This window comes from Synechococcus sp. L2F (assembly GCF_024345695.1).
Taxonomy (GTDB): Bacteria; Cyanobacteriota; Cyanobacteriia; order PCC-6307; family Cyanobiaceae; genus MW101C3.
Genome location: NZ_JAGQBP010000001.1, coordinates 168,887 through 224,245, shown reverse-complemented (window position 1 = coordinate 224,245; position 55,359 = coordinate 168,887). Strand labels below are relative to the sequence as shown.

The following is a 55,359-nucleotide window of genomic DNA, read 5'->3' as shown; positions in this document are numbered from 1 at the left end:
GGGCCGACCCTGCCATCAGGGGCAACAGGCCTGCTCCAGCGGCCAGCAGGACCACCCCCAGACGGCGCAGTTCAGCCTGGTGAATGCCAGCGAACAGATTGGTTGTGAAGTGATCGAAGGTGTCAAGGGCAGACAGGCTGTCCCCTGAGCTTGCACGTCGTGTCATCGGCAACAGCCCATCCGGGTAGGACCTGAAAAGCTTGTGTCTGGCGATCAGGCCGTCCCGTAGCAAGGGCAACGGAACACCCCAAGCACAGGCGAACCGTGACACGGCCCACAAGCGCACGCCTCAATGGCAGCGGGGGTGGAAGCGGCTTCAACATGGGGACCGCCGTTGTACCCACAGCCTCAGCGGTGCCTGGAGTTCCAGTGCTCGGACGCCTGGCTCACCGCTTTACGGCCGCCGGGGCAGCAGCTTCAGGACGGCCTGGGTTCGGTTGGCCACCTCCAGCTTCTGCATGATCTGGTGCCCGTGGACTCGCACGGTGCCCAGGCTGATGCAGAGCTCGGCGGCGATCTCCCGGTTGCTCAGTCCCCGTGCCATCGCTTCCAGCACCTCCCGCTCCCGGGGAGTCAGCAGGGCCAGGCTGCCGGCGAGGGCAGGTTCCGTGCCATCCACCGGCGAGCAGCTGGCTGCTGCACGATCTGCTGCGGCCAGGGCGTCCGCTTCACCCAGTGCGCGCAGGGCGACGGTGGCCTCCGCATCCCACCACGAGGCTCCCCGCAACACCGACTGGATCGCCAGCTGCAGGTCCGCCGCCGCCATGCCCTTGTGCAGGTAGCCCCGTGCTCCCGCGCGTACCAGGCGGTGACACCAGACAGGGTCATCCTGGCTGGTGACCATCAGCACCGGAATCCGGGGGTGGTCGGCACTGATGCGGCGGCAGGTTTCCAGCCCCCCCAGACCCGGCAGGCCCAGGTCGAGCAGGATCAATTCGAAGGCCTGGTGGCGCAGCAGGTCGAGCGCCTGCTCGCCATCTGCCACCGCCGTCACTGCCTCGATGCCGGTGAAGCCCTGCAGCGTCAACTCGAGCCCCAGTCGGAACAGTTCGTCGTCTTCCACCACCAGCACGCGCATCGGTTCAACCCTCCACCGCCGAATGAGCCGAGCGCCCATTTCTGGCCTCTCCGGCAGCCTCGGGCTCTCCCTGCGGCAACACCACGTCGATTTCGGCCCCGCCGCCCGGCCGGTTGCGCAGCCCGATCGATCCCCCATGGGCGCTGACGATCTGGCGGCAGAGGTAGAGACCCAGGCCACTGCCTGGCCGCTCCTCCGATAGACGCTGGAAGCGCTGGAACAGCCGGGGGAGCTCCTCCTCCGGCACGCCCGGACCGCCATCGGCCACCAGAAGCCGATGGCCGCTGCCATGGTCCGAGAGTTGCACCCGGATGCAGCTGCCCCGCAGGCTGTGGTGAATGGCGTTAATCAGCAGGTTCTCCACCAGCCGTCGCAGCTGGGCCCCATCGCCCCAGAGGCTGTGGGGCTGACGCTGGGAGCTCTCCCCGAAGCCGAGCTGCAGACTGAGTTGCCGCTCCTCCGCCAGGGCGGCGAGGTCGCGGATCACGTCCTCCACCAGGCGGGTGAGGTCCACGGCCTGGCGTTGCAGACGTAGGCCCTCGGCGTCGTTGCGGTACACCTCCAGCAGCGTCTGAATTTGTTGCAGAGCTCGGTTCTGGCCCCGCTCGATCGTGGCCAGGCGCCGTTGCAGCTGAGGGTCGTGCCGCCTTTCCCCTTGGTTGCTCAGGCTGCGCAGGGTGGCGATTGTGCCCAGGATCGGTGTCTTGAGGTCATGGGCGAGGGTGGCCACGAAATCCCGGCGCAGATCCGCCACGGCCAGCTGGCCTTCCAGCTGCAGCCGCTGGCGTTGCAACGCCTGAATGCGCACGCACTGGCTGGCGCTCAGCACCAAAGCGCCGCAGACGATCAGCCGGTTGGTCAGCACCGAGCCGTCGGGGGGAGTGATGTGCGGAACCACCAGGTTGGCGAGCGTGAGGGTACAGCTGAGGGCCACATAGCGCCAGATCCGCGCCGGCGGGGCCGTCTCGCTCAACAGCAACAGAGGCAGCACGTACAGATAACCCAGCACCACCGGCACCGGGGTAACCAGCTCCACCAGTGCCACCGCAACGGTGAGCAGGGCCACCTGGCGACTGGGAGAGGCCAGAGCCTCTATACCCATGGGTAGGGAGCTTTGTTTCAACGACATACCCTCCGCTAGTGGCGCCCAGCTGCAGGCGGCAAAGACAGTGATCGGGTCCTCCGCGCCGGACGCTACCGCCGATGACCGACTGGCTACAGGTGGCCCTGCTGATCCTGCTGATGCTGGGCACATCCCGGCTACTGGGCCGCCACCTCTGGCAGGTGTTCGACGGCCAGCCCCAGCCCTGGCTGGACCGCTGGCTCTCCCCCTTCGAATCCACCCTGCTGCGCTGGGTGGGTGATCCAGGCCGGCCCGCCGAACTGGCCTGGGATTACCTGCGCCCGCTGCTGCTCAGCAACTTCGGCTTCACCGCCGTGGCCCTGCTGCTGCTTCTGGTTCAACCGCCCTGGCTGAATCCCCAGGGGCTGCCGCCGGTGCCCTGGGATCTCTCCTTGCACACCGCTATTTCGTTCGTCACCAACACCGATCAGCAGCACTACCTGCCGGAGCAGACCTTCAGCGATCTCACCCAGCTCGGCGCCATCCAGTTCCTGATGTTCACCTCGGCCGCCACCGGGCTGGCGGTGGGTGTGGCCTTCATCCGCGGGCTCACCGGCCGCCCGCTGGGCAACTTCAACAGCGACCTGATCCGCGCGATCACACGGGTGCTGCTGCCTCTCAGCCTGATGTTCGCTGTGGTGTTGCTGATCCAGGGCGTGCCCATGACCCTGGGCGGTCCGGTGAGCCTGCGCACGCTCGAAGGCGCCACCCAGATCCTGGTGCGGGGCCCGGTGGCGGGTTACGAGGCGATCAAGCAGCTGGGTGAGAACGGCGGTGGCTTCTTCGGCGCCAACTCCGCCCATCCGTTCGAGAACCCCAGCCCCTTCACCAACCTGCTGGCCATGGTGGCGATGCTGGCCATCCCGGCCGCCACCCTCGACGCCTTCGGCCGCTTTCTCGGCAACCGGCGCCAGGCCAATCTGCTGCTGCTGCTGGTCACGGGGCTGCTGCTGGCCCTGGCCGTGGTGGCGATCCAGGCTGAGCAGTCCGGCAACCCCCTGCTGGCGCCGTGGCTGAGCGGCCCCAATCTGGAAGGTAAAGAGGTGCGCTTCGGCGCCACCCTCTCCGCCCTGTTCGCCGCCATCACCACCGCCACCATGACCGGCGCGGTGAACGGCTCGATGGATTCGCTCATGCCCGTGGGGGGCATGGTGCCGCTGTTCAACATGTTCCTGCAGGTGGTGTTCGGCGGCCAGGGCACCGGCGCCGCCTACCTGCTGGTGTTCCTGATCCTCACGGTGTTCCTCACCGGCCTGATGGTGGGGCGCACACCCGAGCTGTTCGGCCGCAAGGTGGAGAAGGCGGAAATCGTGTGGAGCAGCCTGATCCTGCTGATCCACCCGCTGTTCGTGCTGCTGCCGGCGGCACTCACCCTGGCCGATGCGCCAACCCTCGCGGGCATCAGCAATCCGGGCTTCCACGGCGTCAGCCAGGTGGTCTACGAGTACACCTCGGCGGCGGCCAACAACGGCAGCGGCTTCGAAGGCCTGGCCGATAACAGCCGGTGGTGGAACCTCAGCACGGTCGCGAGCCTGCTGGGCGGGCGTTACCTGCCGATCTTCGCGCTGCTGCAGCTGGCGGCCGGCTTCGCCCGCAAGCCCCCGGTGCCCCCCGGGCCCGGCACCCTCGCCACCGATACGGCCCTGTTCACGCTGGTGACCGCCGTGGTGATCCTGATCCTCGGCGCCCTCACTTTCTTCCCGGTGCTGGCCCTGGGGCCGATCGCCGAAGCCTTCTCGCTCCCTCGCTGATCGCCCTGCGCCTGCCATGACCATCCTTCAACAGTCCTTCTTTCCGCGCATGCCGCGGGGCCGCCGCGACCAGCGGCGCTACACCGAACGCCCCCGACGCCAGGGCCTTCTGGCCAGGGCCAGCGTGGAAGCGTTCCGCAAGCTCGATCCGCGCCACACAGTGCGCAATCCGGTGATGTTCGTGGTCTGGTGCGGCACACTCGTGTGCCTGGCCACCACGCTGGAGCCCCAGCTGTTCGGCCTCAGCAGCGAGGCACCGGGTCGGGGTTTCAACGTCGCGCTCGCCGCGATCCTGGTGTTCACCCTGCTGTTCGCCAACTTCGCCGAAGCCCTCGCCGAAGGGCGCGGCAAGGCCCAGGCCGATGCCCTGCGCCGCACCCAGGCGCGCACCCAGGCCCGCCGCCTGCTGCCCGATGGCGGTGAGGCGCTGGTGGATTCCAGCAGCCTGCGCCAGGGGGATCAGGTGCGGGTGAGCAGCGGTGAGCTGATCCCCGCCGATGGCGAGGTGGTGGGTGGGGTGGCAGCGGTGGATGAATCGGCGATCACCGGTGAATCCGCCCCCGTGCTCAAGGAAGCCGGCTCCGATGTGGCCAGTTCGGTCACGGGCGGCACGCGGGTGGTGTCCGATCAGCTCACCATCCGCATCACTGCTGATCCCGGCAAGGGCTTCATCGACCGCATGATCGCCCTGGTGGAGGGCGCTGAGCGCAGCCGCACCCCCAATGAGATCGCCCTCACGGTGCTGCTGGCCGTGCTCACCCAGGTGTTCCTGATCGCGGTGGCCACCCTGCCGCCCGTGGCGGCCTACATCGGCGGGCCCACTCCGGTGGTGGTCCTGGTGGCCCTGCTCGTGGCCCTGATTCCCACCACGATCGGCGGCCTGCTCAGCGCCATCGGCATCGCCGGCATGGACCGGGTGGCGCAGTTCAACGTGATCGCCACGTCCGGCCGGGCGGTGGAGGCCTGCGGCGACATCAACACCCTGGTGCTCGACAAGACCGGCACGATCACCCTGGGCAACCGCCTGGCGGAGGCGTTCCTGCCGGTGGGTGGGCACAGCGAGGCGGAGCTCGCTGCCGTCGCCCTCGGTGCCAGTGGCTTTGACAACACGCCCGAGGGTAAATCGATCGTGCGGCTGGCCGAGAAGCTCGGTGTGAGCGCGGGATTCGACGCGGCGGGCGCCATCGGCCTGGAGTTTTCCGCCCGCACCCGCATGAGCGGCACCGATCTGGCCGATGGCACCGAACTGCGCAAGGGGGCGGTGGATGCCATCAAGGGGTTCGTGCGGTCCCGTGGCGGCCAGGTACCCGGCGGGCTGGATGAGGCCTTTGAGCAGGTGTCGCGGCTGGGGGGCACGCCGCTGGCGGTGTGCCGTGGCGACACCATCTACGGCGTGGTCTACCTCAAGGACATCATCAAACCGGGCATGCGCGAACGCTTCGATCAGCTGCGGCGCATGGGCATCCGCAGCGTGATGCTCACCGGCGACAATCCGATCACCGCCGGGGTGATCGCCCGCGAAGCCGGCGTCGACGACTTCATCGCCGAGGCCACCCCGGAAGACAAGATTGCCGTGATCCAGGCGGAACAGCGGCTCGGAAAGCTGGTGGCGATGACCGGCGACGGCACCAACGACGCCCCGGCCCTGGCCCAGGCCAACGTGGGCGTGGCGATGAACTCGGGCACCCAGGCCGCCAAGGAGGCGGCCAACATGGTGGATCTGGACAGCGATCCCACCAAGCTGATCGACATCGTGACGATCGGCAAGCAGCTGCTGATCACCCGCGGGGCGCTCACCACGTTTTCGATCGCCAACGACGTGGCCAAGTACTTCGCGATCCTGCCGGCCCTGTTCGGTGGTGTGGGGCTCGGGCCGCTCAATCTGATGCAGTTGCAGAGCCCCCACTCCGCAATCCTCTCGGCGATGGTGTTCAACGCCGTGATCATTCCCGCCCTGGTGCCCCTGGCCCTGCGAGGGGTGGCGTTCCGCCCGGATTCGGCGGAAACGCTGCTGCGGCGCAACCTGCTCGTCTACGGACTCGGCGGTCTGGTGGTGCCGTTCGTGGGCATCAAGGCGATCGACCTGGCGCTCACGTCACTGCGCCTGGTCTGATTCCGCCATCGCCATTCACACCCAGCGTTTGTCTTCCAATCCCGCCCCCGTGTTCGTTCTCTCTGATCTGAGGCTCCTGCGATGTTCCTGACCCGACCGATCTTCTGGATCCCGTTGCTGCTGGCCGCTGGTGCGGTGGCGGCCTCCGCACTGGTGCGCAGCTTCCACCCACCGCTGCAGACGGGCGCGCTGTCGTTGCTGCTGAGCGGCACCGTGGCGCTGTCGATCTATCTGTTCGTGGTGATCTTTCAGCCGGAGACCTTCTGATGTCCCTGCTTCGCGACGCCCTGCGCGCCCTGCGGCTCACGGCGGCCCTTTGGTTGATCAGCGTGGTGCTCTACACCCTGCCGCTGCTAATGATCGGCCAGGGGCTGTTCCCCGCCCAGGCCAATGGTTCGCTGCTGCGGCTGGAGGGCCGGGTGGTGGGCTCGGCCCTGATCGGCCAGCCCTTCGCCAGCGCGCGCTACTTCTGGGGCCGCCCCAGTGCCATCGCTTACAGCACGGGGCCAGGGGCACCCAGCTCCAGCCCCAGCAACCTGGGTCCCACCAACCCGGCGCTGGCAACGCGGGTGCGTGAGGGCGCGGAGCTGCTGCAAGCCGCCGGGCTCCGCCCACCGGCTGCCGATCTTCTCTATGCCTCAGGCTCTGGCCTTGATCCCCATCTCTCGCCCGGCGCGGCGGCGCAGCAGATCGAGCGGGTGAGTGCGGCGCGCCGCCTCAGCCCCGACCAGCTGCGCCAGCTGGTGCGCCGCCACACCAAAGGCCGCAGCCTGGGGCTGCTGGGGGAGCCGCGGGTGAATGTGCTGATGCTCAACCTGGAGCTCGACCGCCTCGCCCCCTGAACCCTTGCGCCTGAGCCCCACCCGATGAGGTCGTCGCCATGATCCCCTCTTCCAGAGGCCGGGGGCGTCACAAGCTGTTCATCGGCATGGCGCCGGGGGTCGGCAAGACCTACCGCATGCTCCAGGAAGGCCGCGAGCTGCGCCGCGCCGGCACGGATGTGGTGATCGGTGTGCTCGAAACCCATGGCCGAGTGGACACCGCCGCCCAGGCCGAGGGCCTGGAACGGGTGCCGCTGCGCCGCTTCCATCACCAGGGGGTGTGGCTGGAGGAGCTCGATGTGGCCGCCCTGCTGGCCAGACGCCCGCAACTGGTGCTGGTGGACGAGCTGGCCCACACCAACGCCCCCGGCAGCGAGCGGGTCAAGCGCTGGCAGGACGTGGAGCACCTGCTGGCGGCGGGGGTGGATGTGTACTCCACCGTGAACATCCAGCACCTGGAGAGCCTTAACGATCTGGTGGCCCAGCTCACCGGCGTGATCGTGCGCGAACGCTTGCCCGATCGCGTGCTGGAGCGGGCCGATGAGGTGGTGCTGGTGGATGTCACCCCCGAAACGCTGCAGGAGCGCCTGCGCGAAGGCAAGGTGTATGCCAGCGAGAAGGTGGGCCAGGCCCTGGCCCACTTCTTCCAGCGCCGCAACCTGGTGGCCCTGCGGGAGCTTGCCCTGCGGGAAGTGGCCGACCGGGTCGATGACGAAACGTCCCCCGACAGCTCCCTGCGCGAACGGGTGCTGGTCTGTCTGTCGATGTATCCGGGATCCAGGCGGCTGCTGCGCCGCGCCGCCCGCCTGGCCGGCTTCATGGATGCCCCGCTGCTGGTGGTGATCGTGCTCAATCCCCACCGCTTCCTGACCCGGGAGGAAAGCCTCGTGCTGGAGGATTGCACCCGCCTCAGCAACGACTTCGGCGCTGAGTTCCTGCGCCTCGACAGCGACGATGTGCTCGGCGCGATCGCCCATGTGGCCGCCGAGCGACGGATCACCCAGATCGTGATGGGCCAGTCGCCACGCTCCCGGGGCCGGGCGCTGCTGGGGCGCTCTTTGGCCGAGAAGCTGCAGCAGCGGCTGGTGGGCCGCCACGTGGATCTGCACCTGATCGCCGACGATCCCCCCACCCCTGGGCCGGCCGGCTCTTAGCTTTGCCCCAGCCATCGGGGTGCGCCTCCCGTAACACCGCCGGCGCCGGACCCCATGACCCCTGCCATCCCGCCGCCTGAGCCCGCCGCAGAATCCTCTGCGGCTCCCGCCCAGCGGCCGGTTCCCTTCGCAGAGGCCGCCCGCTACTGGCTGGAGCTGGGGTTGATCAGTTTCGGAGGGCCGGCCGGGCAGGTGGCGCTGATGCACAGCGAGGTGGTGGAGCGCCGCCGCTGGCTCTCGGAACGGCGCTTCCTGCATGCGCTCAACTACGCCATGGTGCTGCCGGGCCCGGAAGCGCAGCAGCTGGCCACCTACATCGGCTGGCTGATGCACGGCATCCCCGGTGGACTGGTGGCGGGCAGCCTGTTCATCCTGCCCTCGCTGCTGCTGCTGCTGCTGCTTTCGGCGGTCTACGCCATCTGGGGGCAGCTGCCGCTGCTGGTTTCAGTGTTCTGGGCGCTCAAGCCGGCCGTGACGGCGATCGTGATGCAGGCGGCCTGGCGGCTCGGGCGGCGCACCCTGCACAACCCGGCGTTGCTGGCGCTGGCGGTGCTGGCCTTCGCCGGCCTCACCCTGCTGCGGCTGCCCTTTCCCGTGATCCTGCTCACAGCGGCCGTGATCGGCTGGCTTGGCGGTCGCTGGCGTCCGCAGCTGTTCAGCCCGTCTCGCCAGGCCGGCCATGCCCCGACCAGCACCACGCCCAGCGCCGAGCAGCCCCCACTGCATGGCGATGCCACTCCCACCCCCGCCCATGCCCGCTTCGATCGCCGCCGCCTGGCCTTGATCCTGCTGGCCGGGCTCGCCGCGCTGGCGTTGCCGCTGGCGTTGGTGAGCGGCATGGGTGGATGGGATGGGTTACTGGCCACGATGGCTCGCTTCTTCAGCCGTGTGGCCGTGTTCAGTTTCGGTGGCGCCTATGCGGTGCTGCCCTACGTGGCTCAGGGGGCGGTGGAACAACACCAGTGGCTGAGCGCCAGCCAGATGATCGACGGCCTGGCTCTCGGTGAAACCACACCGGGGCCCTTGATCATGGTGGTGACCTTCGTGGGCTTCATGGGCGGCTGGAACACCGCGCTCGCCCATCTCAGCGCGGACGCCGCCAACAGCCTCGCTGCGGGCTCCGCCACCAGTCTTGCCGCTGCCGCCACGGCGCTGCCGCTGGCCGTGGCGGCGGGCCTCACGGTCACCTGGTTCACCTTCCTGCCGTCGTTCCTGTTCATCCTGGCGGGCGGGCCCTTGGTGGAAGCCAGCCGCGAGGACATCCGCCTCAGCGGGCCGCTCACGGCGATCACCGCCGCGGTGGTGGGCGTGATCGCCAACCTGGCGGTGTTCTTCGCCGGCCATGTGCTCTGGCCCGACGGCGCGGGCAGTGGCTTCGATCCGGCGGCGCTGGCGCTGATGGTGGCGGCGGCCGTGGCCCTGCTGCGCTGGCGCTGGCCGGTGCTCCGGCTGATCCTCACGGCGGCCCTGATCGGCGCCGGCCGCCAGCTGGCCGTCTGGGCCGGGCTGCTGGGCTGAACCGCTCAGAGGATCTGGGCCAGGAACTGACGGCTGCGCTCGTGCTGGGGGTTGGTGAAGAAGGTGGTGGGGGCCGCTACCTCCACGATCTGCCCCTCCGACATCAGCACCACCCGGTGCGCCACCTCGCGCGCGAAGCCCATTTCGTGGGTCACCACCACCATCGTCATGCCGTCGGCGGCGAGGGCGCGCATCACCTCCAGCACCTCCCCCACCATCTCTGGGTCGAGGGCGCTGGTGGGTTCATCGAACAGCAGGATGCGCGGTTCCATGCACAGCGAGCGGGCGATCGCCACCCGCTGCTGCTGGCCGCCGGAGAGCTGGCCGGGGTACTTGCCCGCCTGCTCGGCGATGCCCACCCGCTCCAGCAGACCCAGGGCCTGGGCCTCCACCTCGGCCTTCCGCCGCTTGCGCACCACCACCGGCGCCAGCGTGAGGTTCTCCAGCACGGTGAGATGAGGAAAGAGGTTGAACTGCTGGAACACCATGCCGGTGTCGCAGCGGATCGCATCGATGTTGCGCAGGTCGTTGGAGAGGGCGATGCCATCGATGGTGATCGTGCCCTCCTGGAAGTCTTCGAGGGCGTTGAAGGTGCGGATGAAGGTGCTCTTGCCTGAGCCCGAGGGCCCCATGATCACCACCACCTCGCCGCGGCTCACGCTCAGATCCACGCCGCGCAGGGCATGGAAGCCGTTGGGGTACCACTTCTGGACCCCGCGGGCCTCGATCATCGGCTGACTGGCGGTCATGGTCAGGTGGGGGAGTGGGAGGGATCGAGGCGGCGCTCCAGAGCCCGGCTGCCCAGGCCAAGGGCGGCGCAGCAGCACCAGAACAGCACCGCAAGGGTGAGGTACACCTCGGCGTTTTTGCCGAGGAATTCCGGATTGGCCATCACCGTACGGGCGGTGCCGAGCAGATCGAGCAGGCCGATCAATGACAGCAAGGTGGTGTCCTGCAGCAGGGAGATGAACTGCCCCACCGTGGCGGGCAGGGCGATGCGCAGGGCCTGGGGCAGCACCACATGCCGCAGGGCCTGCGGCACCGAGAGCCCGAGGGAGCGGGCGGCCTCCAGCTGTCCGACGGGCACCGCCGCCAGTCCAGCGCGCACGGCTTCCGCCAGATAGGCCCCGCAGAAGAAGGTGAGCACCCAGGCGGCCCGCCAGACGCGGTCGGGGGCCCAGCCGCCGGGAAGCATGTAGCCGAGGATGTTCTGCCCCAGGAACAGCAGGGTGATCAGCGGGGCGCCGCGGATGAACTCGATGTAGAGCACCGAGCTCCAGCGCAGCAGCGGCAGGGTGCTGCGGCGGCCCAGGGCCACCACGATGCCGATCGGGAAACTGAGCAGGATGGCGAAGCTGGCCATCAGCAGGGTGAGCAGCAGGCCGCCCCACTCCGACGGCGGCACGTGCGGAACGCCCAGCCCGCCGGCGATCAGCACCATGCCGAACAGGTAGAGCGCCGGCCAGAACAGCGGCAGAAAGCGCAGCAGGCGGCGCGGCACCAGCCTCCCCCACTGCCCAGACACTCCCCGCAGCACCAGCAGCAGCGCCGTGATCGCCCACCAGCGCAGCTGCAGGGGCAGCGGCAGCTTCAGCGCAGCCGGCAGCCAGGCGGCCAGAAAGGCCAGCACGGCGATGGCCACCAGGTCGTTGACGGGCCAGAGCGTGCCGGTGCGATCGGCGCGCGGATGGCTGCGCAGCAGGCCCCAGCTCACACCGATCGTGGCCGCCGCCAGGGTCACCAGCAGCCAGAGACGCCATTGCTGCGGCAGCGGGTAGCGCCCCACGGCAAACAGGGTGGTGTTGGCCTGGATCACCGCCCACTGGGCCTGGCGGAAGGCCCACTGCCACAGGCCCACCGCGGCGGCCAGCAGGGCAGCGAGCAGCACCACGCTGATCACCCCGTCGAGGGGAGTGGCGAACAGCTCCTGACGCAGCGCCCCGCGCCAGCTGCGGCGGGCTGAGGGGGGAGCGGGCCGGGGCGGCTGCAGCGGCGGGGAGGAGGAGGAGGTCATCAGCGCTCGCGAATCTGCACCAGTTGGTTGACGCCGTTCATCAGCACCGAAATCACCAGATCGATCAGCAGATAGGCGCCGAGCAGCAGCAGGAACACTTCCAGGGCGCGGCCCGTCTGGTTGAGGGTGGTTTCAGAGACGGAATAAAGATCGGCGTAGCCCACCGCCACCGCCAGGGCGGAGTTTTTGGCCAGGGAGATGTATTGGCTGTTGAGCCCTGGAACGATCACCCGCAGCGCCTGGGGCAACACCACCCTGCGCATCGTGGCGCTCCAGTGCAGGCCAAGGGAAGTGGCCGCTTCCCACTGCCCGCGTGGCACCGCGGCGATGCCGCCGCGCACCACCTCGGCCACGAAGGCGCCGGTGTAGGTGATCAGGCCGGTGATCAGGGCCGAGAACTCCACCGACAGGCGCAGCGGCGCCTGCCAGACGTCGTTCACCAGGGTGGGCCCCTGCCAGCGGAAACCCTCGGCAAACCAGGCGAGATACAGCCCCGATTTGGAGAGCACCACCCCAGGGAGTTGCAGGGCCGCCGTGCTGTTCGGCAGCGCCAGGAACACCACGAAATACCAGAACAGCAGCTGCAGCAGCAACGGGATGTTGCGGATCACCTCCACGTACACCCGCGCCAGGCGGCGCAGCAGGCCATTGCCGCTGAAGGCGGCCATGCCCACCGCCGTGCCCAGGAGCGTGGCCCCCACCAGGCCCACCACGATTGCCCGCAGGCTGTTCACCAGCCCCACCAGCAACACCCGCCAGTAGGGCATGGAGGCATCGAAGGGGATGAGGCTTTCGGCCACATCGAAGCTCGAAGGTTGCCCGAGCCAGCGCCAGGTGAGCAGCAGCCCGGCGGCGGTGAGGTTCCGCACCAGGTTGCCCATCAGCAGGGCGATCACCACCAGGATCGCCAGCCCCACAGCCCCCTGGACCAGCCAGGGAACCACGCGCCGATCCCGCCACCAGGGAACCCGCTGGATGTCGCTCATCGCGAGGTGCTCAACGGAAGGGCGGCGAGTAGATCAGCCCACCGTCTTTCCACTGCCGGTTCTCGGCCCGTTCGAGCTTGAGCGGGGAGCCGGTGCCCACATTGCGCTCGAAGATCTCGCCGTAGTTGCCCACCGCAGCGATCGCCTTGGGCACGAAATCCGCCGGCAGGCCCAGCTGCTTGCCGAAATCCCCTTCCACGCCAAGGAAACGGCGCAGGTCGGCCAGGTTGGTGTTGGCCTTGGCTTCCGCCACCTTGGCGGCCACGTTGGCCTGGGTGATGCCCAGCTCCTCCGCCTGGAACAGGGCGAAGACGGTCCAGCGCAGGGCATCGGCCCAGGCGGGATCACCGTTGACGGTGGCGGGGGTGAGCGGTTCCTTGCTCATCACTTCCGGCAGCAGGATGTGGGCATCGGGCTGCGGGAAGCTGCTGCGCTTGGCGGCCAGCTGGGAACGGTCGCTGGTCACGGCCACGCAGCGGCCGCCCAGGTAGGCGGCGTAGGTCTGGTCGCCAGTCTGGAATTTGAGCGGGGTGTAAGCGATGCCCTGCTCGCGCATGCGATCAGCCAGGTTGAGCTCGGTGGTGGTGCCGCTCTCCACGCAGATCGGCTTGCCGGCCAGATCCTTGAGGGTCTTGATGCCGCTGGCCACCGGGGCCATCAGGCCCTGACCGTCATAGAAGGTGGTGGGACCGAAGGAAATGCCGTTGCCGCCGGCTGAATCGCGGCTCAGGGTCATGGTGGTGTTGCGGGCCAGCATGTCCACCTCGCCGCTGGCGAGGGCTGCAAAGCGCTCACTGGAGTTGAGGTCGCGGTATTCCACCTTCGACGGATCGCCGAGCACGGCGGCGGCCACGGCCCGGCAGGTGTCGGCATCCAGGCCGCTGTAGGTGCCGTCGGGGCCGAGGAAGCTGAAGCCCGGCAGCTTGCCATCCACGCCGCAGACGAGCTTGCCGCGGCTGCGGATCGTGTCCATCTTCTGGCTCTGCACCCCTTCGCCGCCGCCGCCGTCATTGGCGCAGCTGGTCAGCAGCAGGGACAGCACCACCGGAGCCGCCGCCAGCAGGGAGCGCAGACGCGACCCCTGCAGGCGTGATGGTTGCAGACGCGATGGTTGCAGGCGCGGTGATCGCAGCTGAAGCATCAGGGGCTGTGGCGAAGTGAGCGCAGTTTGCCAGCAGGACACAAGGAGTGCCGGTCACAACGCCCACACGTTGCACGACCGCTCTCCATCCCCTCAGACGAAGGCGATGATGGCGTTCAGGTCCGGGCCTGGGTCGCCGTTTGATGTCCGTTTCCTCCGCTGCGCCTGACCCGGCTTCCTCTTCCCTGGTGATGCGCCGTCCGGACGACTGGCACGTGCATCTGCGCGACGGACCCCTGCTCAACGCGGTGGTGGCTGCCACGGCGCGGGCGTTCGGGCGGGCGATCGTGATGCCCAACCTGAGCCCGCCGATCACCACAGCGGCGATGGCCGAGGCCTACCGCCAGCGGATCCTGGCCGCCCTGCCGCCCGGCAGCCGCTTCCAGCCGCTGATGACCGCCTACCTCACTGACACGATCGATCCGGCGGAACTGGAGCGGGGCCATGCGGCCGGCATCTTCACCGCCGTGAAGCTCTATCCGGCCAACGCCACCACCAATTCGGCCCATGGCGTGACCGACATCGCCAGGCTCACGCCCGTGTTCGAGACGGTGGAGCGCATCGGCATGCCGCTGCTCCTGCATGGTGAGGTCACCGACGCGGAGATCGACATCTTCGATCGCGAAGCGGTGTTCATCGAGCGGCACCTGCAGCCGCTGCTGGAGCGCTATCCCCGCATGCGGGTGGTGCTCGAGCACATCACCACCAGCGAAGCGGTGGCCTTCGTGGAGAGCCAGGCGGGCGGCGACAACCCACGCCTGTGCGCCACGATCACCCCCCACCACCTGCAGCTCAACCGCAATGCGATGTTCAGCGGCGGGATCTGGCCCGACTTCTACTGCCTGCCGGTGATCAAGCGGGAACGGCATCGCCTGGCCCTGCGCCGTGCCGCCGTCTCCGGCAACCCCTGCTTCTTCCTCGGCACCGATTCCGCCCCCCATCGCCGCTCCGCCAAGGAAGCGGCCTGCGGCTGCGCCGGCATCTTCAATGCGCCCCATGCCCTGGAGAGCTATGCCCAGGTGTTCGAACAGGAGGGGGCGCTGCACCGGCTCGAAGCCTTTGCGTCGCTCTACGGCCCCCGCTTCTACGGCCTGCCGCCCCACGAGCAGACCGTGGAACTGCGCCGCGAGCCGGTGCCGGTGCCCCGACGCCTGGAGCTGGCCGATGGCAACGGCGGTGTGGAGGTGCTGGTGCCGTTCCACGCCGGCCAGACCCTGCCCTGGCGCCTGGTCGACTGAGGGGCTGAGGGCATGGAGCTGGGGGGCTGTCCTGGAGAGCCGTCCTGAAGAGCCGTGCTGCGGGAGTGATCGCTCAGCCCGCCTCTCAGCCCGGCGAAGCCGTGTGCGGATCGCCAGGGGGTGGTTCGGCGTCGCCGGCGGTATCGGGGCTGAGGTTGAGGAAACGGCAGATCATCGGAAGGGTGAGGCCCTGCAGCAGCAGGTTCAGCACCACCACGATGAAAATGGTGCTTTGGCAGTCGCGAGCGAGCGCTTCCACTTGAGCGGGGTCAATGCCGCGCAGGCGTGGAACGGAGGCAACCAGTTCATAGGAGAGGGCCAGCGGCACCGCCCCTCGCAAGCCGCACCAGCTGATCAGCAGTGTTTCTCGAAACCTGAAGGGGGATTGGGATTGAAAGATCAGCACGCTCACGGGCCGGGCGATCAGCATCAAGCCCGCGGCCGTGAGCAGACCCGCCGGCAGGGAATCCACGAGGTCGGCGGGATTCACCAGCAGACCGAACACCAGAAACACACAGATTTCGGTCATGGTGTTGAACGGCAACAACACCTCCTGAAGCGTCACATGCGTGATTTCAGGGAGGCGATAGCTCATGTTGGTCAGGAACAAGCCGCAGATGTAGATCGCAATCAGACCAGAGGCACCCAGGTAGAAAGCCGTGCCATACACAACGAAGGCGATCGACACCGCCACAATCAACAGCTGGGAGCGCTCGCTGACCAGATGATTGATCACGAAGATCGCCAGATAGCCGAAGATGAATCCCAGCAGCAGGCCACCGGAGAGCTGCTGAACAAACTTGCGCAGCTCATTGAGTGCGGTGGCCTGCAGGCTGACCGGACCCGTGCCGACTTCTGAGGTCACGAACAGCCCCACGACAAGCCCGAAGAAGAGCAAGGCTGAGGGATCGTTCACCGACGATTCGAACTCCAACAGATGCCGGAGCCGTTCGGGCACCTTGTTCTGAATGTCTCTCAGCACGCTCAAGGTGGCGCCCGCGTCGGTGGAGCCGAGACAAGCGGCGGTGAGTAGAGCCGCGCCGAAGGGCATGCTGCTGGCGGGCAGATTGATGGGATCAGCCGTTGCGTTGGACAGCCACCAGATGAATGCCCCCAGCAACAGGGAGGAGGCCAGCACACCACCCACGGCCAGCAGAACTCCATATTTCAAAAATCCACGAATCGCGATCAGATCCGTTTTCAGACCTGCATAGAACAGCAGCAATGCCAGGCACAGCACATGGAAGTTTTCAGCCTGGGCATGGGTGATGTTCAAGGTGGTGATGTTGATGCTCAGCCCGAGCAGAAGCACACCAAGAATCGCCGGAATCCCCACCTTCACCGAAAAGCGGCTGATTGCCAGGGTGCCGATGAACACCACTCCGATAAACAGCAGTTGTTGCTGATAGGGGATGGCGTTGAGGCTGTCTTGCACCGCTCCTCCCACATCTGCCTCCAGCTCCTGCACCGCTGCTGGTGCCGTCGACGTGGACAGTGTCCTGACGGCCGTGGCCATAGGGATCAGCTGCGTGCCCATTCCCTCCAGCGATGGCCAGGTGAGCATCGGGGTTCAGCCCTGTGAGTGCGCGGCATCGCCGCCCAGCAGGCTGGCCTGGTCGCTGCTGAGCCGGCCGGCGGCCATCAGCACGTTGGTGATGCGCGGGATCGTCAGCACCGCATGGGTGCGGTAGCCCGCGTCCGCCAGGCGTTGGCGGGCCTGACCTCCATGGTCGATGAACACCACCACGTCATGCACGACGAGGCCGGAGGTCTCCAGCTTGGCGATGCCCTCCAGCACGCTGCCGCCGGTGATCAGGATGTCGTCGACCACCACCACGGTTTCGCCCTCGTTGAAGTCGCCCTCGATCAACCGCCGCGCTCCATGGGCCTTCACTTCCTTGCGGGGATAGATCAGCGGCAGGTGCAGCTTCAGCGACAGCCCGGTGGCGGTGGGCAGTGATCCGTAGGGAATGCCGGCGATCCGATCGAAGCGCAGCCCTTCCAGCTGGCCGGCGTAAGCATGCAGCACCCGGTGGAAAAGGTTGGGGTCGGAAATGATCTGGCGCAGATCGATGTAGTAATTGAAGACGGCGCCGGAAGCCTGCACGTACTCACCGAACAGCAGGCAGCCCACGTCGAACAGTTCCACGATCAGCTCATCGAGCGGATCGACGCTGCTGACACGGCTGGTGCGCCCCGCCCCCTCACGCTTCGCACCGTCGCTCCCGGTGCCGACGGCGTCTGCGTTGCGCCCGGCGCCACGCCCACCTGAGCTGCGCGCGGCGGCGTTGAGCGAGCCCCCACCGCCCTTGCCAGCGCCAGCACCGAGGGCAGCCCCCTGCTTCGCTGCACCCGCCTCGCCGTCAACGTCTTCACCATCTCCCTCCTCCCCATCGCCCTTGAGGACAGCTCCGGCACTCCCGCCGAGGACAGCAGCGGCAGCCCCCGTCTCTGGCGCCGGCAGCCACAGGTCGCAGCGGTCGGCCACGTTGCTGAGCCAGCGGTGCCGCATGGTTTCGATCTGGATGCGCAGGGCGCTGGTGCCGGCCGCCATCCCTTTCTCCACCAGCAGGTGCTGGGGCAGGGGCAGCAGCAGGCCGTCGCCGGAGGCATTGAGGCCCGCCTGCAGCAGAGCTTCCAGCCGCTCCTCCTGCTCCCAGAGGCTGCGCAGGATCAGGAAGCGTTCCGGTGCCGCGCTGCGCACCCGCGCCAGCACCGCTGGATCACTGGTGCCCACCTCCAGCAGCAGCTGCTCGGCGGTGGCCCACAACTGGCTTTCGCGCACCACCGTTGTGTACAACGGCTGGTCTTCGTCGGGGTGGTGCTGAAACACCCGGGCGCCGGGGTTGGAGCTGTGGCAGGTGATCACCACGGCCCGGTCGGGGTAGAGCAGGAACGGGGCGACGATGTCCTGGCCGGCCAGGGGCGAGAGGGTGAGGGCATCAGCCCCCAGCTCGCGGAACACGTACTGGGCCAGGGCCGAGGAGGTGTTCAGATCGCCGTGCTTGGCATCCAGGATCAGAGGCATGTCGCGCGGCACCAGCTCGCGCACTTCGTGCAGCAGCTCGATGCCGATCGGCCCGAGCGCCTGGTAGAAGCCGAGGCTCGGCTTGTAGGCGCACACGTGATCACCGGTGGCGTCGATCACCGCCTTGATCCAGCGCCGTGCCTGAGCCAGGAACGAGCCGCTGGAGGGGTGATGGCGGGTCCAGGTCTGCAGCATCTCCGGGTTGGGATCCAAACCGGTGATCAGCAGCGACTGGCGGCTCGCCATCGCATCGGTGAGTTTGACGAAGAAGTTCATCGTTCTGCGGTCAGCATGGCAGTGTGCGCGGATCTGGCAGCCTTTCCGCAGCCGCAATGGCGGTCGGTGAGTCGGTGACTCAGGGAGTGGCTCAGTCAGGGAGTGGCTCAGTCGGTCAGCCGGAGCGGTTCATGCGGCTGATCCAGTCGGCGGAGATCTCCTTCGGGCACACGGCGGCGCACTCCAGCTGGTTGCTGCAGCTGCCGAAGCCCTCGGCCGCCATGGCGGACTGCAGGGCGGCGGAGCGCCGCTGCCGCTCCGGTTGCCCCTGGGGCAGCAGGGCCAGATGGCCCAGCTTGGCCGCCACGAACAGGCTGGCGGAGGCGTTGGGGCAGGCGGCCACGCAGGCACCGCAGCCGATGCAGCTGGCGGCGGTGAAGGCCTGCTCCGCCTGCTCGCGGCCCACCAGCAGCGCATTGGCCGCCGGAGCGCTGCCCGTGTTCACCGACACATAGCCGCCGGCCGCGAGCACCCGGTCGAAGGCGGAGCGGTCGACGCTGAGGTCCTGCTGCAGGGGAAAGGCCCGGGCGCGCCAGGGTTCAAGCGTGAGCGTGTTGCCGTCGCGGAAGTGGCGCAGGTAGAGCTGGCAGACGCTGGTGGCGCGCTGGGGGCCGTGGGCCTGACCGTTCACCATGAAGCCGCAGGCGCCGCAGATGCCTTCGCGGCAATCGTGATCGAAGCTCACCGGCCGCTCACCTGCCATCAGCAACTGTTCGTTGAGGCGATCGAGCGCCTCCAGCAGCGAGAGATCGGGGCTGAGTTCCTCCAGCGGGTAGCTCACGAAGGCGCCGGGCTGCCGCGGGCTCTCCTGACGCCAGATCCGCAGCGTGAGCCGGAGGGAAGCGCTGCTCATCGGTAGTTGCGCCGGCTGGGCGTGGCGTGCCTGTAGTGGAGCGGTTCGCAGTGGCGGGTCGGCTCCTGCCCCTCCCCGGTCCACTGCCAGGCGGCGATGTGGCAGAAGTTGTCGTCGTTGCGGAGCGCTTCGCCATCGGCGCTCTGGTGCTCCTCGCGGAAGTGGGCGCCGCAGGATTCCTCCCGCGCCAGCGCATCGCGCAGCATCAGGCCGGCCAGCTGCAGGAAGTCCTCCAGCCGCAGCGCCTTCTCCAGCTCGGGATTGCGCCCCGCACGCGGTTCCGGCAGACGCAGCTCCTGGGCGAAGGCCAACTCCAGCGCCCGCACCTCCGCCATGGCGGCGCGCAGGCCGTCGGCATGGCGGCTGATGCCGCAGGCGCCGATCATGGTGTCCCCCAGCTGCCGGTGCAGGCTGTCGCAGCTGTGGCCGCCGCTCGTGCTGCCGAGGCCGTCGATGCGGGCCTGCACCGCGGCGATGCTGTCGCGGCAGGCCGGATGATCGGCGCTCACCTCGGTGTGCAGGTGGCCCGCCAGCCAGCCACTCACCGTGGCCGGGGCGATGAACAGGCCATCGGCGAGGCCCTGCATCAGGGCGCTGGCGCCCAGCCGGTTGGCGCCGTGTTCGGAGAAGTTGGCCTCACCCAGCACGAACAGTCCGGGGATGGTGCTCATCAGGTTGTAGTCGACCCAGAGCCCCCCCATCGTGTAGTGCGGCGCCGGGTAGATGCGCATCGGTTCGGCATAGGGATCGCTGCCGGTGATGCGTTCATACATGGCGAAGAGATTGCCGTAGCGGCTTTCGATCGCAGCGCGTCCCTCACGACGGATCGTGTTGCTGAAATCGAGATAGACCGAGCGGCCGCCGGGGCCCACCCCGTGGCCCTCCAGGCAGCGTTCCCTGGCCCGGCGCGAAGCGACATCACGGGGCACCATGTTGCCGTAGGTGGGGTATTGGCGTTCCAGGAAGTAATCCCGCTCGGCTTCGGGGATGGCGTGCGGTGGTCGCGTCTCGCCGGCCTGGGCCGGCAACCACACGCGGCCGTCGTTGCGCAGGCTTTCGCTCATCAGCGTGAGCTTGCTCTGGCCTGGATCGCCGCTGGGGATGCAGGTGGGATGGATCTGGGTGAAGCAGGGGTTGGCGAAGGCGGCACCGCGCCGGTGCGCCCGCCAGATGGCGCTGGCATTGGATTTCACGGCGTTGGTGGAGCGGTGGAACACGTTGCTGTAACCGCCGCTGGCCAGCAGCACCGCATGGGCGGTGTGGGCCTCAAGGCGGCCGCTGGCCTGCACCCGGCACACCACCCCGCGCGCCACCCCCTCCACCGTGATCAGATCCAGCACGTCCCGTTGCGTGAGCAGCTCCACCCGGCCGGCGTCCACCTGGCGCAGCAGGGCCTGCACGGCGCCGTACAGCAGTTGCTGGCCGGTCTGGCCACGGGCGTAGAAGGTGCGGCTCACCAGGGCGCCGCCGAAGCTGCGGTTGGCCAGGGTGCCGCCGTACTCCCGCGCGAAGGGCACCCCCTGGGCCACGCACTGGTCGATGATCGCCCCGCTGATTTCAGCCAGGCGGTGGCAGCCGGCCTCGCGGGCACGGAAGTCGCCCCCCTTCACCGTGTCGAGGAACAGCCGCTCAATGCTGTCGCCGTCGTTCTGGTAGTTGCGGGCGGCGTTGATGCCCCCCTGCGCCGCCACCGAATGGGCCCGCCTCGGGCTGTCGTGATAGGTGAGCAGGGTCACGCGGAAGCCCTGCTCCGCCAGCGTGGCGGCGGCGGAGGCCCCCGCCAGTCCGCTGCCCACCACCAGCACCTTGAAGCGCCGTTTGTTGATCGGACTGATCAGCGGCAGCTCGCGGCGCCGCTGCGTCCAGGCGTCATGGATCGGCCCGCTGGGCAGCTGGGGATCAAGCTTCATGGCTGCAGGCCCAACAGGGCCATCAGGCTTCCCAGGCCCCCAGCAGCCCCCGCCACCAGGCCACCTGCTGCACCGGCGGCCAGGCCCGCCACCAGGGCAAAACCACCGCCCACCAGCACAGCCAGCAGCCAGCTGCCCCTGCGCAGGCCCGCGGCGTTGGCGGCCTCCAGCAGGCCCAGGCTGCGGTGGGCGCTCTCGCTGCCATGCAGCAGATGCAGGGCCAGGGCCACGGCTCCCGCCAGGTAAAGGGCGAGAGCCCAGCGAGAGCTCAGCGCCAGGGCCACCGCCTGCGCCTCCAGGCCGGCCGGCGGCCGCTGCCAGCGCAACTGGCGCAGATGCACCACCAGAAACAGCAGCAGCACGCTGCCGCTGAGCGGCGCGGTGCGGGAAGCAAAGGCGGCAAGGCTGTCGGGGCGACGGCTGCGCAGCTGGGCATAGCCGGCCTCGCCGCGGGCGCGGGCAGATTGGAGCACCCGCTGCAGGCTCAGCGCCACGTGGGTGAGGGCCGCGAGGGCCAGCCCCAGTTCCGCCGCCGGCAACCAGGGGCTGGCATGGAGCCAGGCCGCCAGCGCCTCAAAAGCGGCCGGATCGAGCACCAGCTGGGCCACGCCGGCCAGATGGGCCAGCAGGAACACCACCAGCGCAAGGCCACTGGCAGCGATCAACCGGCCGGAAAGCCATGGGGACATGGGCGAGGCGGCCAGGGCAGCGCATCGCCTGTGATTCTGGGCCAGCATCGTGGCCCCTGCTCTGGTTGTGGCCCGTGATCAGGTTCCCCGGCTGCCTCGCTGGGCCCGCGCGTGTGGCCCTGTTGCTCGCCCTGCCCCTGGTGACGGCCTGTCAGGCCCGGCCGCTGAGCGGCCCGCTGCCGGGCTCGCCCGTCCTTGATGCCACCCCCAGTGGTGCCCCGACAGCGGATGCAACGAGTGGCACCCGCCCGCCCTTGGTGGTCAGCCCCGAGGCGCCGCGTGAGGCGGTGCGCCAGGTGCCGGTAGTGGGGGGGCTGGAGCACCCCTGGTCGGTGGCGTGGCTGCCGAGCGGTGAGCTGTTGATCACGGAGCGACCCGGCCGGCTGCGGCTGGTGCGCAACGGCCGCCTCGATCCCACCCCGATCGCCGGGGTGCCGGCGGTGCTGGCGCGGGGCCAGGGTGGGCTGCTGGATGTGGCGGTGCATCCGCGCTTCGCCGACAACGGGCTGGTGTATCTCACCTATGCCGCCGGCACGGAAGCGGCGAACCACACCCGCCTGGCCCGGGCCCGCTTCGACGGCCGCGCGCTGCAGGATCTGCAGGTGATCTTCGAGGTGCCCCAGCGCAAGGTGGGCGGCCAGCACTTCGGCTCCCGGCTGCTGTGGCTGCCCGATGGCACCCTGCTGCTGGCGATCGGCGACGGCGGCAATCCCCCCGTGCAGCTCGATGGGGCTCTGATCCGTGTGCAGGCCCAGAACCGCGCCAGCGCCCTCGGCAAGATCCTGCACCTCACCGACACGGGCCGGCCGGTGCGCGCCGCCGCTTTCGCCGGCGATCCCGGCGCCCTGCCAGGGCTGTGGAGCCTGGGCCACCGCAACATCCAGGGCCTCGCCTACGACCGCGGCCGCGGGCGGGTGTGGGCTACCGAGCATGGTGCCCAGGGTGGCGACGAGCTCAATAGCCCCAGGGCTGGGGCGAACTTCGGCTGGCCGGTTGTGACCCACAGCCGCGAATACTTCGGCCCGGCGATCTCCGCCGCCACCGGATCGCCGCGGTTCGTGGACCCGGAGCTGGTGTGGACCCCGGCGATCGCCCCCTCGGGGCTGGTGGTGTACGACGGTGAGCGGATGCCGGCCTGGCGCGGCCAGCTGTTTGCCGGTGGCCTGGTGTCGCAGGCGGTACATCGCCTCACGCTCGATGCCGCCGGCCGGGTGCGCGGCCAGCACCGCATCGACATCGGCGCGCGGGTGCGCGATGTGCGCCAGGGGCCGGATGGTTTCCTCTACGTGCTCACCGATGCTGCGGGCGATGGCCAGCTGATCCGCCTGGAGCCAGCGCCGCGCTCCTGATCCAGAGCGTCGTTGCGCCGGCAGTGCCTATCCAGGTGGTCTGCTGTCGCTGCTGTTCAGCCCGGTGGGCGCCGCCTTGCGGTGCCCGTCAGATCTCGATCGCCAGCTTCCCCTTCACCTGCCGGGCTTCGAGGCGGCGCACGGCGTCCGGCAGCTTGTCGAGCGGGTAGCGCCCATCGATCCAGGGCCTGAGCTGCCCGGCTTCCACCAGCTCCTTCAGCACCAGCAGATCCGCCCGCTTCGGCTGCTGCATCACCGCCACCACCTGGCGGCGGCGCAGCCTGGAGAACAGGGGGCCGAGCAGCAGGGCGCGCAGCAGCCGGCTGAAGTCGCCCCCCACCAGCACGTAGGTGCCGGCGGGAGTGAGCAGGGGCAGCCAGGAACGGATCGGCAGAAAGGCCGCCATGTCCACGATCAGATCGAAACGCTGGGTCTGGCGGCGCAGATCGGCGGGCCCGAGATCGCTCACGTGGTCGGCGCCCAGGGCCAGCACCATCGCCTGGTTCTGCGCCCGGCAGAGGCCGGTCACTTCGGCGCCGTAGGCCTTGGCGATCTGCACGGCATAGGACCCCACGCCCCCGGAGGCGCCATGGATCAGCACGTGCTGTCCCGGCTTCAGCTGGCCCGCGTCCCGCAGCGCCTGCAGGGCGGTGAGCGCCGACACCGGCAGCACCGCCGCTTCCGCGAAGCTGCTGCCGGCGGGCATGGGCGCCAGGGCCGTGGCGGGGGCGCAGACGTAATCCGCAAAGCCACCGAAGCCCGCCTCCGACAGATCGCCGAACACCGCCTCCCCCACCTGCAGCCCCGTCACTGCAGCGCCCACCGCCGCCACTTCACCGGCGATGTCGGTGCCGATGGTGGGGATCGAGGGCGTGCGCAGCCCGCCATAGATCAGTCGGCTGATGAAGGGGTCACCCCGCATCAGATGCCAGTCGCCGGCATGCACGGCGCTGGCCCGGACCCGCACCAGCACCTGATCGTCGGCCGGAACGGGCCTGGGCACCTGCTCCAGGCGCAGCACCTCAGGCGGGCCGTAGCGGCGCTGCACGATCGCCCGCATGGTGTCTGGAGGCACGGGCTCGGGTCGGGACGATGCCGGCATGGTGTCACGGCAGCCGTTGCCGGCAGGGTGTCAGGGCGGTCGGTGCCAGCACGTCGTGATCGGCCGGAGAATCCGGTCGCGTTTGCCTTTGTGCCGGCCATGACAGTGCCGCAACAAGGCGGCACAATTCGCGCTCCCGAGCGGGAGGCCGGGATCGCCGATCCGCTCCCTCAGCCCGTACCCAGCCCCCACCGATGCCCTTCTTCAGACACCGCTGGCTGCGGCGCCTGGTTCTCGTGCTCGTGGCCGTCGCTGCCACGGTGCTGCCGGGATTCGCCATGGCGTCGTTTCCGCCACCACCACCACCACCACCGCCCGCCTCTGCGACTCCGGGGACTGTGGCGGCTCCGGCGACTTCCTCGGTTCCCGTGGCGCAGCCGCAGCCGCTCAGCCTCAACCGCGCCGAGATCCGCGGCGTCTGGATGACCGGCAATGACATGCCGGTGCTGCGCGACCGCGACCGGATGCAGCTGGCAGTGGAGCAGCTGGCACGGCTGAACTTCAACACCATCTATCCGGTGGTGTGGAACAGCGGCATCGCCTATTACGCCAGTGCGTCCACCCAGCGCCGCGGCATTCAGTCGTTCACGTTCCGCGGCCTGCAGGGGCAGGACGTGCTCGCCGAGCTGATCCAGGCGGGCCATGCCAAAGGCCTCTTGGTGATCCCCTGGTTCGAATTCGGCTTCATGGCCCCGCCCGGCTCCGAGCTGGCCCGCCTGCATCCGCAATGGCTCACCCGCAAACAGGACGGCGGCCTGACCTCGATCAGCGCCGCCGGTGAGGTGGTGTGGCTGAACCCGCTGCATCCTGACGTGCAGGCGTTCATTCTTGAGCTGGTGCAGGAAATCATCAGCCAATACGACGGCGACGGCATCCAGTTCGACGATCACATGAGCCTGCCGAGTGATTTCGGCTATGACGACGTCACCACGGCGTTGTATCGGAAGGAAACCAGGAAGGCTCCTCCTACCAACCCGCGCGATCCGGCCTGGTTGAAGTGGCGCGCTGACAAGATCAGTGACTTCATGCAACGAGTGCATGACACTGTGCATGCGGCCAAGCCCTCAGCGGTGGTGTCTGTGTCGCCAAACTACTACGACTTCGCCTACAAATTGCAGCTCCAGGATTGGCTCGGTTGGATCCGGCGTGGCCTGGTCGATGAGCTGATCGTGCAGCTCTATCGCCCGGATCTTGATTCCTTCCTGCCCCTGCTGGCCGAAGCGGCGCTGCTGGAATCGCGCACCAGGATTCCCACGGCGGTGGCGATCATGACGGGTCAGCGCCAGCGCCTGGTCCCGATGGAGCTGATTCAGGCCCAGGTGAATGCGGTGCGGGAACGCCAGCTCGGGGTGGCCTTCTTCTACTTCGAAACTCTCTGGGACCGGGCCATGGAGCCGCTCAGCGAGCGCAAGCTGGCCTTTCAGCAGTTGTTCCCATCCCCGGCTCCCCGCACCATGATCTGAACCTCACCCGTGCTTAGGGATAAGCATTGGGCACAAAGAATTGCTCGTTCATCGGCGGACGCTGGTAATCGCTGCCGCTCTTGCGGGGCGGCAATTCAAACGGAGCCGGTGTCATGTCTTCGTAGGGAACCTTGCTGAGCAAGTGCCGGATGCAGTTGAGGCGGGCACGGCGTTTGTCGTTGGCCTCCACCGTGAACCAGGGGGCTTCAGGGATGTTGGTGTGGGCGAACATCTCGTCTTTCGCTTTGGAGAACTCCACCCAGCGATCGCGCGACTCCAGATCCATCGGACTCAGCTTCCAGCGCCGGGCAGGATCTTCCAGACGGGAGAGGAAACGGGCCTCCTGTTCTTCATCGCTCACGGAGAACCAGTATTTGATCAGGATGATGCCGCTGCGTACCAGCATCCGCTCGAATTCCGGGCAGGAGAGCATGAATTCCTCCACCTGCTCAGGCTTGCAGAAGCCCATCACCTTTTCCACGCCGGCCCGGTTGTACCAGCTGCGATCGAACAGCACGATCTCACCAGCGGAGGGGAAATTCTCCACATAGCGCTGGAAATACCACTGCGTTTTCTGCTGGTCGGAAGGGGTGCCGAGGGCCACCACATTGCAGCCGCGTGGGTTGAGCGGCTCGGTGATGCGCTTGATGGTTCCACCTTTGCCGGCCGCATCACGGCCTTCGAAGAGCAGCACGAGCCTGTAGCCCACTGACTTGATCCAGTACTGCATCTTCACCAGCTCCACCTGCAGGCGAGCCAGCTCTTTCTCGTAGAGCTTCTTGTCGAGTTTGGTTAAACGTCCTTCGGATTGCTCGGAGAAGTCGTCAAGGATCGGCGAGGGACCGTAGGCATCGCCTGAGCCGAGCGGGTAGGAGAGCGCTTTGCCGTGGCTCTTCTTGTGGCCATTCTTGCCAGATTTGTGTTTCTTGTCCTTCTTGACTTTCTCTTCTTTCAGTTTGTCCTTGGACATCGGCTCACCTCGGCTGCATCATTGGTGTTTAGTCGATGCGCAGGTGCAATCAGTGCAGCATTCACTACCGAGTCACCCCGGTTGAACGCCTGCCACCACCCAGCACAGCGGCAGCATCCCTCAGCCCTGCCTGCTGAGCTGTGAGTTTGGCTCAGCTGATGATCAACACCACACCCAGGGCGGCCACCATCAGCAGGATCGCGCCGGTGGCCAGCAGGGCATGGTTGAGAGCATCGGCGCGGGTTTCGCCCGCCTGCATGGCCACCTCATCGGCGTAGAGGTTGTCATGGTTCTCGAGGTCATGGGTGCGCATGGAAATCCTCGTGGGTTGGCGGTGGGGGAGGCCGGTGAGGCACTCTCCACATCAACCCTAAAAACGGTGCCAGTCCCCGTCCAGCGATCCATACCCGGCTTCACGAAGGGCCATCCCCATCCGCCAGCCGTTGTCCCACCTCACCCCCCGCCGATGTCCGATTCCCTGCCCGATGGTCCGCAACTGCTGGTGCTGGAGTGCGCGAGCCGCCGCAATGGCAGCGGCCTGAGCCCGGCGGCGCTGCGCGGCACGTGGATCCTGCAGCGCACCTGGCCGCGGGGCCGCTCCACCCCTGCAGACCTGTCCAGCACCCTGCTGCGCGGGCTTGGCGCCTCGCTCCGCCTGAGCGCGCCAGCAGAGTCAACCGATGCAGCCGCGTCTGCCGCCTCTGAGGCGGACCCTCTGGAGATCATCAACAGCGTGCGGCTGGGGATGCTGGAGCTGCGGTTCTGCGGCGAGGCCCGGCTGCAGGGCCGGCGCCCCCTGCTGCTGTTCCGCTTCCTGCGTCTGCAGCTGCGGCTGGGCGCACGCACGCTGGTGGATCGCCCGCTGCCCGCCGCCGCTCCCTTCAGCAGCCTGCCGGTGGCGGGCCTGCCGTTCTTTGCCCTGATCGCGGCGGATCCCGAGGGGTCGTGGCTGGCGGCACGGGGCAAGGGCGGCGGCCTGGCTCTTTGGCAGCGCGCCGATGCCCGGCGACAGGCCTGAGCCGGCCTCAGGCTGCGCCACACCCCGCCCGGAGGGTTCGCGTGGGCACAACCAGCGTCCCCGATCCCGCGCAGGATCCTGCACACTGAACCCTGTCGTGATGGTTCCTGTCCTGCCCGGAGCACCTGTCCAGCGGATCTACCGGCTCGTCGATCCCCAGGGACAGCCTCACCCCGTGCTCGATGAGGCCTACGACTCGATGGAGGCGGCCTGGGAGGCGGCCTGTGGCTGGTGGCAGGAGCAGCGCGGCGGCCTCGCCGGTGGTCCGGTCGGGATCGGCCTGGAGGTCAGCACCGGCTGTGGCGACTGGCGTACGCTCCGGCATCCCGGCTGCTGAGGGGCCGTTGAGCGCTTCGTCCTTGCCCACCCCTGCGCCCCTGACCACCAGCCTGCGCGGGCGCCAGCTGCTCGCCGATCCGCAGTTCAACAAGGGCACGGCCTTCAGCCGGGCGGAGCGGCTCCAGCTGGGCCTGGAGGGGCTGCTCCCCTTTGCCGTGGAAACGCTCGACATCCAGGTGGCCCGGGTGTGGAAGGCCTTCTGCAGCCTGGCCAGCGACATGGAGAAGTTCCGCTTCGCCCACGGCCTGCGCCAGACCAACAGCATCCTGTTCCACCGCTTCCTGGCCGATCACGTCGAAGCGGTGCTGCCGATCGTGTACACCCCCACGGTGGGAACGGCGATCCAGCGCTTCAGCCTCGATTACCGCAGCCCCGCCGGCGGTGTGTTTCTGGCGGCGGCCGATCAGGACCGCTTCGCGGCGGTGCTGCGGCAGGCGGCCAGCGGGCCGATCGATCTGATCCTCGTCACCGATGCGCAGGGCATCCTCGGCATCGGCGACCAGGGGGTGGGCGGCATCGAGATCTGCCAGGGCAAGCTGGCGGTGTACACCCTCTGCGCCGGGCTGGATCCGCACCGGGCGTTGCCGGTGGTGCTTGATGTGGGCACCGATCGGCCCGAGCTGCTTGACGATCCCCTCTATCCCGGCAGCCACCAGCCGCGCCTGGCCGGTGCCGCCTACGACGCCTTGATCGCCCGCTTCGTGCAGGCCGTCACCGAGGTGTTTCCGGGGGCCTTGCTGCATTGGGAGGATTTCGGCGTGGGCAATGCCCACCGCAACCTGGCCCGTTACCGGCAGCACCTGCCCAGCTTCAACGACGACATCCAGGGCACCCGAGGTGTGGCCTGCGCTGTGGTGAGGGCGGCTTCCCAGGGGGCCGGAGTGCCGCTTGCGGAGCATCGCATCGTGGTGTTCGGCGCCGGCACAGCGGGGTGCGGCATCGCCGACGGCCTGGTGCGCCTGCTGCAGCGCAGTGGCCTTTCCGCCACAGAGGCGCGCCAGCGTCTGTGGTTGATCGATCGCCACGGGCTGGTGCACACGGGCCAGCTGCCGGAGCAGATCCCGGAGATGGCCCGAGCCTTGGCGCGCCCGCTGGCGGAGCTGGAGGCCTTCCGCCGCGACGCCGCCGGCACGATCGGCCTGCTGGAAGTGGTGGAGCGCGTCTGCCCCACCGTGCTGATCGGCACCTCCACGGTGGCGGGGGCCTTCACTCAGCAGGTGGTGGAACGCATGGCCGCCGCGGTGGCGCGGCCGATCATCCTGCCGCTGTCGAATCCCACCCGGCTGGCGGAGGCCCAACCCGCCGATCTGCTGCGCTGGAGTGAGGGCCGTGCTCTGGTAGCCACCGGCAGTCCGTTTGCGCCGGTGGAGGTGGGGGGGCGGCTGCGCCGCATCGGTCAGTGCAACAACTGCTTCCTGTTCCCCGGCCTGGGTTTCGCCAGCGTGGCGGTGGGGGCCAGCGAGGTGAGCGAAGCGATGATCGATGCGGGCCTGGAGGCACTAGCGCGGCGCATTCCTGCCTGGAGCGATCCGGAGGCGCCGCTGATGCCGGATCTCACCGAGGTGGCGGTGGTGTCCACCGCGGTGGCGGAAGCGGTGGCCCTGGCGGCGGTGGAAGCCGGCGTGGCCCGCCACGCCAGCACGGCCGAGCAAGCGCTCGCCTGCCTGGAGCAGGCCCGCTGGCACCCCACCTACCGCGCGGTGGTGGGGGCCTGAGCGAAACGAGCCGCGCGCAGCTCCGGGTTCAGAGCTCGTCTTCCACGCCCGGCAGCACGGTGCAGTCGCTCATCGGGTAGCTGACGCAGAGCAGGGCGAAACCCTGGGCGATCTGGTCGTCGTCGAGGAAGCTCTGATCGGATTGATCCACGCTGCCGGCCAGGATCTTGCCGGCACAGGTGCTGCAGGCACCGGCACGGCAGGAGTACGGCAGGTCGATGCCCTGCTCTTCGGCGGCATCAAGGATGTACTGATCGTCGGGGCAGTCGAAGGTCTTGCCGCCCTCGATCGTGATCGCGTAGGTGGCCATGGTGAGGTCGACGTGGATGACCCACTGGATCTAGGGAGCCGATCGCGGCGCGGATGTGCGGGCGGCTACGGATTGCCGTGGTGTGTGCGCTTGCCGGCAGCGGCATGAACGCATGTGGTGGCATGAACACACGGCCGGGCCCGGCTGGCTCCTGATGGGCCTCCTGCTCTTTACATGGAAACCCGTGTGGAGGGAGTGGAGCGTGATCAGGGTTTGGATCCCGGCGGAGCGGAGCCCCAGCGAACGACGGGTGGCCGCGACACCGGAAACGGCCCGCCGCCTGGTGGACAAGGGCTGCGCGGTGGCGATCGAGAGTGGGGCCGGCCAGCAGGCGGGCTACGGCGACGACAGCTTTGCGGCCAGCGGCGCGGAGGTCCTGCCCGCCGGAGCCGCTGAAGGCTGGGAGAGCGCCGATGTGGTGCTCACGGTGGCGCCACCGCGGCTGGAAGCCGAGGGCGGCCCCGGCCATGTGGAGCGTCTGCGCTCCGGCAGCCTGCTGATGGGCCTGCTGGAGCCCTACCAGAACCGCCCCCTGATCGATCGCCTCTCCCACCAGGGCGTGTCGGCGCTGGCGCTGGAGCTGCTGCCCCGCATCAGCCGCGCCCAGACGATGGATGCCCTCTCGTCGCAGGCCAACATCGCCGGCTACAAGGCGGTGCTGCTGGCAGCGGCCGAGCTCGATCGTTTCTTCCCGATGCTGATGACCGCCGCCGGCACGGTGCAGCCGGCCAAGGTGGTGGTGCTCGGCGCCGGCGTGGCCGGTCTGCAGGCGGTGGCCACGGCCCGCCGCCTCGGCGCCGTGGTGAAGGTGAGCGATGTGCGGCCGGCCGCCAAGGAGCAGGTGGAATCGCTCGGTGCCCGCTTCATCGATCCGCCTGAACGCGATGCCCCCGGCGAGGCCGGCGGCTATGCCCGCGAGGCCGGCCTGGCCTTCCTCGAAGCGCAGCGCCAGCAGCTGGCCGTGCACCTGGCCGAAGCCGATGCCGTGATCACCACGGCGCTGGTGCCGGGTCGGCCGGCACCGCTGCTGATCACCGAACAGATGCTGGCCGTGATGCGGCCCGGATCGGTGGTGGTGGATCTGGCGGTGGGTCAGGGCGGCAATGTGGCCGGCAGCCAGGCCGACACCACCGTCGAGATCGGCGGGGTGCGGGTGATCGGTGCCGGCCAGCTGCCGGCCTCGGTGCCGCAGCACGCCAGTGCCCTGTATGCGCGCAATGTGTCGGCGCTGCTGGAGCAGCTGCTCGTCGACGACCTGCTCACCATTTCCCCGGAGGACCCCCTGTTGGACCCCTGTCTGATCACCCACGCCGGCGCCTGCCGCCGCCCCGACCTCTGGCCCGCGCTGGTGGAGGTGGCGGCATGAGCGGCGTTCTCAGCGGCACCGAAGCGCTCTGGGTGCTGGTGCTCGGCAGCCTGCTCGGGCTGGAACTGATCGGCAAGGTGCCCCCCACCCTGCACACCCCGTTGATGTCCGGCGCCAACGCCATCAGCGGCATCACCCTGCTGGCGGCCCTGGTGCTGATCGCCGAGGCGCCCACACCGGCACTGCGCCTGCTGGGCGCCACTGCGCTGGGCTTTGCCCTGTTCAACGTGGTCGGGGGGTTCCTCGTGACCGACCGGATGCTGGCCATGTTCAAACGCAAGGGAGCGAACTGATGGGAGAACTGACGCTCGAACTCGGGGCTGTGCTGCTGCTGGCCCTCGGCCTCAAGGGCCTGGCCAAGATCCGCACGGCACGGGCGGCCAATGGCCTGGCGGCCCTGGCCCTGCTGCTGGCGGTGGCCGGTCTGCTGCTGCAACAGGGGTTTGACGGCTGGCCGTGGATGCTGCTGGGTCTGGGGGTGGGTGGCGGCCTCGGCGCCCTGCTTGCCTTCAAGGTGGCGATGACCGCCATGCCAGAAACCGTGGCCCTGTTCAACGGCTGCGGCGGCCTGTCGTCGTTGCTGGTGGCGATCGGCGCTGCCCAACTGCCCACGCCGCTCGACCTGCTGGGTCAGGTGTCGGTGCTGGCGTCGGTGCTGGTGGGCGCCATCACCTTCAGCGGCTCGTTGGTGGCGATGGGCAAGCTGCAGGAATGGCTGGGCACCCCCGGCTGGACCCAGAAACCCCAGCGCCACGCGATCAACATCACCCTGGCGGTGGCCTCGCTGGTGTGCTGCGGCCTGGTGCTCAAAGGCATGGCGGTGGCGCTGATCCCGCTCACCGTGCTGTCGCTGCTGCTGGGCGTGGGCCTCACCCTGCCGGTCGGCGGCGCCGACATGCCGGTGGTGATCTCGCTGCTCAACTCCTATTCCGGTGTGGCGGCAGCGGCGGCTGGCTTCGTGGTGGGCAGCGAGCTGCTGATTGTGGCGGGCGCCATGGTGGGGGCGGCGGGCCTGATCCTCACCCAGGTGATGTGCACGGCGATGAACCGTTCGCTCACCTCGGTGCTGTTCGGCGGAGCCATGGGGGCAGCGCCGGCGGCCGGCGCCGATGGTGCCAAGGATGAGGGGTATAAGAACGTCACCTCCTGCAGCGCCGAGGAATGCGCGCTCACGCTGGAAGCGGCCGAGCGCGTGGTGTTCGTGCCGGGCTACGGCCTGGCGGTGGCCCAGGCGCAGCACAGCCTCAAGGAGCTGGCCAAGTTGCTGGAGCAGCAGGGCATTGCGGTGAGCTATGCGATCCACCCGGTGGCCGGCCGCATGCCGGGCCACATGAATGTGCTGCTGGCTGAGGCCGATGTGCCCTACGACCAGCTGATCGAGATGGATGCGATCAACCCGGAGTTCCCCCGCACCGATGTGGTGATCGTGCTGGGCGCCAACGACGTGGTGAACCCCCGCGCCAAAAGCGATCCCGGCAGTCCGCTTTACGGCATGCCCGTGCTGGAGGTGGACCAGGCCCGCTCGGTGTTCGTGGTGAAACGCAGCCTGGGCTCCGGCTACGCCGGCATTCGCAACGACCTGTTCGAACTCCCCCAGACCTCGATGGTGTTCGGCGACGCCAAACAGGTGCTGCAGACCCTGCTGCAGGAACTGCGCGCTCTGGGCGTCGGCAAGGTGCCGGCGGGGGCTGGGGCGGGGCGCTGAGGAGCAAGAGCTCGCTTCCTGCTACCACAGCAACATCCGAGAGACCAGATGGCTCTGATTGCGTTTCTTCCTTTGCGGGGAGAAACCCTTCTGCCGAGCTGTCTGGCTCACTTCGTTCGGCCCCAACCAAGAATGCAAGAAATCACGCCGCTGTTTTCTTGCATTCAGTTGTATTTGAGTAGCATCTGACAGACATTGTCATAACGATGAAGGCGACATGAGAAGGTTCTCATTGTTGCGTCATCGGGTAGATAGGCCGATAACTTTGTTGAGTGTTCCTCCTACTTGAGAACTCGACATGACAACCCTCACTGTTAGTGGTGATCGTCTCGGCGAAGCCCTGCAATTTGACTCCAATGCTTCCACAACCAGCGTCGAAGTCGGGCGTGTCTGGTTCAGTGCCACCGATACGGTGCGGATCACCTTTGCTCCCGCCAGCTTCAACGCCCAGACAGGCGCTTTGATCGGTGGTGCAGGTGCCGTCATCGGTCTGACTGTCACCACCGCCGCTGGACAGGTGACCACCTTTGGAGTCTCCAGTGCGAATGCATTGGATGTGGATCCAGATCAATCGAAGAATGGTGCCGACTTCTTCTATATTTCCGAATCGCCTGCTGTTGGTGTGGGTGGCGCCTATGTCGGCTTGCAGCTGGAGAAAATTCTGGTTTCTGATCAGCCGCTCACGGCAGCCAGCCTCGTTCCCTTCAACAACACGGGTGGCTATCTCCCCACCACTGGTTCGGTCACGCCGCCATTGCCACAACTCACCGGAACAGCCGGCGATGACGTGCTCACGGGCACCGCTGCCGGCGACACCATGAACGGCCTGGATGGCAATGATGCGATCCGTTCCCTTGGCGGAAACGACATCGTTTTCGGTGGTGATGGCAACGACATCATCGATGGTGGCGCCGGTGCCGATCGCCTCAACGGCGATGCCGGCAATGATCTGCTCTGGGGCGGCGGCGGTGCCGATCAGCTGGTTGGTGGTGCCGGCGATGACCTGATCGACGGCGGCCTGCAAAATGACAGGCTCACGGGTGGCGCAGGCGGTGATGTGTTCATCTTCGGCGCTGGCGATACGGTGATCGACTTCAGCCGCGTTCAGGGAGACCAGATCCACTTCGCGGCCTCACTGGGCCTTTCAGAAGCGTCGATCAACATCAGCACCACGTCCCAGGGCACCCAGCTCTCGTTTGCTGGCTCCTCTGGAAGCATGCTGTTGCAGGGGTACTTCGGCGGCTTTGATCCCGGAAACGACTTCAAGTTCGATTACGTGCCGACCTTCGATTTCATCTGACCTCATCGATCGTGATGATCACCCGTCAGGCTGTTGGCCTGGCGGGTTTCTTCCTGCATTCACTGCTCACGCTTTGATCAGTGCTCTGAACGGGGCTGTTTCAGCTGTGTGTGTCGGCGTCAGTCCAGGCTCAACGCCAGTGCGAAAGCATCGCTTCCAGCAGCGGTGCTGCCTTACCTTTACTGCTCAATTCCGTACACGTTGGAAGGTCACATGCCGCAAGCGGGGTTCTTTGGTGAGGTTCGCACGCGGCTGTTGGTGTTCTATACCGTGATGCTGTCTGTGCTGATTGGTCTGACGGTGCCGCTCAGTAAGCATCTGCTGCTGCTTGAGCTGCATCAGCGTGAGCAAACCAGCCTGGGCGAGAGCATTCAAGACTTCGAGCACTACATGCGGCCATTGCTTACCGCCGAAGCGGCTCCTTCCAGTCCTGAGCTTGCCGGGCACATGAAGAGTTTTCTCACGAAGATCCTTCCGGAAGACGACACCTTCTTCATCCTGATCATCAATGGAGAGTTTCAGCGCTCGAGCCCAGTGGCTCTGCCTCACCCCATGCGGCCGGGATCTGTCTTGATGCGGCAGTGGGAAGCCACCACAAAGCTTGCTTCAGGCAAGGTGGATGAAGCTGATCCAGAGGTGGGAACCATTCTGTATTCGGCCGTTCCTGTTGAAGTGGATGGTCGGGTGCAAGCTGTGTTCGTGGCGGCACGTACCACTGCAGGCGAACTTGCTGAGGTTGGCGATTTCACCTCCATCTTGATTCAGATTGTTGTTGGCATTCTGATCACGTCGCTGTTGTTTCTCTGGATTCTTTCCAAGGCGGTGCTGGCTCCCCTCCAGCTGCTGGCCAGCACCACGCGTTCGATCACGGCCACGAATCTCAAGCAGCGTTTGCCCGTTACCGGCAGAGGCGAACTGGGGGACATCACCCTCAGCTTCAATGCCATGATGGACCGCCTGGAAGCCTTAATCATTTCCCAGAAGGAATTCATCCAAGATGCTGGGCATGAATTGCGCACACCAATCACAGTGATCAGGGGCAATATCGAGCTGCTTCTTCAGGACGATGATGAGGAGGCTCGCCGTGAAACGGTACGCCTCGTGCTGGATGAAGTGGACCGGATCGCCAGGCTGGTTGCAGAGCTTTCACTGCTGGCCCAATCCCAACGCCCTGAATTCCTGGTGCTCAGTGACCTTGATGTGCAACGCTTCACCCAGGACATCTACCAGAAGGCCAGGATTCTCGCCCCGCGCCGCTGGTCGTTGGCATGCACGGCCCAGACAATGATGGAGGCCGATGAACAACGCCTCACCCAGTGCATGATGAACCTTGCACTCAATGCCACCCAGCACACCAGTGAATCTGATCGCATTGAGCTGGGCTCCTCCCTCGCTGCCGATGGCTCCATCCGCCTCTGGGTCTCAGACAGCGGTGAGGGAATCCCTGAGCGCATCCAGCCGCAGGTGTTCAAACGCTTCTTCAAGGGCAGAAGCCGCACCCAAGCTGAGCATCATTCGGGTCTTGGTCTGTCGATCGTCAGGGCTATCGTGAACGCCCACCATGGCCGGATTGAACTGGTCAGCCAGCCAAACCGCGGCACGACCTTCACATTGATCTTTCCCGCACGGCAACCTGTGCTGCTGCGTGACTTTTCCCCTGAGCCATGGCCTGCATCCTGATCGCCGAAGACGAGCCACGCATCTCTCGCTTCATTGAAAAGGGGCTGCGGGCTCAGGGCTACGACGTGGTGCACACGCCATCCGGTGATGGCGTGGTCGACATCCTTTCTGCCTCCCCCATCGATCTGTTATTGCTGGATCTCGGCCTTCCGGGCCTTGATGGCACCAATGTTCTCGAGGCGATGCGGGGTCAGGGCATAGAAACACCGGTGATTGTTCTCACCGCCCGCGATGATCTCAGCACCAAGGTGGCCAGCCTGGATGCTGGCGCTGATGATTACATCACCAAACCCTTTCGCTTTGATGAACTGCTGGCGCGCATCCGTGCCCGTCTGCGCACGTCCTCTGCCCGCCTGGCTCAGGCTCCGAATGCGCAGACGCTTGAGCTTCAGCACTGCGGCATCACCATGAACCTGCGGGCACGCCAGGTGTTCCTTGAGAGTTTTCCCGACCCTATCGACCTCACGGATCGTGAGTTCCGTTTGTTGGAGTTGTTCCTCAGCAACCCGCTGGCCATCCACAGCCGCGAGCAGATTCTCGACCATGTCTGGGGCTATGGCCACGATCCCCAGTCCAACATTGTGGATGTCTACATCGGTTATCTCCGTCGCAAAATTGATTCACGCCGCATCGAAACGATCCGTGGGATCGGCTACCGCCTTTCAAGCCGCTGAGATCACCCATGCCTTGGCTCAGGACATGGCTGCTCGATGTGGTTGGCCACCAGATTGTTTCTGCCTGCAGCTGAGCTGACCGCTGTTGTACGGCTTCCCGACGCTGTGCGCCTCCCATCCGTTTGTCAGCCGGCACAACTGGGCGGCACGGCGAATTGGCAGTTGGTCATCCTCCTGCGTTCGCTTGTCCCTGCCGCTCGCCGTTATGGCGTCCTTGTCGCTCTCCTCATCTGGCGCAACGGTTCCGATGCCACCAGCCGCTCTGAGGCCCTCAACCCCAAGGCCTCTCCACCCTCGGGCGTGCTTGGTGGCTCCCTCTAGGCTTGGGGCACCATGCGAGCCGCTCCGATCACCCTTCTGACCCATCCAGCTCCGGGACAGGAGCAACCCAGCGGCGGTCGCCGCACGCCACCCATCCGTCGCCTTCAGGCAGAGGAGCAGGCACCGCAGCAGCGGCCTGTGCTGACGGACCTTCCCGATGCCGGCGTCTCCTTTGATTCGCTTGGTCTCTCGGAGCCGCTGCTCAAGGCGATCGCGGCCAAGGGCTACACGGTGCCGTCGCCGATCCAGCTGCAGTCAATTCCAGCGGTGCTCGCTGGCCACGATGTGATGGCGGCTGCCCAGACAGGCACCGGCAAGACCGCCGGCTTCACCCTGCCGATGTTGGAGCGGCTTCAGCACGGCCCCCACGCCCGCAACAACCAGGTGCGCTCCCTGGTGCTCACGCCCACGCGCGAGCTGGCGGCCCAGGTGGCGGAAAGCGTGCAGGTCTATGGGCGCTATCTCGATCTGCGCAGCGATGTGGTGTTTGGCGGGGTGAAGATCAACCCGCAGATGCAGCGCCTGCGCCGTGGCGCCGACGTGCTGGTGGCCACTCCGGGGCGACTGATGGACCTCTATCAGCAGAACGCCATCCGCTTCGATCGGCTCGAAATCCTCGTGCTTGATGAAGCCGATCGCATGCTCGACATGGGCTTCATCCGCGACATCCAGAAGATCCTGGCCTTGCTGCCGCCGAAGCGGCAGAACCTGTTGTTCTCCGCCACTTTCAACCCCTCGATCCGCAAATTGGCTCAGGGGTTGCTGCACAACCCGGTGCAGCTGCAGGCCACGCCCGAGAACAGGGCCGCTCCGCTGGTGGAGCAGGTGATGCATCCCTGCGACATGGCCCGCAAGGCTGATCTGCTCACCCATCTGGTGCGCCAGGGCGATTGGCGGCAGGTGCTGGTGTTCTCGCGCACCAAGCACGGTGCGAACCGCCTGGCCGATCGCCTCAACCAGGAGGGCCTCACGGCCATGGCCATCCATGGCAACAAGAGTCAGGGCGCTCGCACCCGGGCGCTGGCCACCTTCAAGAGCGGCGAGCTGCGTGTGCTGGTGGCCACCGATCTGGCTGCCCGCGGCCTCGACATCGAGCAGTTGCCCCATGTGGTGAACCTCGATCTGCCCAACGTGGCCGAGGACTACGTGCACCGCATCGGCCGCACGGGCCGTGCCGGCCAGAGTGGCCATGCCATCTCCCTGGTGGCCGCCGAGGAGCATGAGCTGCTGCGGGCGATCGAGCGGATGATCGGCAACCCACTGCCGCGGCTGGAGATCGCCGGGTTTGAGCCCACCATCCTCTCGGCCCCACCGCTGGATCTCAGCGGTGGGCGGGGCAAGGGTGGACGCCGCTCCGGCGGAGGAGGCGGTGGCCGGCCTGATCGTCCCCCCACCCGCTCCCGCCGGCCGGCGCCGGGCTCCGGATCTGCCGCCGCCCCGGCGCGGGCTCGTACCCGTCGCCCCTGACCCTCCGCTCAAGCCTGCAGCCCAGTCCACCGGCTCAGGCCGGTGGTGGTGGCGGTGGTGCCGGCCGGAACAGGCTCATCAGTGCTTCCAACGAGGCCGGTAGTTCTCCGCTCGGCTTCCGTGCCGGCAGGGTGAGGCTCTCGATGCGCACATCGCTGAGCGCCAGTCCGACAGCTGCAAAGCTGCTGCGGCACCTCTCCCCTGTGTCGCTGGCCAGCATGGCCAGCGATGGCTCCTCCCGCGCTGGGCCAAGGGCACCATCGCGGATCACCTGCCGCAGCTGGCTGGAGAGGCCAAGCAGGTGCGGGGCCATCAGCTCAGTCACCGGTGCAGCCGGCCGTGACGGGCCCTCGATCAGCTGGCGGGCGCCCACGGTACGTAGCACCAGCAGCGGGTCCAGGCACTGGATCGCGCAGAGCCCGGAGGCGCTGAAGGTCTCCGGCGAGGGAGCCACCGGACGGAGCGCAGTGGCGACCATCGGCTGCGCACGTCTCTCACCCCAGGGCAGGGCCGTGAAGGGGCGCAGGTCCACCACGTGGATCTGGGCATTGAAGAAGCTGCCTTCCTGCCCCGGCAGGTCGATCAACCCCGCCAGCTTCGGCAGCGACTGGCGCCGCAGCTGATGGCGGCCCGTGAGGAGCACATCGGCCAGCTGATTCCCCACGGCGAACACCGCGGCCTGATCGGCTTCCACCTTCAGCCAGGTGCCCACCCGCAAAGGTGCCTGCGCATGATCCAGGGCCCACAGCAGCGGATCACTGCGGCCCCCGTTCTCCATCGCTGCTGCCGGTTCCTGCGCATTCACCGCCACTCCGGCTCCCTCCATCGCGCCTGTCCTGTCCGCTCGTGGCGTCACTGTATGGAAAGACGCCCGGCCTGAGCAGCAGATCGAAAGGCGCCTGGCCTGAGCACCAGCGGAACCGCGCTCAGCTCCCGCCGAGCGACCCCTCTGGAGCAGACCCTGCCCCCTTCTCACCCAGCCGGTCACCCGCTTGCAGGCCCAGCTGCTGGAGCAGGGGCTGGCCGCTGGCCGCCTGTTTGCCCTCCAGCTGGGCACTGCGCAGCAGCAGCGGGCAGCCGCCGGTGCCCAGCACCAGCCCCACGCCTGGCAGCAGAGCCAGCACCTCACCGGGTCTCCCTTGCTGCTCAGCCACGCCGGTGGCCAGCGCCCGGACGTCGGCGCTCAGTTGCTCCGCCAGCCTGGCCACCAGCGGCTCGGTGGCGAGCAGCTTGAGCCGCTTGCCCGCCAGCGTGGTGGTGGCGCCGGGGTACAAGCCCATCACCTGGCGGTGGATCGCCAGCGCCGAACGGCTCCAATCCACCGCGAAGTCCTCCTTGCGCAACAACCGCGCCAAGCGCACGCCGTCGTCGCCCTGGGGCCGCAGCCCCAGCCGCTGCCAGCGCTCCGGTTCGGGACCAGGGCCGGCGGCCTCGATCCTCGGCATCGCTTCCACCAGCAGGGTGGCGGTGAGCGCACTGAGCCGGGCTGCCAGCTGCTGGGCGTTGTCGAGCAGGCCGATCAGCAGACGACCTTCCAGCAGCACCGGACCCGTGTCGAGGCCGGCTTCCATCGCCATGATCCCCACCCCCGTCTGCGCGTCGCCTTCCATCAGGCACCACTGGATCGGCCCGGCCCCGCGCCAGCGGGGCAGCAGGGAACCGTGGCCGTTCCAACAGCCCAGCGGCGGTTGCTGCAGCACCTCGGGCGGCAGCAACTGGCCGAAGGCCACCACCACCGAAAGGTCGGCGCCGAGGGCTGCCAGCTGCTGCTGCACCTCCGGTTCGCGGCGGATACGGGTGGGAGTGAACACCGGCAGCCCCAGCTCCAGGGCCCGGGCCTTCACCGCCGATGGCTGGGCCGCCGCCCCCCGGCCACGTCGCCGGTCGGGCTGGCTGACCACTCCCACGACTGCGTGGCCGGCAGCCACCAACGCCTCAAGGCTGGGCACGGCGTAGGCCGGCGTGCCCCAGAACAGGATCTTCACAGGGACGTGGGCGGGTGGATCAAACGGGGCCGGTGCCGTTCAGGCGTCGCCGGTCACGGACAGGCCTTCCACCCACACGTGCGGGCAGAGGCCATCGGGGGTGAGCTTGGCCTCCCCTTCAAAGCCGAGGATGCCCTTGAGCACAGCCCGGATGTCACCGGCCACGGTGGCCGCTTCGATCGAGCGCGCTTCGCCGTTGCGGATCAGCCAGCCATCAAACGGCAGTGAGAACGATCCCTGGCTCGCCTTCACACCGGCGTGCAGTGCCGAGAGCGAATCGATCCACACCACGCCGTCGGCAGTGTGGCGATCCAGGCCGCTGGCGCCGCCGGAGGAACCGGCGCTTGGCCCCACCTCGAACCAATGCGGCCCCACCGACACCTTGGCGCCCAGGCCCGCATGGCCGGTGGGCTCCACCCCGAAGGCGCGCGCCGTGGCTTCGGAATGCAGGAAGTGGCGCAGCACGCCCCCTTCCACCAGGGCCAGGCGCCGCACGGGCGTGCCTTCGCCATCGAAGTTCGAGGCGCCCACATTGCCGGGATGCAGGCCGTTGTCGTGGATGGAGAGAAATGGCACCGCCAGGGCGCTGCCGAGCGCGTCGCGGTTGCTGAGGCTGACGCCGTCGAGCACGGCCCGGGCATTGAACAGGCTGCTGAAGGCGCCGATCAGGTCGAGGAAGGCTTCCGGCGAAAAGATGCAGGTGTAGTGCCCTGTCTGGATCGGGGCGTAATCGAGATGGGCGATGGTGCGCTCGGCCGCTTCGGCGATGCAGCCGGCCACATCCAGCTGCTGCAGGCCGTAGGCCAGGCGCACGGCGCCGCTGCTGCGGGGTTTGCGGCCCTCCTCTTCACCGCGGGCATAGAGGTAAAGGCTGGCGGTGGTGAGCTTCTGCTCGCGGCAGGCGCCGGCACTGTTGAGGTAGAGGCGCTCGCTGCTGCGCTGGGCCAGGCCGTTGTAAGGAACGGTGGTGATGGCGGCATGGCGGCCGAGCAGGTCGCGCTCCGCTTCCCGCAGGGTGTCGAGCAGCTCGAGGATGCCGCGCGGTTCCACCAGTGGCTGATCAAGCGGTTCGAGCGGGGCCGTGCCCAGCGGCGAGAAGGCCGGGATGTCGTCGGCGTTGCCGTAGGCGCTGGCATCGCGGGCACCGCTGAGGGCACGGGCCAGGCCGGCGGGAGAGAGGTCGGAGGTGCTGGTGATGCCCACGAGGCCATCCCCGTTCCAGACACGGACGGTGATGGCGCTGCGCTGGGCGCCCTTGAGCTGCTTGGCTTCGCCGCGGTCCACCTGCACGGAGGTGTCGGTGCTGCAGGCGGCGCCCAGATCCCAGCGCTCGATGCCCAGGCCCTGGGCCAGGCCGCTGAGCTGCTCACTGAGGGCGTGGGCGTCGAGGCCCAAGGTGGTTCCCGCTGTGGTGGTGCTCATGATCAGCGGCCTCCCACGGTGATGGCATCCACCTTGATGTGCGGCTGCCCCACGGTGACGAAGATGCTGCCGCTCACCGAACCGCAGAAGCCGGCTGCCAGCTCCAGATCATTGGCGCACATCGAGAGCCGGGGCATCACCTCTTTGGCTTCACCGATCAAGGTGGCTCCTTTCACGGGCTTGCCGAGGCGACCGTTCTCGATCAGATAGCCCTCCTCCACCGCAAAGTTGAACTGGCCGGTGGGGCCCACGCTGCCGCCACCCATCGATTTGCAGTACAAGCCCCGATCGACCGATTCGATCAGCTGCTCCGGGGTGTGCGGCCCGGCGGCGATGTACGTGTTGCGCATGCGGCTGGCGGCCGCGAAGGCGTGGCTCTGGCGCCGGCCGCTGCCGGTGCGGGGGTGGCCGGTGCGCAATTCACCGGCGCGGTCGGAGAGGAAACGCTTGAGCACCCCGTTCTCGATCAGCACCGTGCGTTGGGGCGCCATGCCCTCGTCGTCCATCGACAGGCTGCCGAAGGCGCCGTCGCTGAGCCCCTCGTCGATCGCCGTCACGGCGCTGTGGGCGATCGGAGCATCGATCCGATCGGCAAAGGGGGTGGTGCCCCGCTCCACCTGGGTGGTTTCCAGCAGGTGCCCGCAGGCCTCGTGGAAGATCACACCGCCGAAGCGGTTGGCAAGCACCACGGGGTAGGTGCCCGCTTCCACATACTCGGCATGCAGCATGGCCTGGGTGCTGGCACACAGATCGAGGGCGGCCGTCTGGGCATCCCACTGGCGCAGATCGTCCGGGCGGTCGGTGCTGCCATAACGGCGGCCCTGGCTGGCCCGGTGCTCCCCGTCGGCGGCCAGGGCCGTGAGCCCCACCGACTGGTGCAGCCGGATGTCGCGGGCGAAGGTGCCATCGCTGGCGGCCACCATCACCTCCTGCCAGTCGCGGGCGTAGCTGCCGCGGCGTGCCTGCAGGTGCTGGCCGTGCCGTTCCAGCAGGGCGGTGCCCTCCAGTAGCCGGTCGGTGCTTTCCGCCAGGGTCGGGCAGGCAACCAGCCAGTCGCCCTTGGCGAGGGCGTAGTCGCGCAGGTCGGGCAGCCCGTCGAATCCGCTGATGCCGTTGCTGTTGACCGTGAGGCCCAGCATGCCCAGGGCCTGCTCCAGCGCCACCATCAGGCCCCGCTCGCTGAGGTCGTTGGTGGAGACAAAGCCATCGCGCTCGTCGCGGAACACGCGCACACCAGCGCCGCGGCCGAAGGCCGGGCTCACGCTGGTGATGCGGTCCTGCTCAGCCAGCAAGCCGATGTGGTCAGTGCTCTCCAGGAACACCTCCACCAGGCTGGCTCCAGCGGCGCGCCCTGCAGCCAGCAACGGCTCCAGGCGTTGACGCCAGCTGAGGTCAAAACCTTCGAGCGCCAGCAAGGGGCGAGCAGTGGAAGCAACCAAGGAAGTCGGCCTGATCTTGGTGGCTCAGGCTAACGGCGAGGCCGCAGGCACGGGATGCCTCAGCAGCTTCGCTGCCAGGGACCCCCCAGAGATTTGCTGGGTTGGGTAGGCCCCTGGCCAGGCACTTCAAACGGCTGAGGATCAGCGCACAGCCGGCTGGAAGGCCTCGCTGCGAATCGGAGCCATGAAGAACAGCTTCGCCATTTCGAGGCCGTTGGCGGCCCAGAAGGGCAGCTTGCGCAGCACCTTGAGCGGAGCGATGGCGGCGGAGGCATCGGCGGCGCTGAGGGCCTGGTTGTTGCCCACGATCCGCTCCAGCCGCTCATAGAAACGTGGGTGCTCCACGTTGAGCACCACGGGGAACACCCGGGCGGAGGTTTCGTTGGTCTTGGCGATCACGTACTTGTCGTAGGCGCGGGCATCAAGGCCAAGGGCTTCGTAGAACTCCTTGCGGGCCACGTCACGGACGTACATGGTGGCGAACACAGCCAGCAGGAAGAAACGGCACCAGAGGCGCGCCTGCAGGCCACGCACGGTGTCCGGCTGGGCCTTCATCAGAGCGTCGAAGAAGTCGCCATGGCGATTTTCGTCCTGGCACCAGTTTTCGAAGAAGTTGAAGATCGGGAAGATCTTGCTGTCAGGGTTCTTCTCGAGGTGGCGGTAGATGGCGATGTAGCGCCAGTAGCCGATCTTCTCCGAGAGGTAGGTGGCGTAGAAGATGAACTTGGGCTTGAAGAAGGTGTATGACTTACTGGCTGTGAGAAAGCCCAGATCGAGCTGGAGCCCGAAGTCGCCCATGGCCTTGTTGAGGAAGCCGGCATGGCGGGCCTCATCCCTGGCCATGTGGGCGAAGCATTCGGCCAGAAGCGGGTTCTTGGCTTTGATGCGGCGGCTCAGCTCCTTGTAGAGCAGGAAGCCGGAAAACTCCGATGTGCAGCTCTGCTCGAGAAACTCGACGAACACACGGCGGGTGTCGGGATCGAGCTTGTCGGCGGCGCCGTCGAATTCGCCGTTACGAACGAAGTGGTGGCGGTTGTAGTCCTTGCGGAACTCTTCGCAGATCGCCTCCAGCTCCACTTCGTTGGGCCGCAGATCCATCGCCGCCATGGCGTCGAAATCTGTGGTGTAGAACCGCGGGGTGAGGATCGTGTCCTTGACCGGATCCTTGAAGGCCGGTGCGTGGTCGTTCGAAGCGGCGACGGGAGCGCTGGGTGCGGCGGTGGGAGGCACCATTCTGGCGTCGAGGCAGGCGATGCAGGCATCGTAAGGGCCATCCGAGCCGAAGGGGCCCAGTTGTGACGCTCCAACAGATCGAGCCGTGATAGAGGCTCAACGCTGTGTCTCCAATGGGGCGGCGTGCTTGAGGTACCGGCCGGGCCCGGTGCGCTGGCCTCAGTTGGGCCCGAGCCACTTCTGCCCGTTGAGCCGTGACACAACCCTGGACACCAGCAGGGGCAGGGTGGCTTTGCGCTCATCGATCAGAAACGACTCCAGCAAGGTGGGTTCGCTACCGGATTCGGCCAGGCTGAAGGTTTTGGGGCCGTGGATGTCGGTGGTGGTGAAACACAGCCAGAACCGCCGGCCCCGGGGCATGCACCCTTTCACCACCCAGCAGTCGCTACCCACAACGGGCATCGGCGCCTGCTCAAAGCTCAGCTCCGGCGAGGGCCCGCCGTAGGCCTGCATTTCCTTGGCCAGTGCCGGCAGGAAGATCTCCGGCACGAACTCGGCAAACGGCTTGTCCTCCACTGCCGGGGGCTTGGCTTTGGCGGCCGGCTTCTCCGCGGCTTCCACGGCAGATGGCGTGGGGGCGGCTCCGTTGGGTTCGCTCACCGGCACGGGGATCTGGCGTTCAGGTCTGGGAACTTTAGGGGCGGTACCGTCCGGCTGGTTCACCAGTCGTCGCTTGGTGGCGCCTCCCAGCCATCCGCAGCGGCATCTCCTGCGGTGGCTGCAGCAGAAGCTCCGGCAGCGCCCATTCCTGGATCAGCGCGGCGGATCACCCGAAACGGGACGGCCACGGTGGGGGCAGGGTCTCCAGCGGCGCGAACAGGGCCGGCCGCTGCTGCGTCAAACGGGCGCCCGCGCCCGGACCCCTCAACGGGTGCGTCGCGGCGCCGCGACGGCTCGCTGCGGGGCAGGTCCCATGGTTCCTGCTGGGCTGGCGGCTCCAGACCCCTGCGTTGCCGCTGAACGACGACCCGGGACTGACCCTTGAGCGCCAGCGCCGTGGCACCCGCGCTCAGGGCGGCGCCACCACCGGCTGCTGCGGCGATCCACAGACCGATCGGCAGCGCCGGTGAGGTCCAGATCAGCAGCCGCAGGCTGGTGGCTGGCCGCGGGTTTAAGGCACCCACCAGCAGCACTGCCAGCAACGGGGCGAGCAGTGGCAGCAGCAGCAGGCGTTGCAGCACGGCGGGTCTCAGGTGGGGAGCGCCAGCTCGACCGGACCCTGCCACCGGCGCAGCTCACCGAGCTCGAACCCCAGCGAATCGAACACCCGGATCACCAGGAAATCCACCATGTCCTCCAGGGAGCGGGGCTGCTGGTACCAGGCGGGAATCGGCGGAGCGATGCGGGCACCGGCCTCCGCTAGCTGGGTGAGGTTGCGCAGGTGCACCAGGTTCCATGGCATCTCCCGCGGTGCGATCACGAGTGGCCGGCCCTCCTTGAGGTGCACATCGGCGACCCGCTCCACCAGGTCCAGCGCGACACCGCTGCTGATCCGTCCGACCGTGCCCATGCTGGCCGGCAGGATCACCATGCCGCGGGTGCGGAAGCTGCCGCTGGCGATCGCCGCCGTCTGATCGTTCCAGCGGTGGCAGCGCAGCGGCCCATCGGCACAGCCCGTGCGCTGCAGCCAGAACGCCGTCTGGGCCTCGGGCTCGACGGGAATGCGCAGGCCCTGCTCCGCCAGCCAGACGGTGATGGCGCCGCGGCTGACGATCAGCTCCACGGGCTGGCCCGCCTGCAGCAGCAGCTGCAGGGCCCGCTCCGCCAGCGGCATGGCGGACGCGCCGGAGACCGCCAGAACCACCGGGTCCATCGCTCAGGCCTCCGTGTCGGTCTCGGCGTCGATGCCGTCCTGACCGTCGGGGCCCGCGCCATCTTCAGCGCCTGTATCACCGCTGAAGTGGCCTGCACCGCCCAGCTCACTGCCGCTGCCGTCGTCGTCCGGCAGGATCGCCGCCAGATCGATCTGATGGCGCAGGGCGTCCACCTTGAGGATGGTCACCTCAACAGCGTCCCCCAGCATGTAGGTGCGGCGGTTCTTGCGCCCCACCAGCCGGTTCTGGCGGGAGCGGTATTCGTACCAGTCGTCCTTGAGCGAGCTCACGTGCACCAGCCCTTCCACCAGGGACGGAGGGATTTCCACGAAGAAGCCGTAGCTCTGCACGCCGCTGATCACACCGGTGAGTGTCTCGCCCACCAGGGGTTCGGCGGCGCGGGCCTGGGCCATCGCCAGCAGGTCGCCCTGGAGGTCGGCGACGAAGCGGGCCCGGCCATTGAGGCGCTGCAGCAGGGACACGCTGCGGGATTGCTGCAGCTCGGCCATCTGGCTCGGCGGCAGCAGTGGCCAGTCGATCTGGCCGTGGCAGGCATCGGAGGCCAGGTCGACCCGGGTTTTATGGCGCACGCTGGGGCGATCCTTGCCCTCGGTGAGCAGCAGCACCAGCACCTGCTGGTTCCACAGATCGGCGTAGGAGGAGGTGGCCAGGCACCAGGGGGCGTAGGCCTGCGTTTCGCCGGCGAGCAGGTTGGGCCCCGGCTCCAGGCTGATCTGCACGGGCCTGAGTACCTCGCTGAGCTGGTGCTGCAAGCCGCGGCGGCGTTCGCTGGCGGCGAAGATCGTGGCCAGCACGCCGGGTGCGGGGGCATTGCCCTCGTCGTCCAGGTCAAGGGGGACATCGAGGGCCAGGGCGGCCTTGGCCACTTCGTTGATTTCCGCCGGATCGGGCGCCGCCTGCACCGCGAACAGAGCCGGCAGCTGCAGTGCCTGCAGGTGATGACCCAGAGCGCGGCCCGCCAGCAGCACCACTTCCCGCAGCAGGGCCAGCGGCTGGGTGGAGGGAAGGGCGATCATCCAGCCGCGGTGGCACTCATCGGGTTCGGGTGTGCGCAGATCACCGAGCACCTCCAGCGGGGGGAAGGGCAGATCGAGATCGACCGAGCCGGCCGCCAGCCGCTGCTCCTGCAGCCCACGACCCACCGCCATCAGGCGTTCCAGGTCGGGCAGAACGGTTTTGAGCGCCTTGAGCGAGGCCGGCACCGTGCGGGCCTTCGGCTTGCGGTCCGCCAGGGCCTCGAGGGCAGCGGCATCCACTTCGGCGTCGGGGCGGATGGTGGTGAGGGCGAAGCGGTAGTGGCTCAGCTGCCCTTCCGGCGTGATCGTCAGGGCCACCGAAACGGCGGCGGCGGATTCGCCGGTCCGGAAGGCAGTGGCCTTGGCGAGCGCCGGGCTCAGCAGCGGCAACCAGCGCTTGCCGAGGCAGTAGGCCGAACTCTGCTGGCGCAGCCACTGGTCGGTGGCGCTGCCGGGCGTGATCCGCTCGGCCACGGCGGGGCTGTGGATCCACACCCGCAGGCCTTCGTCGCTTTCCTCCAGGGAGAGGGCCGGCAGTTCCGGCGCCTCCGCTCCCTGCCAGGGCCTCAGCAGCAGGGTGGGCAGGCCGGTGAGGTCGGTGCGGCCCTTGTCGTTGGGGCTGCGCAGGCTGGCGCGGGGGGCGCTGGCCCGTTCGCGCAGGCCATGTTTGGTGAGCAGCAGATCCAGGTCTGCCTCCTCGCCCCCTTTGATCGGCAGACGCCGGGCCACATGGCCCTGGGGAGGGAACTGGGCCACCGGGTAGCGATCGAGCCGCACCTCCACCACCGATTCGGCCGCAGGGTCGAGGTAGACGGCATCGTCTGCGGGCAGGGCCACAGTGGTCAGCAGCCGGTCGTCGAGGGGCACGGCCACCAGCCGGTCGTCCTGTTGCTCCACCTGAGCCAGCAGGCTGGCAGTGGCCCGCTCGAGGATGCATTGCACCCCGCCCTCCGGGGAGCGACGGCGCCCTCCCTCCCGCGTGATCCGCACCAGCACGCGGTCGCCGTTCCAGGCGTGATTGAGCTGGTGGTCGCGGATGTAGATGTCATCGCCTCCGTCTTCGCGCAGGGCGAAGCAGAACCCCTTGCTGGAACAGCGCAGCCGGGCCTCGATCAGGCTGTCGTCGGCGCGTCGTGAGATGCCGGCCTCGTTCGCCTCCAGCAGCCCCACTTTTTCAAGGCCTGCCAGGGCGATGCGGAGGTGTTGCTTGTCGGGCGTAAGGCTCAGACCCAGTGCCTTCTCAAGCTGCTCGACCGGCAGAACATCGGATTCGGGCAGGTGGTCGAGCAGGTCAGCGACCGAAAACTTCATCGGAGCAGCGGGGAGAGACAGGGTTGGAGCCAGGAACGTGGAAAGGGATGGCGGTTCCCGGGGCATGCAGCGGAGCCCCCGGGAACTGGCGTCTTAGCAAAGACTTTACGAAGCCTCCTGCCGCACCCGGATCAGCAGGCGGCTGCCGATCACCAGGAACCCCAGCGAGGCGGCCAGCTGCAGGGCGGCCGGCGGGATCAGCGAGGAGAGAGACCCCCCGGCCAGGGCCCCTAGCAGGCTGGCCAGCACCAGCGCACCGGCGCTGCCGAGAAACACCGCCAGAGTGTTGCTGGAGGTGCCGCTGATCGTCACGATCGTGAGCTGGGTTTTGTCACCGAGTTCGGCCACGAACACCGTGAGAAAGGTGGAGGCCAGCAGCGGAAGTTGCATCGGATTGAGGCGGTGGACGGCAGGACCGGGATTACAGCGGCTTGGTCAGGGGGAGTGTTCGCTCAAACGGAGGGCGCTCCACCCGGGCCAACTGAATCTGTGCGAAGAACAACCAAGGAGACGATCACTCAAGCAGTGGATCAACCGAGAGCGGATCACCAAGGAGTGGATCGGCCGGGATTGATCAACCAAGCACTCGATCCATCCAAGGGGAGATCAACGTCACGAGACGATGAGGCCGGGTGAAGGTTCAACCCAAGCCGGCTGGATCAAGGAAGCAGCACGGCGTCCGCGGGGACCTGCAGCAGTTGCACAGCTGCCTGGATGCCCAGCCAGAGGCCGAGCGCCACCATCAGCAGCCCGGCGATCAGTTCGAGGCGTTGCGGCGGGAGCACCGTGGCCAGCCAGCGGCCGAGCAGCACCCCCACCAGGCTGGAGCAGATCAGGGCCAGTGCCGCCCCCAGGAACACCACCCCGGGGCGTCCGGATTGAGCGGATAACAACAGGGCGGCCAGTTGGGTCTTGTCGCCCAGTTCCGCCAGAAACACCGTGGTGAAAGTGGTGAACAGGATGCTCACGAACGAGGCCGGCAGGACGGCTCCGCCTTTGTCCGGGGCGTCGGCCGGCAGGGGCGCAGGATCTGCGGCTGGCCCGGTGCCGGGGTCGTTGGTGGCGCTCATGAAGGGCAGGAGGCAACGGAACCAGGTTGGTCGTTCAGCGGCGCCGGCGCCCGGCGGGTGGCCCGTTCAAAGCGGCGCAGCTCCCTGCTGCGCCCACCGAATTCACTGCGGATCTGCTGCTGGCAGCAACGGATCGCAAAGGCCTCGCTTTCTGCTGCGGGCACTCCGAACAGGCTGGCCAGCTGGCTCACCTGGCAGAAATCGGGCCGCTCGGCGTAGATCCTGCAGCGGCGGGAGCCGGTGTCGAAATGGCGGCACCAGCCGTCAGCGCCCACCATCGAGAGATAGGTCTCCCGTTGCCGGGGATTGAGCGCTTCAAGGGCCTCGCTCCGCTCCTCGGGATCGAGGCGACAGCAGGCTCCACACCCAGAGATGCAGCTCCAGTGGGTTCCGCAGACCATCAGGTCACCCCGCGTTGCTGTGACAAGCCGTCACAGTGGCATGGTCGCCACCGGGATGCCCGTCACCACGACCCTTAGGCTGCCACGCAGAGCGCTTTCCTTGCGAGCTTTCGGACCATGGGTATTGATTTCCATCTGATCGCCAACTTCCTCGCCCTGGCTCTGATCACCCTGGCCGGCCCGGCCGTGATCTTCATCCTTTTCTATCGGCGCGGCGCGCTCTGAGCCTGCTGCCCCTGGCACTGGCCCCTCGTCCGGCGCAGGCCCACGCCCTGCGCCAACACACCCCTCAGGCCACCAGGCCCAAAGCCAGAGTCGCTTCATCAATCAGCCCCTGCACGTAGGGGTGCCTCTCCCCCTGCACGTTCGTTTCGTGCAGCGGGACGCCCATTTCTTCGCCTGAGGCATTGCGGATGCGCAACTCCTCCGCTTCCACCCGGCACCAGTAGGAGCGTTGGCGGCGCTGCAGCAGCACCTCGCCCCCACCGCTCTCGCGCAGGCCCACCACTTCAAGCTGCAGGCGCTCCTCGCCCTGCCAGTGGTTGAGCCGGAGGCGAAAGGCCACGTCCACCACGGCCGGCACCGCTCCTTCTCCTTGCCAGCGCCAGGCGATCGCCCGCTGCCGGATGCCGTTCTGCTCCAGCAGCAGCTGCAGATGGCCGCCCCGCAGGCTGCGCTGCTCCACCACGCGGCACTGCTGGCTCCAGAACACGGGTGTTTCGTGGCCGGCACCGAACGGCTCCAGCCGTTGCAGGCAGAGCCAGAACGGTCTATCGATGCGATCGAGCGCCAGCCGTGCTTCGGGCTCCACCAGCAGTCCGCTGCCCAGGGGGCTGGCAGTGGCGCTGGCGATGGTGTTGAGTGCGTCGTGGAGAGCCGCGACGTTTTCGGCCCGCACTGTGAAACCACCGGCGGCGGGGTGGCCGCCGTGACGTTCAAGCAGGTTGTGGCAGGCATGCAGCGCCGCATCCACCGCAAATCCCTTGGGCGCCCGTACCGAAGCCCGCAGCAGCCCGTTGCCCTCGCCGGCCAGCAGGGCCACCGGTGCACCAAAACGCTCCACCAGCCGGGCCGCCACCACGCCGATCACGCCGTGGTGCCAATGGCTCTGGGCCAGCAGCAGAAAAGGGCTGCGCTCGGGACCGTCGGCTTCCACCAGTGCCACCGCCTCCGCTTCGATGGCATCGCAGAGATCGCGGCGCTGCCGGTTGAGCGCCTCGCACTGCTGCGCCAGTTCCATGGCGCACTCCAGATCTGCGGTGGTCAGCAGGTCGACCACCAGCTGGGGATCCCCGAGCCGGCCGACGGCATTGATCCGCGGCGCGATCTGAAAGGCCACCGCCATGGCATCCAGCGGTCGCTCCCCGAGTCCAGCCAGCCGCTGCAGGGCCTGCAGTCCCGGCAGCGCGGAGCCCTGCAAGCGGCACAGGCCGTCCTGAAGCCAGCGGCGGTTCACCCCGTGCAAGGGCGCCATGTCCGCGATCGTGCCGATGCAGAACAGGTCAAGCGCCATGCCGGTGGCATCCGCGCGCTTCAACCGCTCTGCCAGCGCCACCGCCAGCACGTAGGCAAGCCCCACTCCGGCCAGGCCTCGGTAGGGCGAGGCTTCGGGGGTGCGGGCGGGATGCAGCAGCGCCAGGTAAGGCGGTGGCTCCGGCGGAATGGTGTGGTGATCGGTGAGGATCACGTCCACCTGCAGCTGCAGAGCCCGGTTCAGGGCGTCCGCGGCGGCGATGCCGTTGTCCACCGTCACCAGCAGGCGGATGCCGTCGCCGGCCAGGCGCTCCACCATCGCCGTGTTGAGGCCATAGCCATCGTCCTGACGGCTGGGAATCGCCGCCATCGGCCGGGCGCCCAGCCGCTCCAGCACGCCCACAAGCAGGGCCGTGCTGGTCATGCCGTCAGCGTCGTAGTCGCCGCAGATCGCCACGGCTTCGCTTCGCCCACAGGCCAGCGCCAGGCGCTCCACCGCCACGCCCAGGTCCTGGAAATGCTGCTGAGGATCGGGGGCGGCGGGGGGGTCCAGCAAGGCGGTGATCGTCGCCGCACTGTCAAAGCCCCGCCGGCGCAGCACGGCCAGCAGTTCGGGCGGCAGACCCAGGGCGGCCAGCGCCGCAGCGGTATCCCTGGCTGCCGGGTCACTGGCCTCCGGGGCCGGCAGGGGCGCCGGCAACTGCCAGCGTTGCTCGGGCAGGCGGGACAACAGGCCATCGTCGAGGCGGCCTTCGCATTCTGTGTGCTGGCTGTTCATGCGCCTTTGCCTACCCTCCCTCCATGGATGACGCTCCTCTGAAGCCTTCCCTTGGCGCCCTGCTTTGGGACGTGGACGGCACGCTGGCGGAAACGGAGCTGGACGGTCATCGCCCGGCTTTCAACCTGGCGTTTGCCGAGGAAGGTCTCCCCTGGCACTGGGATCCGGCCACCTACATCCAGTTGCTGGCGATCAGTGGCGGCCGGGAGCGGTTGCGCGTCTATCTCAGCGACCAGGGGCCTGAGCCCCCCGATCCCGCCTTGCTGGATGCCCTGGTGCGTCGCAAGCAACAGCACTACACAGCCCTGATGGCATCCGGGGCGATCCGGCTGCGCCCGGGCGTCGAGCGGCTGATCACGGCCGCCGCCAGCGCCGGCCTCCGCCAGGCGGTGGTCACCACCAGCGGGCGCGTCTCCGCGCAGGCACTGATCGAGCGCCTGTTGCCTGGGGCGGCGGCCACCTTCGCCTTTCTTGTGTGCGGCGACGACGTGGCTGCCCTCAAGCCTTCGCCCGACGCTTACACCCTTGCCCTCAGCCAGTTGGCGATGCCGGCGGCGGCGGTGGTGGCAATTGAGGATTCCAGCAACGGCACTCGGGCCGCCACGGCCGCCGGCCTGCGCACCCTGGTGACCCTCAGCGAAGCCACACGCCAGGAACCGCTCGCTGTGTTCGAGGGGGCGGCCGCCATTGTGAGCCAGCTGGGTGAGGGCGGCGCTCCCATCTCGGTGCTGCAGGGCCCACCTTGCCCTGACGGCCTGATCACGCTCTCCTACCTGGAGCAGCTGGCCGTTCCGTCATGAGCACCCCGCCGGTTCAGGCCACCCGCTTTCAGCACCTGCTCGATCGCAGCGCCGCTGCCCTGCTGCAGGGGGTGCGTGGCACCTGGCGACGCCGCAGCTTGTCGTTGATCGCCCTGCTGGCCGGGTATTTCGGCGGTAACAACCTCACCTCCTATTTCCTCGTCACCATCGGGCAGCGGCCGGTGGTGGTGCTTCTGCTGGTGGTGCTGCTCGAAGTGCTGGTACGGGTGCGCAGCCACCAGGTGCGCGGTGAACCCACCCTGGCCTGGGTGATCTGCGACCACCTGCGCCTCGGGTTCGTCTACGCCGTGGTGGCAGAGGCGTTCAAGCTGGGCTCGTGACGCACACTCCAGAGCCGTCGTACACCCCGCTCTGGCCTGAGGCTCCCTACGGCCGCCTGCTGCAGGCCTGCGGTGTGGCGGATGCTGTGGCCTGGCAGGAGCGCTGGCGGCAGCATCCCGACGCCCTGTCCATTCCGCCTGATCCGCGCTGGGCGGTGGTGTTACCGCTGCTGACCCGCTGCCAGCGCGAGGTGGCCAAGGGCAAGCGCCTGCTGATCGGCCTCAACGCCCCGGTGGGGGCCGGCAAATCCAGCCTCGGTGCCTGGCTGAGCGCCTTGGCACCGGCGCTGGGCCTCAGCCTGAGCAGCCTCTCGATCGACGACTTCTACTGGCCCTGGCAGGAGCGCATCAGCCGCATGGCGGGCAATCCCTTTGGTGTCGACCGGGTTCCTCCTGGCAGCCATGACGCGGACCTGCTCGCCCACCAGCTCACACGCTGGCGCCAGGAAGGGATCCTGCGCTGGCCCCGCTTCGATAAACGCCTGCGGCAAGGGCGTGGTGATCGCAGCGGTTGGAGCGCCCAGCAGGCCGATGTGGTGCTGCTGGAGGGCTGGATGATCGGTTGCCGTGCGATTGGCCCGGCAGCACTGGCGGGGCGGCTGGAGCGGCTGGGGGGTGGGGCGGCACTGGGGTTGACGCCCGAGGAACAGGCATGGCTGCCGGATTGGGACGCTGCGCTGTTGCCCTACGCGCCGGTGTGGGCGCAGCTGGATGGGCTGTGGGTGCTGCGACCGCTCGACTGGAGCTGGCCACGCCGCTGGCGCTTTCAGGCTGAAGCCCGCCAGCGCCGCCTGGGCGGCTCAATGGGTGGGGACGCCGGGATCAGCGCTTCCGCTTTCCGAAGCTCCACAGAAGGTCCACTCCCGGCAGCCATAGCGTTGCGTGGGGCCGACCTGGAAAGGATTGTGCGGGCCAGCCTGTGGTCTCTTCCACCAGCCCTTTACCAGGATCCCTTGGTCTGGTGCACCGACCCAGGCCAGGAGCAGGTTGTGGAAGCGGTGGGGCTACTGGACAGCCGGCGCCGCTTCCGTTGGATGGGCACCGGTGAGCAGGCGCGCCTGGCAGGTCCTCAGCTTTCTTCGGTTTCGGCGCTGTCGTCGATCGGATAGACGAAGCCCTGAGCCCGGCCGCTGAGCACGGCTTTGCCTAGGGAGAGCGCCTTGCTGGCGGCAACGCCAGCTTTGGCTTTCCAGTGCGCGTGGCGCTGATTGCGCTTGCCTTTGGACGTTTTCTTCTTGGGAACAGCCATTCCCTACCTACTGCCAAACAACTACTTTCCGCTGCCGGCCTGCCTTTCGTCAAATCGCTAAGCTCCAAGGAGAAGCAAATCCCCGTGAGCAGCGCGCCTCCTGTGCATCCGCTCTGGTCCAGCGGGTCCACCGCTGCCCTGTCGGTTGCCCCAGATCCCACAGCGGCTCCTGCCGTTGAATCGAGGCCAGCCGCCACCAGCACCAGTCCTACTCCCGGCAACCAGACCCCTCCAACACAGCCCGACGCTGAGCAGGCCGCCACAGAAGGCTCCGCCTCAGAACGTTCCACCGCAGAGCCGACCCCTACGGAGAAAGCAGCTCAAGACCAGCCTCCCGGTCAAGCGACGCCCGCAGCCCCGCCTCCGGCTGCTGCCGAGTCTCGCCCTGGCCTCTTCGGCAATTTTGGCGTGCAGCAGGCTCCGGCCCCTACCTACAGCGAGCTGCTGGCCCTGATGCGGGCCGGCCAGGTGAAGGAGGTGGAGCTGTCGCTGCGCCAGCGGGAAGCCCTGGTCACCATGGCCGATGGCAGCAAA

General features: G+C 67.8%; 54 protein-coding genes (2 of these 54 only partly in view). 24 read left to right on the top strand and 30 right to left on the bottom strand.

Annotated features, from left to right (window positions below):
- From KBZ19_RS01060 to KBZ19_RS01050, 3 genes are all read right to left on the bottom strand, one after another.
- On the bottom strand, positions 1-166 hold the 5' portion of the coding sequence (locus KBZ19_RS01060; RefSeq protein WP_255099412.1) for an ammonium transporter. Its footprint begins 1,286 nt before the window's first position; only the first 166 of its 1,452 coding nucleotides appear in the window; its start codon is at positions 164-166; its stop codon lies beyond the left edge, outside the window.
- Positions 167-394: 228 nt separating this feature from the next.
- The gene (locus KBZ19_RS01055) at positions 395-1,078 is read right to left on the bottom strand and encodes a response regulator transcription factor (RefSeq protein ID WP_255099411.1); all 684 of its coding nucleotides are present in this window, start codon (positions 1,076-1,078) and stop codon (positions 395-397) included.
- Between the two features lie 4 nt (positions 1,079-1,082).
- Positions 1,083-2,180: a sensor histidine kinase KdpD gene (locus tag KBZ19_RS01050; RefSeq protein ID WP_255099410.1), complete on the bottom strand. Its 1,098-nt coding sequence runs from the start codon at positions 2,178-2,180 to the stop codon at positions 1,083-1,085.
- Positions 2,181-2,281: 101 nt separating this feature from the next.
- On the opposite strand from KBZ19_RS01050, the gene kdpA reads away from it, so the two are divergent.
- From kdpA to chrA, 6 genes are all read left to right on the top strand, one after another.
- Positions 2,282-3,952, top strand: a complete 1,671-nt coding sequence (gene kdpA / locus KBZ19_RS01045) for a potassium-transporting ATPase subunit KdpA (protein ID WP_255099408.1) — start codon at positions 2,282-2,284, stop codon at positions 3,950-3,952.
- A gap of 16 nt (positions 3,953-3,968) precedes the next feature.
- On the top strand, positions 3,969-6,065 hold the full coding sequence (gene kdpB / locus KBZ19_RS01040; protein ID WP_255099406.1) for a potassium-transporting ATPase subunit KdpB: 2,097 nt from the start codon (positions 3,969-3,971) through the stop codon (positions 6,063-6,065).
- 81 nt (positions 6,066-6,146) lie between these two features.
- Positions 6,147-6,332, top strand: coding sequence for a potassium-transporting ATPase subunit F (locus KBZ19_RS01035; protein ID WP_255099405.1), 186 nt, complete (start codon positions 6,147-6,149; stop codon positions 6,330-6,332).
- Between the two features lie 5 nt (positions 6,333-6,337).
- On the top strand, positions 6,338-6,907 hold the full coding sequence (kdpC, locus tag KBZ19_RS01030; protein ID WP_315856319.1) for a K(+)-transporting ATPase subunit C: 570 nt from the start codon (positions 6,338-6,340) through the stop codon (positions 6,905-6,907).
- 38 nt (positions 6,908-6,945) lie between these two features.
- Positions 6,946-8,040 (top strand): sensor histidine kinase KdpD, encoded by a 1,095-nt coding sequence (locus tag KBZ19_RS01025; protein ID WP_255099402.1) that lies wholly within the window; start codon positions 6,946-6,948, stop codon positions 8,038-8,040.
- Positions 8,041-8,094: 54 nt separating this feature from the next.
- Positions 8,095-9,558, top strand: coding sequence for a chromate efflux transporter (gene chrA, locus KBZ19_RS01020; RefSeq protein WP_255099400.1), 1,464 nt, complete (start codon positions 8,095-8,097; stop codon positions 9,556-9,558).
- A gap of 5 nt (positions 9,559-9,563) precedes the next feature.
- Here the strand turns inward: chrA and KBZ19_RS01015 are convergent, their stop codons facing one another.
- Genes KBZ19_RS01015 through KBZ19_RS01000 form a run of 4 tightly spaced genes read right to left on the bottom strand, consistent with a single transcriptional unit; the run spans position 9,564 to position 13,699 of the window.
- Positions 9,564-10,307 (bottom strand): amino acid ABC transporter ATP-binding protein, encoded by a 744-nt coding sequence (locus KBZ19_RS01015; RefSeq protein WP_315856308.1) that lies wholly within the window; start codon positions 10,305-10,307, stop codon positions 9,564-9,566.
- A 2-nt stretch (positions 10,308-10,309) separates the two neighbouring features.
- Positions 10,310-11,572, bottom strand: coding sequence for an amino acid ABC transporter permease (locus KBZ19_RS01010; RefSeq protein ID WP_255099399.1), 1,263 nt, complete (start codon positions 11,570-11,572; stop codon positions 10,310-10,312).
- Positions 11,572-12,558 carry an ABC transporter permease subunit gene (locus KBZ19_RS01005; protein WP_094510714.1) on the bottom strand — a complete coding sequence of 329 codons (987 nt, stop codon included), beginning with the start codon at positions 12,556-12,558 and terminating at the stop codon, positions 11,572-11,574. The genes KBZ19_RS01010 and KBZ19_RS01005 overlap by 1 nt, the downstream gene beginning before the upstream one ends.
- A 10-nt stretch (positions 12,559-12,568) precedes the next feature.
- Positions 12,569-13,699, bottom strand: coding sequence for an amino acid ABC transporter substrate-binding protein (locus KBZ19_RS01000; protein ID WP_255099398.1), 1,131 nt, complete (start codon positions 13,697-13,699; stop codon positions 12,569-12,571).
- A gap of 143 nt (positions 13,700-13,842) precedes the next feature.
- Between KBZ19_RS01000 and pyrC the strand changes: the two genes are divergently transcribed.
- Positions 13,843-14,937: a dihydroorotase gene (gene pyrC, locus KBZ19_RS00995; protein ID WP_255099397.1), complete on the top strand. Its 1,095-nt coding sequence runs from the start codon at positions 13,843-13,845 to the stop codon at positions 14,935-14,937.
- Positions 14,938-15,022: 85 nt separating this feature from the next.
- Here the strand turns inward: pyrC and KBZ19_RS00990 are convergent, their stop codons facing one another.
- The 5 genes from KBZ19_RS00990 to KBZ19_RS00970 all read right to left on the bottom strand — a co-directional run bounded on the left by KBZ19_RS00990 (position 15,023) and on the right by KBZ19_RS00970 (position 21,693).
- A complete protein-coding gene (locus KBZ19_RS00990) occupies positions 15,023-16,501 on the bottom strand; it encodes a cation:proton antiporter (RefSeq protein ID WP_255099395.1) in 1,479 nt (492 codons plus the stop codon).
- A gap of 6 nt (positions 16,502-16,507) precedes the next feature.
- Entirely contained in the window at positions 16,508-18,241 is a 1,734-nt protein-coding gene (gene pyrF / locus KBZ19_RS00985; protein ID WP_255099394.1) for an orotidine-5'-phosphate decarboxylase, read from the bottom strand.
- A gap of 115 nt (positions 18,242-18,356) precedes the next feature.
- Positions 18,357-19,094: a succinate dehydrogenase/fumarate reductase iron-sulfur subunit gene (locus KBZ19_RS00980; RefSeq protein WP_255099393.1), complete on the bottom strand. Its 738-nt coding sequence runs from the start codon at positions 19,092-19,094 to the stop codon at positions 18,357-18,359.
- Positions 19,091-21,004 (bottom strand): fumarate reductase/succinate dehydrogenase flavoprotein subunit, encoded by a 1,914-nt coding sequence (locus KBZ19_RS00975; RefSeq protein ID WP_255099392.1) that lies wholly within the window; start codon positions 21,002-21,004, stop codon positions 19,091-19,093. The genes KBZ19_RS00980 and KBZ19_RS00975 overlap by 4 nt, the downstream gene beginning before the upstream one ends.
- Complete coding sequence (locus tag KBZ19_RS00970) at positions 21,001-21,693, bottom strand: succinate dehydrogenase (protein WP_255099391.1); 693 nt, start codon at positions 21,691-21,693, stop codon at positions 21,001-21,003. Before KBZ19_RS00970 ends, KBZ19_RS00975 begins: the two co-directional genes overlap by 4 nt.
- A 119-nt stretch (positions 21,694-21,812) precedes the next feature.
- Between KBZ19_RS00970 and KBZ19_RS00965 the strand changes: the two genes are divergently transcribed.
- Complete coding sequence (locus tag KBZ19_RS00965; protein ID WP_261346111.1) at positions 21,813-23,042, top strand: PQQ-dependent sugar dehydrogenase; 1,230 nt, start codon at positions 21,813-21,815, stop codon at positions 23,040-23,042.
- An 88-nt stretch (positions 23,043-23,130) separates the two neighbouring features.
- On the opposite strand, the gene KBZ19_RS00960 is transcribed toward KBZ19_RS00965, so the two are convergent.
- Positions 23,131-24,144: an NAD(P)-dependent alcohol dehydrogenase gene (locus KBZ19_RS00960; protein ID WP_255099389.1), complete on the bottom strand. Its 1,014-nt coding sequence runs from the start codon at positions 24,142-24,144 to the stop codon at positions 23,131-23,133.
- A 194-nt stretch (positions 24,145-24,338) separates the two neighbouring features.
- On the opposite strand from KBZ19_RS00960, the gene KBZ19_RS00955 reads away from it, so the two are divergent.
- A complete protein-coding gene (locus KBZ19_RS00955) occupies positions 24,339-25,607 on the top strand; it encodes a glycoside hydrolase family 10 protein (RefSeq protein ID WP_255099388.1) in 1,269 nt (422 codons plus the stop codon).
- Between the two features lie 13 nt (positions 25,608-25,620).
- On the opposite strand, the gene ppk2 is transcribed toward KBZ19_RS00955, so the two are convergent.
- Both ppk2 and KBZ19_RS00945 read right to left on the bottom strand, forming a co-directional pair.
- Entirely contained in the window at positions 25,621-26,577 is a 957-nt protein-coding gene (gene ppk2 / locus KBZ19_RS00950; protein WP_255099386.1) for a polyphosphate kinase 2, read from the bottom strand.
- 151 nt (positions 26,578-26,728) lie between these two features.
- A complete protein-coding gene (locus KBZ19_RS00945) occupies positions 26,729-26,890 on the bottom strand; it encodes a hypothetical protein (protein ID WP_255099385.1) in 162 nt (53 codons plus the stop codon).
- A 153-nt stretch (positions 26,891-27,043) separates the two neighbouring features.
- Here KBZ19_RS00945 and KBZ19_RS00940 point away from each other — a divergent pair, with 153 nt between their 5' ends.
- The 3 genes from KBZ19_RS00940 to KBZ19_RS00930 all read left to right on the top strand — a co-directional run bounded on the left by KBZ19_RS00940 (position 27,044) and on the right by KBZ19_RS00930 (position 29,649).
- On the top strand, positions 27,044-27,595 hold the full coding sequence (locus KBZ19_RS00940) for a hypothetical protein (RefSeq protein ID WP_255099384.1): 552 nt from the start codon (positions 27,044-27,046) through the stop codon (positions 27,593-27,595).
- Between the two features lie 100 nt (positions 27,596-27,695).
- Positions 27,696-27,932 carry a hypothetical protein gene (locus tag KBZ19_RS00935; protein WP_094510706.1) on the top strand — a complete coding sequence of 79 codons (237 nt, stop codon included), beginning with the start codon at positions 27,696-27,698 and terminating at the stop codon, positions 27,930-27,932.
- Between the two features lie 7 nt (positions 27,933-27,939).
- Positions 27,940-29,649 (top strand): NAD-dependent malic enzyme, encoded by a 1,710-nt coding sequence (locus tag KBZ19_RS00930; RefSeq protein WP_255099382.1) that lies wholly within the window; start codon positions 27,940-27,942, stop codon positions 29,647-29,649.
- 28 nt (positions 29,650-29,677) lie between these two features.
- Here KBZ19_RS00930 and KBZ19_RS00925 read toward each other — a convergent pair whose 3' ends face one another.
- A complete protein-coding gene (locus tag KBZ19_RS00925) occupies positions 29,678-29,959 on the bottom strand; it encodes a 2Fe-2S iron-sulfur cluster-binding protein (protein WP_094510704.1) in 282 nt (93 codons plus the stop codon).
- Between the two features lie 202 nt (positions 29,960-30,161).
- Here KBZ19_RS00925 and KBZ19_RS00920 point away from each other — a divergent pair, with 202 nt between their 5' ends.
- From KBZ19_RS00920 to KBZ19_RS00890, 7 genes are all read left to right on the top strand, one after another.
- Positions 30,162-31,325 (top strand): NAD(P) transhydrogenase subunit alpha, encoded by a 1,164-nt coding sequence (locus KBZ19_RS00920; RefSeq protein WP_255099381.1) that lies wholly within the window; start codon positions 30,162-30,164, stop codon positions 31,323-31,325.
- Complete coding sequence (locus tag KBZ19_RS00915; RefSeq protein WP_094510703.1) at positions 31,322-31,618, top strand: NAD(P) transhydrogenase subunit alpha; 297 nt, start codon at positions 31,322-31,324, stop codon at positions 31,616-31,618. The genes KBZ19_RS00920 and KBZ19_RS00915 overlap by 4 nt, the downstream gene beginning before the upstream one ends.
- Positions 31,618-33,030 (top strand): NAD(P)(+) transhydrogenase (Re/Si-specific) subunit beta, encoded by a 1,413-nt coding sequence (locus tag KBZ19_RS00910; RefSeq protein ID WP_255099379.1) that lies wholly within the window; start codon positions 31,618-31,620, stop codon positions 33,028-33,030. Before KBZ19_RS00915 ends, KBZ19_RS00910 begins: the two co-directional genes overlap by 1 nt.
- Positions 33,031-33,328: 298 nt before the next feature.
- Complete coding sequence (locus tag KBZ19_RS00905) at positions 33,329-34,330, top strand: calcium-binding protein (protein WP_255099377.1); 1,002 nt, start codon at positions 33,329-33,331, stop codon at positions 34,328-34,330.
- A gap of 165 nt (positions 34,331-34,495) precedes the next feature.
- Positions 34,496-36,010 (top strand): cell wall metabolism sensor histidine kinase WalK, encoded by a 1,515-nt coding sequence (locus KBZ19_RS00900; RefSeq protein WP_255099376.1) that lies wholly within the window; start codon positions 34,496-34,498, stop codon positions 36,008-36,010.
- Positions 35,995-36,684 (top strand): response regulator transcription factor, encoded by a 690-nt coding sequence (locus KBZ19_RS00895; protein ID WP_255099374.1) that lies wholly within the window; start codon positions 35,995-35,997, stop codon positions 36,682-36,684. Before KBZ19_RS00900 ends, KBZ19_RS00895 begins: the two co-directional genes overlap by 16 nt.
- Positions 36,685-37,017: 333 nt before the next feature.
- Entirely contained in the window at positions 37,018-38,472 is a 1,455-nt protein-coding gene (locus tag KBZ19_RS00890) for a DEAD/DEAH box helicase (RefSeq protein ID WP_233132773.1), read from the top strand.
- Positions 38,473-38,506: 34 nt separating this feature from the next.
- On the opposite strand, the gene KBZ19_RS00885 is transcribed toward KBZ19_RS00890, so the two are convergent.
- The 12 genes from KBZ19_RS00885 to KBZ19_RS00830 form a co-directional block, all read right to left on the bottom strand.
- Positions 38,507-39,298, bottom strand: coding sequence for an SPFH domain-containing protein (locus KBZ19_RS00885; protein WP_255099371.1), 792 nt, complete (start codon positions 39,296-39,298; stop codon positions 38,507-38,509).
- A 100-nt stretch (positions 39,299-39,398) separates the two neighbouring features.
- Positions 39,399-40,457, bottom strand: a complete 1,059-nt coding sequence (locus tag KBZ19_RS00880) for a methionyl-tRNA formyltransferase (protein WP_255099369.1) — start codon at positions 40,455-40,457, stop codon at positions 39,399-39,401.
- Positions 40,458-40,496: 39 nt separating this feature from the next.
- Positions 40,497-41,879 (bottom strand): TldD/PmbA family protein, encoded by a 1,383-nt coding sequence (locus KBZ19_RS00875; protein WP_255099368.1) that lies wholly within the window; start codon positions 41,877-41,879, stop codon positions 40,497-40,499.
- A gap of 2 nt (positions 41,880-41,881) precedes the next feature.
- Complete coding sequence (locus tag KBZ19_RS00870; RefSeq protein ID WP_399220067.1) at positions 41,882-43,318, bottom strand: TldD/PmbA family protein; 1,437 nt, start codon at positions 43,316-43,318, stop codon at positions 41,882-41,884.
- A gap of 141 nt (positions 43,319-43,459) precedes the next feature.
- Positions 43,460-44,551 (bottom strand): magnesium-protoporphyrin IX monomethyl ester (oxidative) cyclase, encoded by a 1,092-nt coding sequence (acsF, locus tag KBZ19_RS00865; protein WP_094510695.1) that lies wholly within the window; start codon positions 44,549-44,551, stop codon positions 43,460-43,462.
- A gap of 159 nt (positions 44,552-44,710) precedes the next feature.
- Positions 44,711-45,151, bottom strand: coding sequence for a DUF2996 domain-containing protein (locus KBZ19_RS00860; RefSeq protein WP_255099367.1), 441 nt, complete (start codon positions 45,149-45,151; stop codon positions 44,711-44,713).
- 59 nt (positions 45,152-45,210) lie between these two features.
- Positions 45,211-45,732, bottom strand: coding sequence for a hypothetical protein (locus KBZ19_RS00855; RefSeq protein ID WP_255099365.1), 522 nt, complete (start codon positions 45,730-45,732; stop codon positions 45,211-45,213).
- 8 nt (positions 45,733-45,740) lie between these two features.
- On the bottom strand, positions 45,741-46,364 hold the full coding sequence (locus tag KBZ19_RS00850) for a flavin prenyltransferase UbiX (protein ID WP_094510694.1): 624 nt from the start codon (positions 46,362-46,364) through the stop codon (positions 45,741-45,743).
- 3 nt (positions 46,365-46,367) lie between these two features.
- On the bottom strand, positions 46,368-48,713 hold the full coding sequence (locus KBZ19_RS00845) for an RNB domain-containing ribonuclease (protein WP_255099364.1): 2,346 nt from the start codon (positions 48,711-48,713) through the stop codon (positions 46,368-46,370).
- A gap of 105 nt (positions 48,714-48,818) precedes the next feature.
- On the bottom strand, positions 48,819-49,103 hold the full coding sequence (locus tag KBZ19_RS00840; RefSeq protein ID WP_255099363.1) for a TMEM165/GDT1 family protein: 285 nt from the start codon (positions 49,101-49,103) through the stop codon (positions 48,819-48,821).
- Between the two features lie 269 nt (positions 49,104-49,372).
- Positions 49,373-49,783, bottom strand: coding sequence for a TMEM165/GDT1 family protein (locus tag KBZ19_RS00835; protein WP_255099361.1), 411 nt, complete (start codon positions 49,781-49,783; stop codon positions 49,373-49,375).
- Positions 49,780-50,184, bottom strand: coding sequence for a YkgJ family cysteine cluster protein (locus KBZ19_RS00830; RefSeq protein ID WP_255099360.1), 405 nt, complete (start codon positions 50,182-50,184; stop codon positions 49,780-49,782). Before KBZ19_RS00830 ends, KBZ19_RS00835 begins: the two co-directional genes overlap by 4 nt.
- Positions 50,185-50,301: 117 nt before the next feature.
- On the opposite strand from KBZ19_RS00830, the gene psb30 reads away from it, so the two are divergent.
- Positions 50,302-50,409, top strand: a complete 108-nt coding sequence (psb30, locus tag KBZ19_RS00825; RefSeq protein WP_094510689.1) for a photosystem II reaction center protein Ycf12/Psb30 — start codon at positions 50,302-50,304, stop codon at positions 50,407-50,409.
- 64 nt (positions 50,410-50,473) lie between these two features.
- On the opposite strand, the gene recJ is transcribed toward psb30, so the two are convergent.
- Positions 50,474-52,435, bottom strand: coding sequence for a single-stranded-DNA-specific exonuclease RecJ (gene recJ / locus KBZ19_RS00820; RefSeq protein WP_255099358.1), 1,962 nt, complete (start codon positions 52,433-52,435; stop codon positions 50,474-50,476).
- Between the two features lie 23 nt (positions 52,436-52,458).
- On the opposite strand from recJ, the gene KBZ19_RS00815 reads away from it, so the two are divergent.
- The 3 genes from KBZ19_RS00815 to KBZ19_RS00805 are packed head-to-tail and all read left to right on the top strand — an operon-like array spanning position 52,459 to position 54,685.
- Positions 52,459-53,235, top strand: coding sequence for an HAD-IA family hydrolase (locus tag KBZ19_RS00815; RefSeq protein ID WP_255099357.1), 777 nt, complete (start codon positions 52,459-52,461; stop codon positions 53,233-53,235).
- The gene (locus KBZ19_RS00810; RefSeq protein ID WP_094510686.1) at positions 53,232-53,576 is read left to right on the top strand and encodes a DUF565 domain-containing protein; all 345 of its coding nucleotides are present in this window, start codon (positions 53,232-53,234) and stop codon (positions 53,574-53,576) included. Before KBZ19_RS00815 ends, KBZ19_RS00810 begins: the two co-directional genes overlap by 4 nt.
- On the top strand, positions 53,573-54,685 hold the full coding sequence (locus KBZ19_RS00805; RefSeq protein ID WP_255100062.1) for a hypothetical protein: 1,113 nt from the start codon (positions 53,573-53,575) through the stop codon (positions 54,683-54,685). The genes KBZ19_RS00810 and KBZ19_RS00805 overlap by 4 nt, the downstream gene beginning before the upstream one ends.
- Here KBZ19_RS00805 and rpmF read toward each other — a convergent pair.
- The gene (rpmF, locus tag KBZ19_RS00800) at positions 54,646-54,825 is read right to left on the bottom strand and encodes a 50S ribosomal protein L32 (protein WP_094510684.1); all 180 of its coding nucleotides are present in this window, start codon (positions 54,823-54,825) and stop codon (positions 54,646-54,648) included. The two genes, KBZ19_RS00805 and rpmF, sit on opposite strands and share 40 nt — an antisense overlap.
- Positions 54,826-55,233: 408 nt before the next feature.
- Between rpmF and ftsH the strand changes: the two genes are divergently transcribed.
- On the top strand, positions 55,234-55,359 hold the 5' end (the start) of the coding sequence (gene ftsH / locus KBZ19_RS00795) for an ATP-dependent zinc metalloprotease FtsH (RefSeq protein WP_255099354.1). Its footprint extends 1,656 nt past the window's final position; only the first 126 of its 1,782 coding nucleotides appear in the window; the start codon lies at positions 55,234-55,236; its stop codon lies beyond the right edge, outside the window.

What these genes read in the sequence shown, in the direction of transcription:
- KBZ19_RS01055 (WP_255099411.1), bottom strand. Translation starts at nt 1,078, where the DNA reads ATGCGCGTGCTGGTGGTGGAAGACGACGAACTGTTCCGACTGGGGCTC.
- KBZ19_RS01050 (WP_255099410.1), bottom strand. Translation starts at nt 2,180, where the DNA reads ATGGGTATAGAGGCTCTGGCCTCTCCCAGTCGCCAGGTGGCCCTGCTC.
- kdpA (WP_255099408.1), top strand. Translation starts at nt 2,282, where the DNA reads ATGACCGACTGGCTACAGGTGGCCCTGCTGATCCTGCTGATGCTGGGC.
- kdpB (WP_255099406.1), top strand. Translation starts at nt 3,969, where the DNA reads ATGACCATCCTTCAACAGTCCTTCTTTCCGCGCATGCCGCGGGGCCGC.
- KBZ19_RS01035 (WP_255099405.1), top strand. Translation starts at nt 6,147, where the DNA reads ATGTTCCTGACCCGACCGATCTTCTGGATCCCGTTGCTGCTGGCCGCT.
- KBZ19_RS01025 (WP_255099402.1), top strand. Translation starts at nt 6,946, where the DNA reads ATGATCCCCTCTTCCAGAGGCCGGGGGCGTCACAAGCTGTTCATCGGC.
- chrA (WP_255099400.1), top strand. Translation starts at nt 8,095, where the DNA reads ATGACCCCTGCCATCCCGCCGCCTGAGCCCGCCGCAGAATCCTCTGCG.
- KBZ19_RS01015 (WP_315856308.1), bottom strand. Translation starts at nt 10,307, where the DNA reads ATGACCGCCAGTCAGCCGATGATCGAGGCCCGCGGGGTCCAGAAGTGG.
- KBZ19_RS01010 (WP_255099399.1), bottom strand. Translation starts at nt 11,572, where the DNA reads ATGACCTCCTCCTCCTCCCCGCCGCTGCAGCCGCCCCGGCCCGCTCCC.
- KBZ19_RS01005 (WP_094510714.1), bottom strand. Translation starts at nt 12,558, where the DNA reads ATGAGCGACATCCAGCGGGTTCCCTGGTGGCGGGATCGGCGCGTGGTT.
- KBZ19_RS01000 (WP_255099398.1), bottom strand. Translation starts at nt 13,699, where the DNA reads ATGCTTCAGCTGCGATCACCGCGCCTGCAACCATCGCGTCTGCAACCA.
- pyrC (WP_255099397.1), top strand. Translation starts at nt 13,843, where the DNA reads ATGTCCGTTTCCTCCGCTGCGCCTGACCCGGCTTCCTCTTCCCTGGTG.
- KBZ19_RS00990 (WP_255099395.1), bottom strand. Translation starts at nt 16,501, where the DNA reads ATGCTCACCTGGCCATCGCTGGAGGGAATGGGCACGCAGCTGATCCCT.
- pyrF (WP_255099394.1), bottom strand. Translation starts at nt 18,241, where the DNA reads ATGAACTTCTTCGTCAAACTCACCGATGCGATGGCGAGCCGCCAGTCG.
- KBZ19_RS00980 (WP_255099393.1), bottom strand. Translation starts at nt 19,094, where the DNA reads ATGAGCAGCGCTTCCCTCCGGCTCACGCTGCGGATCTGGCGTCAGGAG.
- KBZ19_RS00975 (WP_255099392.1), bottom strand. Translation starts at nt 21,004, where the DNA reads ATGAAGCTTGATCCCCAGCTGCCCAGCGGGCCGATCCATGACGCCTGG.
- KBZ19_RS00970 (WP_255099391.1), bottom strand. Translation starts at nt 21,693, where the DNA reads ATGTCCCCATGGCTTTCCGGCCGGTTGATCGCTGCCAGTGGCCTTGCG.
- KBZ19_RS00960 (WP_255099389.1), bottom strand. Translation starts at nt 24,144, where the DNA reads ATGCCGGCATCGTCCCGACCCGAGCCCGTGCCTCCAGACACCATGCGG.
- KBZ19_RS00955 (WP_255099388.1), top strand. Translation starts at nt 24,339, where the DNA reads ATGCCCTTCTTCAGACACCGCTGGCTGCGGCGCCTGGTTCTCGTGCTC.
- ppk2 (WP_255099386.1), bottom strand. Translation starts at nt 26,577, where the DNA reads ATGTCCAAGGACAAACTGAAAGAAGAGAAAGTCAAGAAGGACAAGAAA.
- KBZ19_RS00945 (WP_255099385.1), bottom strand. Translation starts at nt 26,890, where the DNA reads ATGCGCACCCATGACCTCGAGAACCATGACAACCTCTACGCCGATGAG.
- KBZ19_RS00940 (WP_255099384.1), top strand. Translation starts at nt 27,044, where the DNA reads ATGTCCGATTCCCTGCCCGATGGTCCGCAACTGCTGGTGCTGGAGTGC.
- KBZ19_RS00935 (WP_094510706.1), top strand. Translation starts at nt 27,696, where the DNA reads ATGGTTCCTGTCCTGCCCGGAGCACCTGTCCAGCGGATCTACCGGCTC.
- KBZ19_RS00925 (WP_094510704.1), bottom strand. Translation starts at nt 29,959, where the DNA reads ATGGCCACCTACGCGATCACGATCGAGGGCGGCAAGACCTTCGACTGC.
- KBZ19_RS00915 (WP_094510703.1), top strand. Translation starts at nt 31,322, where the DNA reads ATGAGCGGCGTTCTCAGCGGCACCGAAGCGCTCTGGGTGCTGGTGCTC.
- KBZ19_RS00910 (WP_255099379.1), top strand. Translation starts at nt 31,618, where the DNA reads ATGGGAGAACTGACGCTCGAACTCGGGGCTGTGCTGCTGCTGGCCCTC.
- KBZ19_RS00905 (WP_255099377.1), top strand. Translation starts at nt 33,329, where the DNA reads ATGACAACCCTCACTGTTAGTGGTGATCGTCTCGGCGAAGCCCTGCAA.
- KBZ19_RS00895 (WP_255099374.1), top strand. Translation starts at nt 35,995, where the DNA reads ATGGCCTGCATCCTGATCGCCGAAGACGAGCCACGCATCTCTCGCTTC.
- KBZ19_RS00890 (WP_233132773.1), top strand. Translation starts at nt 37,018, where the DNA reads ATGCGAGCCGCTCCGATCACCCTTCTGACCCATCCAGCTCCGGGACAG.
- KBZ19_RS00885 (WP_255099371.1), bottom strand. Translation starts at nt 39,298, where the DNA reads ATGGAGGGAGCCGGAGTGGCGGTGAATGCGCAGGAACCGGCAGCAGCG.
- KBZ19_RS00875 (WP_255099368.1), bottom strand. Translation starts at nt 41,879, where the DNA reads ATGAGCACCACCACAGCGGGAACCACCTTGGGCCTCGACGCCCACGCC.
- acsF (WP_094510695.1), bottom strand. Translation starts at nt 44,551, where the DNA reads ATGGTGCCTCCCACCGCCGCACCCAGCGCTCCCGTCGCCGCTTCGAAC.
- KBZ19_RS00850 (WP_094510694.1), bottom strand. Translation starts at nt 46,364, where the DNA reads ATGGACCCGGTGGTTCTGGCGGTCTCCGGCGCGTCCGCCATGCCGCTG.
- KBZ19_RS00845 (WP_255099364.1), bottom strand. Translation starts at nt 48,713, where the DNA reads ATGAAGTTTTCGGTCGCTGACCTGCTCGACCACCTGCCCGAATCCGAT.
- KBZ19_RS00840 (WP_255099363.1), bottom strand. Translation starts at nt 49,103, where the DNA reads ATGCAACTTCCGCTGCTGGCCTCCACCTTTCTCACGGTGTTCGTGGCC.
- KBZ19_RS00835 (WP_255099361.1), bottom strand. Translation starts at nt 49,783, where the DNA reads ATGAGCGCCACCAACGACCCCGGCACCGGGCCAGCCGCAGATCCTGCG.
- KBZ19_RS00830 (WP_255099360.1), bottom strand. Translation starts at nt 50,184, where the DNA reads ATGGTCTGCGGAACCCACTGGAGCTGCATCTCTGGGTGTGGAGCCTGC.
- psb30 (WP_094510689.1), top strand. Translation starts at nt 50,302, where the DNA reads ATGGGTATTGATTTCCATCTGATCGCCAACTTCCTCGCCCTGGCTCTG.
- recJ (WP_255099358.1), bottom strand. Translation starts at nt 52,435, where the DNA reads ATGAACAGCCAGCACACAGAATGCGAAGGCCGCCTCGACGATGGCCTG.
- KBZ19_RS00815 (WP_255099357.1), top strand. Translation starts at nt 52,459, where the DNA reads ATGGATGACGCTCCTCTGAAGCCTTCCCTTGGCGCCCTGCTTTGGGAC.
- KBZ19_RS00810 (WP_094510686.1), top strand. Translation starts at nt 53,232, where the DNA reads ATGAGCACCCCGCCGGTTCAGGCCACCCGCTTTCAGCACCTGCTCGAT.
- rpmF (WP_094510684.1), bottom strand. Translation starts at nt 54,825, where the DNA reads ATGGCTGTTCCCAAGAAGAAAACGTCCAAAGGCAAGCGCAATCAGCGC.